Raw genomic sequence first — 57,671 nt, forward strand, 5'->3', positions numbered from 1 at the left:
ACGCCGCGCGTATTCGCCAGTTGGACTACTTGCCAGAAAGTCTGCTCATGAGGCTAGTACGCGGGGCGCGCGCAGTCCTGCTTCCCTCGCTCTACGAAGGCTTTGGATTACCAGTGCTCGAAGCCATGATGCTGGGGGTCCCCGTCATGACCTCGATAACGAGCTCACTTCCCGAAGTTGCTGGCGACAGCGCGGTGATGGTCGACCCGTACAGCGTGGCATCGATTGCGAAGGCCCTTCGGCAACTGGACAGCGACGCGGAGTTGCGTGCGCGTCTCTCACAGGCAGGACCGCAACAAGCGGCGCAGTTTTCTACTGGAGCTTATATGACTCGGCTGACGGCGCTGTATTCTCAGGCAATGGCTGCGCACTCGGCTACGCAAGGCCCCCCTTGGATACGCGCGGGCTCAAGCATCGCCGAGCCCGCGTTTTACCGACCCCCTGCCTAGCACCGGCCTTGCGGCGAAATCGCAACTGCTAAGACCTATTTCAGCTACCTGCGGGAAACCACAGGCTCGCCGGAACCGGATCTGGTCTTTCTGAAGAGAGGCAGAAAAGGAGACCGGAAAGCGTGAGCAATCCGTGTTCAAATAGGTTGAGCCGCGGGAAGGCGAGCCCCTTGGCGTTGAGCAGCGTTCTGGCTGTAGGGGCGATAGTCTCTGTGCTGTCGGGGTGCGCCAGCCTGCCCTCTAGTGGACCGACCGCGAGACAAATCGAGCAGAGCGTCGTCGACGCAAACGCGCTCGGAATTCAGATTGTTGAGATTACCGCCGAGACCAGGCCGGTGCACGTCGCCGATGTCTCCGAGGCTCCATCCGCCTTGGCATTGACGGGTGAGGCCGGAGCGATTGATTTGGTTGGCCCGGGAGATGTTCTCCAGGTCACCGTCTTCGAAATCGGCACAGCGCTTTTCACCGCGCGCGGTGGCTTGGCTTTGGCCAGTGCTGACGCGAGCGGCGGCGCCCCAGTGGCGGCCGGCGAAACCCTCCCGCCGATCAAGGTCGATCAGCGTGGTGGCGTAACATTGCCCTACGTTGGGCGCATCGCCGTCGCCGGAATGACTCCCGCTCAGATCCAGACTGTCATCACGCAGCGCCTGAAACCCAATTCGCAGCATCCTCAGGCTGTCGTCTCGGTTCGCGACCAGATCTGGTCAACGGTCATGATCTCGGGTGAGGCCAAGCAACCCGGTCGCGTTCCTTTGGTCCTCCGCAACGAGCGCCTCCTCGATGCAATCGCAAAGGCTGGCGGTTCGTCCGTTCCGGCACAGGACACTTTGGTCCGCATCACTCGAGGCGGGCGCGTCGGCACCGTTTGGCTCGACGAGCTCACCACGGCTGCCGCCAACAACATTCTCGTGGTGCCGCAGGACCAGATCCAGCTCCTGAATAGGCCGCGCACGTTCACAGTGTTCGGCGCCACTGACAAAGTCTCCGAGATGCCGTTCCTTCGCCCCGATGTCTCGCTCGCGGAAGCCATCGCCAGGGCAGGCGGCCCTTCGGACAATCGCGCGGATCCGAGCGCCGTGTTCGTGTTTCGCTACGACCGCGCCTCGGTCGACGGACGTCCGCTACCTGACGCAAGACCTATGATCTACCGGCTAGATCTGACGCGTCCCGAGAGCTACTTCCTCGCGCAGACGTTCTGGATGCGTCCGCGTGACGTCATCTACATCGCGAACGCGGCCTCGGTTCAGCCTGCGAAGCTGCTCCAGATCCTCAACCTGATCTTCCAGCCAATCTACACAGCAAAGGTATTGGCGCAATGAACGAGCACGCAACGGCAGAACCTGTCGCTATTGAGAACGTTGCTCCTGCGCTCGCGAAGCCGACGGCGCTTGCCGCACGCCCAACAGCCTTCCTCCAATAGAAGATCCCACAATGCGCTTTCTCGCTGTTGTCGTTAACGGAATACTGGATCTCAAGAACTTCTATCCGCTCTCGCTCGAACTGATGGCAAAGCACTCCATCTTCGTTGACATTGTGGGATTCCGTCCGGCGCTCACCAGTGCTGCATCTCAATACGATGGTCTCATCGTCGGGAGCGATTGGAACCAGAATGCCGAATTAGTTCGCGCATTCAAAGTAGCGGGAAAGACGACTGTCCTTCTTCAATCCGAAGGAATGTTTGTCGAGGCGAAGAAATGGTACGTCGGTAAGGCGCCACTAACGGACTTGGCTTGCCTGTGGGGGCCGGAGCACGCCGATATATTCATGGGACGTGGCTACAACGGAGCTATGGTGGTTACAGGCCCACCTCGGTTTGACACCTACTATAATTTCCGCCCAGCTATGGCTCGCGACAAGGTTTATGAGACTTTGGGGCTGCGCGACCCAAGCAAGCCCTTCATACTATATCTAGGTCAGTATTTTCCGAAGCACGAGTTCGGCAGTGCTCTGTTGCAGAGCCAGATACAGCTAACGCGCTTCGCCGGAGATTCGAGTGCCGACTACTACGCGATAGTAAAGTCGCACCCGCAGGAGGCGCCAAAGTCCTATTTCTCCCGCTCAGAAGTTCTTGGTCCGAACAAGAGCGATCATGTTCTGGTTGCGGATCGAGGATCACATACAGAGGCTATAGAAATTAGCACCCTCCTGCACTTCTCAAGTGGTGTAGTAACGTTCAGCTCCACCGCCGCAATCGAAGCGATGCTGCTCGGTCGACCTGCTGCTGTGTTCGAAGGAGGGCTTTCGTCACCGCTCAGCAATGGACAGATCGCCAGGCTTCCTACGGTTGCAAGTCAGTCAGAGCTGTTACAGGTCATGAATGCGGGCGTCGATACACGCGCGTTTCAAAACTTTATAAGTCGCTTTTTGCCCGGCGCCATAACTGGGCAGTACGCTTCTATTGCTGCGAGTGCCATCGCGACAATGGCTAGGGACACAACCAAAACAAGTGTTCCAGCCGCCCAGTCGGCTCCCGCGGATCTCGCAGAGAGCGATCGCCAGATATCTGATGCGTCCGCGTACCGCTGGGTCGCGATCGATGCCTATACGGAGGTCGCTCGGGCAATCGGCGCTCAACATCTCAATGGTTTGTCGGCAGAGTGCTTGACACCCTTCTGCGCAACGCCGCGAGCCGTTGCGCGCAAGATGAGCACGCACTATCAGGAGCTTCACGAAAACGACAACGGATACCAAGCAAACAATTGGCTTGTGCCGGAACTCCCACATCTCATTGGCACAAAAGCGCGCAGGATACTTGAGATCGGTTGCGGCAATGGGCGCTTCATACGGGCCGCAGCCGAAATTGCTGACACTGTCATCGGCATCGACTTTGCTGCATCGCCACTGCTGAAAGATCTGCCACCGAATGTTCAATTCGTGCAGCACAACGTAGTGACTGAGGAACTCCCTACCGCCGATCTTGCCTGTTCCGCCGATGTCCTCGAACACTTTACCCTAGAGGAGATCGTAAACGTTGTGCGAAAGCTCCATGCTGCGGCCCCGAAGCAATACCATCTCATTGCCTGTTATGACGACGGGCATAGCCATCACACCATCATGCACCCTGGGGCTTGGCTGGCCTTATTTCGCTCTTTCTCGCAAAAATATAAAATTGCAGACGTCCGGCCGAGACGAAATAACCCGAAGCAATTGGTGTGCGTGATAAGCAGCATCTAAGGACCAATGCGGCGTCCCAGCATTAAGGGCTTTTGCCGTTAGTCGAGCGGCGAAAGCATCTTGTGTCTCTCACTCGAGTACGCAATTTCTATTGTTGATAAAACTCGCGGCTACAGCGCTGTTGAATGCCGCTCATTGTGGAGTTCGTTACGCACGCCTTGGTCATGAAACATGGCGGCGCGTTCAATGTATCAGTGGGAATCGCCAAGCGTGTGCGGCTCTATTGCGTCTCATCCGCATCCCGTTGGTAGATGTCGTCTGAGCGGATGATGTCATCCTCGCCGAGGTAGCTCCCGATCTGCACCTCGATCAGCTCGAGCGGCACCTTGCCGGGGTTCTCCAATCGATGCCACTCGGTTGCGGTGATGTAGACACTCTCGTTCTCGCGCACGAGCCGTTCAGCGCCATCAATTGTCACACGCGCTGTGCCCTGCACCACCACCCAATGCTCCGATCGATGATGGTGCATCTGCAGCGAGAGCACGCCGCCAGGCTTGACGTGCAATAGTTTCACTTGGAAGCGCGAGCCGGTACTTAGTTGCTCGAAGAAGCCCCACGGCCGATAGTTTCTAAGATGCTGCTCGTGTTCCCTACGACCCGCCTCCCTCAGCCGTCGAACGACACGGCCCACATCCTGCGCACGTGATTTGTCTGCGACGAGGACTGTGTCGGGCGTCTCGATGATCACAAGGTCCTTGACACCGATGGTGGCAACGAGCGCCTTCTCGCCGCGGATATAGCAGCCCTGAGTATCCTCCGTGAGCGTGTCGCCTTGAAAATAGTTGCCGCGATCGTCACGAGAAGCCGTGTGCCATAGCGAGAGCCATGAACCAAGATCGCTCCATTCAATGTCTAAAGGCAGAACAGATGCCTTGTCTGTCTTCTCCATGACGGCATGGTCCACGGAGATGGCAGGCGACGCGGCGAATGCCTCAGCGTCGAGACGCAGGAAGCCAAGATCCTCGCTCGCGCCGTCAAGCGCCAAGCGCGCGGCCGAGAGAATAGTCGGATCATGACGTTCGGCCTCATCAAGGAAGGTATCTGCCCGGAACACAAAGATGCCGCTGTTCCAAAGATAGCGATCATCCTCGATGTATACGCGGGCAGCCTCCGCGCTCGGTTTCTCGAAGAAGCCTGCGACTTCATAGGCGCGGTGGTCGTTATCGGGGCCCGAATCCGCTCTTAGAATGTAGCCGTAGCCGGTATTCACCTCACACGGCTTTATCCCGAACAAAACGATCCTGCCCTGGCGCGCGACTTCGGCAGCATGTTGGATCGCACTCACAAACGCAGCTTTGTCCGGAATGGCATGATCCGAGGGCATAACGGCGAGCACGGCTGAAGGGTCGTCGCGTGCAGCGATGAGCGCGGCGATGGTGATTGCTGGGGCTGTGTTTCGGGCAGTGGGCTCGAGCACGATCGCCCGAGGCTCTACACCGGCCAGCGACGCGTGCTCGCGGACAAGAAAGCGATGAGCGTTGTTACAGACGATGAGGGGGGAAGAGAATTGTCCTTCCGACGGTAAACGGTTCAACGTTGCCGTGAGAAGGCTGCTTCGCTCTCCATTTAATCCAGTAATGAATTGCTTTGGATACATGGCACGCGATAGAGGCCACAGCCGGGTTCCCGAGCCGCCGGAGAGTACCACGGGGACAATGCGTAGTGGCGACATGCTGTTGCGCTGAGGGGCTGAGTGTCTTGTTCCTATGTCCTGGATCATCGCGGCAATTCCGGGCGCCTATGCGGGCTCACGTTGAGACACAGCAGGCAACCGAGCTTGGAACTCGGCACTGGAGAGGAAAGACTGAACGAGATCTGGAACTGCCATTCCACGTAGAACACCGTCACAATGCGCGGCGAAACCCGCCTCGTCGGGCTCACGATTCAAAAGAAGGCGATAGCAGTACCAGACGTCATCCAGCGTCGCCTCGGCAGTCATTGCAAGCCGCGTGCGCTTGTAGCTCTCTAGCGAATTGGATCGGGACTGGTCCGCCGCCTCTGCCGCGTGCGCGTTGCTGTTCAACTGTTCCTCGGGATCACGTGCGGTCACGGCATGCCCTCTCTTCGCCGCTCGCGCTGCGCCGTTGCCATTGCCCGCAGCAAACCGGATGGCGGGAAAGCCGGCAGCGTCGAACCAGAACCGTCCGTCGCAAACGAGGCTCACAACGACAACAAGGTCCTCATCACCATCAAAACGCGGCAACGCCAGACTGAATGCCGACCGCTCACCGGCCGCCAGAACCGGATTGATGAAGCCACCTCTGGGTTCCTGCGACGCGGTCCCAACTCGTCCCTCCAGGCGGGCGCCGATCAGAATGCGATCCAATCCCGCATCAATCGGATACGATCCAACGTTCCGCACCCATCCCCGGATCTGCAGGCCACCATGCGGCGTTTCCAGAACGGCGTCATCGGCCAACTCGAACGCATAGTGAAAGCGCTTCCGCCATTCCTCTCGAAGGCGCTCTAGAGATGGAAGACCGTCTCCTCGTGCCAGTGCTTCCATGATCGGCGCGAGTCGCGCCGACTGGCGAAGTGCCACGGACAATGCAGAAGACTGCACGTCGCTATAAATGACGATCGGGACAGCACCATCACCGATATCGACGGCCAGTTTGCTCGCGTCGTCATTGCTCCCATTGAGAACATGTACTGTCAGGGAACCACCATCTCCGCGCGCTCGCTGCAGCCCCGCGTATTGGCCGTCAGCACTGCTCGGCGCAACAGCGAACACAGCCTGAGCGCCAAACGATCGCGCACAGCTGATCGCGTCTCCCCCGGCAGCTCCAAACCCCACAACCACACATCGCGCATAAGATGGCCCGTGTTCCGCCATCAGCATTTCGATCAGGTCAATCCGATCGGAAAGCAATCCGCGTGCGATGACCAAGATGCTGTATGACTGGGACGGAGAAGCCAGATTCGCCACGTCTCGGGCGAACGTATCGCCGTCGTCCAGGACAACGAACAAAGCGTTCGTTCCCCCACGACGCAATTCCCATCCGGTGTCACGCAAACCCATCTTCAGAGAGACCCACTGGCACCAGCATAGATCTCCGACACGCGCTCTCGATTGAATGCAAGGTCCTCAAGATTCCCGAGGCTGACGGCTTCGAGAAAGTTATTCCGGGCAATGAGATCGTCGGCTGCGCACAGGAAAAAACCGCAAACGCCGATCGAGACGACGCGTGGATCGAGGCCATCGGTGACCTTCCCCAAGTCTTCGGTCGAGCCGCCACGAATGCTAATCCGGAAAGTTGATCCAGTGACTGGCGAATCCAGCTCGAACATCAGCCACTTAAAAGTACCTGGCTTGAGAACACCCGTCTGAACAATCGATGTTTCCTCAATGCCGATTTCGTATGGGCAGCTTGTCGTCGGCAAGCCATGAATCCTCAGATACAGCCGCCAGCGCTTCGCGTTATCAGGAAGACCAACATTGAGCTCGCCGCCCTGGACTTTTGTCCAGCAACCCCAGTCATCCGGCCCCCACCAGCCCCCACCGGCACGAAACACTTCGGCCGACCTCAGGCCACGCCATACCCGTGTTTCGAAATTACGGACGATCGGATGATAAGCCCCGGACGTAGCCTCGGGAGCAGCGTAATCGCCTTCGAATTCAACTGCTGCTCGGTCTTTTCGCCGCGACACCGCAGCAACCATATCCTCGCCGATATCGGACCATGGACGCGGTCGAAACGACAAGCCGATCTTCTTTTCGAGTGCTTTGCGGTAGCTCTCGTCAAAGACGAGCTTTTCGAGGGCTTCTGTGAGAGAAGCGGCCGACCTTGTCCCAAAATAGACAGCGAAATCCCCGCCAGCCTCGGGAAGTGAGGAGGCTTCAGAAAGCAACGGAACCTTCCCGTAACAAAGCGATTCCGTCACCGGCAATCCCCAGCCTTCGTACCGGCTGGGATACAACGTAAACAGGCACGATCGGTACAGCAGGCCGAGCTCGGCATCGGACAACCCCGATAGCATCACAACGCGTTCGCGCAGCGCATCGTGACTGGCAAGCTTGGCGTAAACAGCATCATTGAGCCAGCCTTTGTTGCCGACGCAGACGAGCTTTGGAACATGTCGTGCGCCGTGCTTACGAATGAGCTCGATCCAAGCCTCAAAAGCACCGATGTGGTTCTTTCGCGATTCGATCGTTGAAACGAACAGGACAAACGGCGCGCGCGCTAGCGCCCACTTTGCTAAGTCGGAGCCCGGCAATTCGGCGGTGCCTGGCTTACGAAAGTCCGCATCGAGCCGGACCACGGAGATGGCATCAGGGGAAACATGATGGCCCAGCATTTCGCCGGCCTTCAGCAAGTCCGCCTTGGTCGACTCTGAATTGACCAAGAAGGCATCTGCGTGATCGAAGACCCCAATGAGCCACGATATGAAATCCTGCGTCAGCTCTTTGGTGCAGTGCTCAGGCGCCATGAGCGGAATCAGGTCATGCACGAACGGAACATAGCGAATGTTCTGCTGCGCCTTGGCCTGTCGAACGAACAGAAAGTAGTTCTGCAGCCACCAGGATGTGCCCAAGTTGATCAGCGTCGCGCCATGCGACATCTCAAGTGGCTCGCTCATGTTTAGCATGAGCTGAAGGCGGCTCAGGGCTGCAAGCCATTCCGGTGCCGAACGGTCTCCATCGACCAGAGCCAATTGCGAGAGAGCACCGAACATCGCCGCCGGCACCTCGACCCAGGCCTCCCGACGCTCCACAAACGCGCAGATCTTCACGCCCCGACGACCCCGCGTGCGCAGCAGGTGCACAATGGTCTCAATCTGGACACGCTGGATACCCGTCGGCAAACGCGCATTGCGAAAGTACGACATCAGATCAGAGACGTCGAAGATGACCACGTCTTCCGCAGCCTTGTTGTCGGCGGGCGCGTCGTCGAACTCGAAGGTCGGCGAGAGGAGTTCCTTGTCAGCAAGGATGGCCTCGAGCGCCTGGGCGCGATCAGACAATCCCGTATCTCTGAGCTGCTCCGCCACGACTGCAAGAGCGGACCGAGCGGCCCCGATTGAGCTCGGCATTGTCGTCCTTTCACTGTTGCTGTCAGCGCTCAGATCTTCGAGGACCTTCAAGATCTCTTCCTGATCGGCTTTGCTGCCCCCTTCCACCGCCAGACGATGCACTTCGCGAAAAACGTCGGGATGCCGAGGACTGAGCCTGGCGGCGGCCATGTAGCTTTGCCGGGCGGCAGCACTTTGCCCCTGTGCGTTCAACAGGTGTCCGAGATGCACAAGTGGCTCGCCTGACTGCGGTCGAAGCTTTGCAGCTTCCAGGTAGGCTGCCTTTGCCTCGGTGGGCTCGCCGCTCTCCTTCAAGGCGTGACCGTATTGCAGCCAGATATGAAACAAGGAAGGATCACGTTCGAGGCTGGTACGATAGGCCATTGCGGCTTGCGGCCAATCCTTGCCGTCGCGCGCTTTGTTGCCCTCGGCGATCGAACGATGGACCTCGAAGGACACAGGAACGCCAGCAGATTTTCGAAGTTTCAATGACGACAGCATGGAACGCTACACCTACTCAGATTTCACTAGGAGACATGCTCGCGAACGCCCGCGACGAGCAATGTGCCGACGCCATAGATCAAGAGCGCAGCCACGAGGGTCGCAAACACCGTCAACCACCGCTTCGGATACAAGGCTTTCTGCGCCAGGTTCGGCTCCACGATACGAACGACATAGAGCTGCTGCCTCAAGGCCTGTTCGCGCGCACCCTGCAAGGCAGAGGCCGCTGCCTCGTAGCGCTTCGCCGCGAAGTCCTGCCGCAACCTGAGGGCCTCGTACGCAGAAAGGGTTGGGGCCATGGAGCCATCGCCGCCCGCGAGTTGGCTCGCCTGACTTCGAACTTGTGTGTCCAATGCACGCACGCGCTCCGTCTGGGCCATAAATTGTGGGCTTTTTGGATCAAGGGTTGCCTTCATCGTCGACAGTTGCGCCTGAGCAATCGCCAACTGCCGTTGCAGGTCCGAAACTACCGTGATTTGAGCGGTGCTCGTGCGCTGTGGGTCGATATCGCGTTCGCCCTGCCGGAAATCGGTCATGCCGGTCTGTGTCGCTGTCACCGCGGCTTCGGCCTGATCAAGCTGCCGTTCCGCGACCTTCAGCGCATTCTCAACTGCACGCTGGTTGAGCATGTTCACGCGCTGCTCGCCAAACTCCAGGAGTGCCTCAGTCAGGGCGTGCGCATCCTCCGGACGGAATGCCCGGACGGCGAGTGTGGTAATACCCGTATCGGAGCTGAAATTGACCTTGACCTGCCGGCGATAGTATCTGGCCAGATCCTCCGCCATAGGCTCGCTGTACCAGAGGCGCGCTATCACATCGGCTTCCGGCCTCCGAAACATTGCCGTGAGATCCATGCGCCTCTGCAGGGCAGCAACCGCATCATGTGACGTCAGATAGTCGCCGACGCTCAACGACTCCGATTGCGACGGATTGAGCCCCGCTCCCAGACCGAACATCTGGGCCAGCCCGGAATTGAATCCGGAGTTGCTTTGTGAAGCTGTCTTCACGACGAAATGCGCTTCAGACTCGTATTGATCGGCCGCGATGGCAAAGAAATAGACCGCTGACAGGAGGGTTGGCAGTGCGACGACGAGCATAAAGCCACGCCACTTTCGGAGCTTCTGCAGGATCTCGCTTCTCCGCTTCGCCCGCGGTCGCTCGGGCGAAAGAGGGAGCGGACCAGCGTCCATGAACTCCGGTACTCGTTGGCGAAGCGAGACTGAGCCTTCCATGATTGGAGCCTCCGCGAGCATAGTCATCAGCTCAGATGGACATAGCGGCGTGTAACCCGAACAGTCGCTAGTCCGGCGAATGTCAACGACAAGCACCAGGCGATCAGATACGGCAGATCAACATATCGATCGTCGAGGCTGTAGAACTGCCCATAGCGGAGCAGTTCGAACATCTGCACCATGGGAAACCAGTACAGCCATGAGCGATAGGGCTCTGGTATCCACTGCAGGGCAAAAAAGCAGCCGGATATCGGCATCATCAGATACATGACCGGATGCAACAGCCGCTCGGCTAGGTGGCTCGCATGGCACAGCGAGCAAAGCAGGAGCGATAGTGAGAACGACCACCACCACAACAATAGAATGGCAGCCGCCACGATGATTGGCCGCGCTGGAAGATTGCCATGGCCCGATAGCCACAATGCAAAGAGCAGGATCGCCATCGTTGCGACCGCTGCGCAGAAGTCCAGGACTGCGCGCGCAAAAAGCATGTCAAAAATGGTGACGAAGCGGTGATAGAGAAGGGGCTGGTTCGAAATCAACGTGCTCTGCGCCCGCTGCGCGATTGATCGAAACATCATGAACCCGACATAGCCGATCATCGCGAGCGGGATTGGCTGCAGATCTATGGCGCCATGATTCCCGGATCCCGAATGCATGATCCCGACCGCACCGCCAAGCAGCAATGGTTCGCCGAGGAACCAAAGGAAGCCGATATTGTTGCGCCCAAACCGAGTGTGGAGCTCGCGTAGAATCAATGCGCCGATCACGTGACGTTGCACGTCTAGCCCGTTGAGGAACTCGGTCAGCGTCATCGGACGTCGATTGCGCGCTATCCGGCTCATCGGCTCATCTCCGCAATGAAAGCCAGGGCACCCTTCAGATGCGTGTCCCAGGATGGAGATTGCCAACCGGCGAGTCGGGACAGCTGCGCGGCCCTGCGCGCTGATGTCGAAGGCATATAGTCGAGGATGGTCCGCAGCCACGCGGTCCCGTCCAGCGGATCCAGATACTCCGGGACATCTCCGCCGGCCTCGCGCAAAGCCGGCAGATCGCTGGCAATGACCGGAACTCCAAGGCTCAGCGCTTCGGCAACGGGCAGTCCATAGCCCTCTGAGAACGAAGGCAGCAGCACAGCCCTTGCGCCGAGCGTCAGTTCGCGAAGCGTCCCGTCGGGGACGCGGCTATACTCCTCAACCACTCCGCTGAAGCTAGGTGTGCGATCGAGGAGGTCCAGAACCATCTCGTTTTCCCAGCCCCGTCGCCCGACCAGGACGAGGCGTGGAACGGCCTCCGGCGCCATCGTCGCGATCATGCGCCGCCAAACGTGCAAGAGCAGCAGGTGGTTCTTTCTGGGCTCAATGGTCGCAATCGCGAGAAAATAAGGTCTCTGCGTTCCGCTGTCGTTCTGAGCGCCTCTGGCGTCGAACGGATCTGGAACCCCGAGCGGCAGCGCCCGCACGGGAACAGTCCGCCCCGATGCCGCAAGGAGTGGAACGATGGCACGCTTCGTCGCTTCTGAATTCGCAAGAACGCCTGACGCCAGGGCAACGACCGTTTCGAATTTTCGACGGAACAGCGCGGCACCCGATGGCCTCGCATATTCCGGATGTTCGAGCGGGATGATGTCATGAACGAAAGGCAGGAAGCGCGCCTGCTCGCGCGCCAACAGCCTTTCTATGACGCTGCGCCGTTCCAAGCCCCGCGAAGAGCAATGCAGATAGATGCGAGATCGAACTGCCCTGTGTTTCTGCGGCCGCGGGAGCAGCTTGAGGCAGGCAGCTGCTGCACGTCGCCACCGCCTGGCGGTCGTCTCATCCTGCCCCTCGAGACGCCAGCGTTCCGCGGTCAAGTGCAGGAAATCGACGGCCGCGCCCCTGGAGACGCGACCGCATGGGCCGGCAGGATGAATAAGGGCGAAGGCAATCTGATCGGGAATGATGCGCAAGAGTCCTAATGCGTACGCCATCTCCACGCGATCGACGCCGGTCGGCGTTGGATGCAGGACACGCGACAGCAGACGCGATAGATCCAGCAGAATTTCGCAATCCGTGGAAAGCGACAGCTGCTTCTCCGGGAGAAGCAACTTCAATTGCGGAGATGCTCGGCGCATCGGTTTCAACGCTACGACGCTCATTCCGCAGCCACCCAAGATATTCTGGGCGTCAGCCGAACCGTACGCTGAGACCCCCAGCGAAGTGGCACGTGTTCCCCGTTCAGAATGCGATCGGCTGCAGTCGCCACCAAGGGCGCAAGCTCTTCGTTTGCATAGAAGCCGCCTGGCAAAAGGCACTGCGCCACAAGCACCCGACGAAATGCTGCGTAGAGATCGATGTCAGGGGCAACCGGTGAGGACCAAAACTCGTCGAGAGTTCCCGGATGAACGAGGCCGGGAATCGCATAGATCGCTCGCCCAAGCGTGATGACGGGCACGCCCGCAGCAAGTGCGAGCGTGCCCGTCGTGCTGTTGACGGTGACGACACCACGGGACTGACGTACCAACCGATCTATGTCGCCGGTCTCGATGAAGAGAACGCGGTCGGCGATCCCGAGAGCTTGTGCATAGCGGACCGTGTGTTTGCGCCAATCGACTAGGCCGTTGTCCAGAGGATGTGCCTTGACCACGAGAGCCTTGTCGGCCGGGGCGCGAGCGGCAAATGACGCCATGACCTCAGCTAGCGCCGCCTGCATGCCGTCGAAGTCCGAATGCGCGCGCAGCTGGTAGTCCGACTCCAGCTGGAGCGGCAACAGAAAGTACGTGCTCGGCCGAAGACTGCGGAGGATCGCGTTTGACGTTGCAAGGCTCGTCCGCCTCCGCACGAGACGTGCAAGCCAGCCCATAGACTCCACGAGCGGAGGACGAGGTCGATGTGTGCGATAGTGCGGAAAGCTCCAGGCCAGCAGCGTGAACGACACGTAGTGAACAATCGTCTCCCGCACACGGCGACGCATGCTCGATGGAAGCGGAGGGCCGTCTTCGACTGGTGGAAGCTCAACCGCTTGGCGACGATACCACTCCGGATCGGATGACAACGGCGAGAAGCCGTTGACCCCACCTTGCTCGAGCGTCACCCAGTCGGGTCTGAGGTATCCTTCTTCGAAGACGTGAACCAGAACGCCAAGTCCTGCCGCGATACCGCGTGCCGTCCGGTGCAATCGACGGCAATCACCAAACAAGATGATATCCGTGATTGCGTGCTCACGCAGAAACGTCGCTAGATATGACGGCCAGTCCCTTTCCGATCCGCGAAAGTTGACTGCTCCATTTCCCGGCCAATCCCACTGGTCACCGCCGTTGAAGTTGATGCGGTACACGCAGCAGCCCTTTGCAGACAACGCACTCCCCAGCCGAAAGAAGAAAGAGCCCGGAAGTCCCTGCAGAAACAGAATGTGGCGGCCGCTGTACATGGTCACGCAGCCTTTCCAGCGGGCCAAGTCTTGAGAGCCCAGCCCTGAAGCCGGCGCAGCATCGGCAATGCCCGGCCGCCTGTCGCGGTACCTTCAACAAGCCGGTCGACGGCAGTTTCAGCGCTGCAGAGGCGGCCGGTTTCAGGATCAAGATAGCGTGGGTAGAGAATGAGGGCCGCCGCAGCCAACTCAACCACATTTAAGTGTCGCTGGCGGCGAGGCACCGGCGCGAGGTCCTGTGTCAGTCCCCAACCCGAATAGAATGGTTGACCATGGACGATAACCTCACGTCCGCGCAGAAGGGCCTCGAAGCCGATCAGCGAGGTGAGAACATGGACAGCATCCACATGGCGAAGAAGAGCCGGCACCGAGAGGTCACGAACGACATGGTTCGCATATCGACAAAGTGCCGCGTCCGAATGATAGCCGCGTCGTAAACCCGTCTCCACGTCAGGGTGCGGCTTATAGAGAATGCAGGCGCCCGGCTCCAGCGCACGCGCCCGCCGCAGCAAGTCCATATTGCTCGTGACGCCAGCGCCGCCCAACCGAACAGAGAGATCATCCTCGACCTGTCCGGCTACAAGGACCGTTCGTTCTCCACGTGGCAGCGGCGCATGAATCCCTGTCGTCAGATTGTATTTTGTGACGTCCAACCGAACGATCTGCGCGATGAGCCGCCGCGCGCGCGCCAGCAATGCCTCGTCAAAGGTCCGTTTGCTCAGCGTCTGCTCGAGATCGCTTGGGCGGCTAGGATCGAAATGGATGCCGGAACGATCGACAATGATCGATATCGGTGTACGGCATTCCACACCGAGACCGTTCGAGCGCAGGAAGCCATCCTCGATCCGGGCAACAGGAATACCACGCGCGCGGGAAACCTCGTCGAAATCAGAAGGCGCGCGGGAAGGCCACACGGCGACCGCACCGCGGGATGCCTCGGCGATGGCAATCGCCTCCTGTGTGCCTTGACAGAATGCGGGTGACGTCCCGCTGTCAGCGCACAGGAATGCTGCGATGGCTGCCCGGTTCCACGCCGGCACACCGAGACACGCCGCGATGGGCGTGTCTATGACAGCGCTCGGATCGCCGGTAGCACCGGCGTCGCTTTCCCGTTTCCCCATATACCCGACTTGCCCTCGCGCCGCGCCGCAGTCGCGGTTCAACGCATCCCCCGAACGCCGACAAATGGCATGGCCGCAACGCACGCCGCGTAGGGCCGCCGATGGGGAACATGCCAAAGGAGAGGCGCTCTGAGCCCTGTGGAAATCCACAGGACGTCACGAAATCATTGGCTTCAGGGTGGTGACAGAGGCTCGGGGCGTGGCGCGCGCGCATCACTGGTTGGTTCGTCGGTGAGAGGTGTCCACTTTCTAGCGCGACTGAGAAAACCCACAGGTGCCGGCGCTGTTGCCATTAGCTAGCAGTCGAGGCGAGAGCTGGACCGTGGGATCTGGCACCGCCGCAATAGGAGCGATACATGGCCGAGGGCATTGCGGATTTCAGTAGACTGCAGGGGATGACATTCAACAATTTCGATGAAACGAATGCGTCTCCAAAGTTCTGGGCAATTGGTCCTGGTTTCTTCAGCGCCTTCGTGAACGATCAGGGAAACGACAGCTACATCGTCAATACTGTTTCTGCAGGTCCAGGTTACGTTCTCACGGTGACCGCGGTCAATGGTAGCAATATTACTCTAGGGGGGCGGGGCACATTCGAGGCGGTTGCCCACAGCGCAGAAGGCTTGTTGCTTAAGGGCTCGGGAACCAACTATTTTTTTCTCAGCATACCCGAGTACCAGATAGGGACGCAGATTGCTCTCTCAAGGGGCAACGAAAGCGCGCCATTCGGTCTGGAGCCGCCATCGACCACGGAACCTTGTTTTGCCGAGGGTGTGCTGATCCGCACGACGCGCGGCGATATCGCGGTCGAGGATCTGAAGAAAGGTGACATTGTCATCACGGTGTCGGGCGCCGAGCGTCCCATCAAGTGGATCGGCCAGACGGTTGCGCATCCGGGGCGCCATCCGCGCCCACATGAGGTCAATCCGATCCGCATCAAGGCCGGCGCTTTCGCGTCGGGACTGCCGGTGCGCGACCTGCGCGTCTCGCCGGGCCATGCCATCTTCGTCGACGGCGTGCTGGTTCCGGCCGGCTGCCTTGTCAATGGCGCCACGATCATGCAGCAGAGCGTCGAGACGATCCGCTACTTCCACGTCGAGCTCGACAGCCACGACGTCCTGCTCGCCGAGAGCCTAGCGTGCGAGAGCTATCTCGACGACGGTAACCGCGCATCGTTCTCAAACTCGGGCGAGCACGTGGCGCTGCATGGCCGGCTCGATCCCAAGAGCTGGGACGAGGCCTGCGCGCCGATAGTGGCTGCCGGCCCACAACTCGAAGAGGTGCAGCATCGCCTGCAGGCGCGCGCTGAGGAAATGGGTTGGGTCAGGGCGGGTGTAGCGGATCTCGCCGTCGTCGCCGACGGTGTCCGCGTGTCCCCGGTGCATGTGGTCGGCAACCGCTACTGGTTCGCAGTACCCGCCGCCAAAGAGGTCGGGCTGCAATCGAGCAGCAGCGTGCTGGCGCAGGTCATGCCTGGGTTAACCGATCGCCGCACCCTTGGTGTCGCGGTCAGCACGGTACGCATCGATGGCGAGACCCTCGATCTCGATAGTGATGCCTTTGGCGACGGCTTCTATCCGACGGAGCATCACGGCGACGACGCGTGGCGCTGGACCGGCGGCGCCGCGATGCTGACGCGCACGCTGGATGGTCCGGCCATGCTCGAGATCGCTGTGCGCATGGTGGCCCCAAGCTGGCGTCGTCCCGTCCGCGAGCTCAGACTCGTGGCCAACGGCTGACGTCACAGCCTGGCACGGGGGGCGCACTGAGCACTGAAATTCGAACTCGACAAACCCAATCTGCGGGCACAGCGCCTGCCTCAATAGGAGCACGACATGACCAGCGGTATCCCATCATTTGAAGACATGTTGGAGATCGAATTTCGGGGAGCCAATTCCTCGCCTGAGCATCGCTACTTTACCATTAACCCCGACCAAAGCACCAATCCATTGGTGAACAATATTCAAAATACGGGAGATGGTACCTACTCGCTAACCTTACACACTGTTGAAAACAGTGGCGGATGGCGAGTGATTGACGAAGATGGCTCCCGCCTTACGCTGCTTAACCTGCCCGGAGAAACCGTGGAGTTACAAGTTGAGGCCGTCGCTCATAACAAAGACGGCTTGCTGATCCAGATCATTTCCGGGTGGCCCAATGGCACCAGGAATGGATGGTATATGTTCCTTGGTGAATCCGGTTATACGCATACACCCGGCGTCCCCATGACGCTCTCCGCTAATAACCCGAACACCCCTTTCGATCTGCCGGCTCCCCCTCCCGAACCTTGTTTTGCCGAGGGCGTGCTGATCCGCACGACGCGCGGCGATATCGCGGTCGAGGATCTGAAGAAAGGTGACATTGTCATCACGGTGTCGGGCGCCGAGCGTCCCATCAAGTGGATCGGCCAGACGGTTGCGCATCCGGGGCGCCATCCGCGCCCACATGAGGTCAATCCGATCCGCATCAAGGCCGGCGCTTTCGCGTCGGGACTGCCGGTGCGCGACCTGCGCGTCTCGCCGGGCCATGCCATCTTCGTCGACGGCGTGCTGGTTCCGGCCGGCTGCCTTGTCAATGGCGCCACGATCATGCAGCAGAGCGTCGAGACGATCCGCTACTTCCACGTCGAGCTCGACAGCCACGACGTCCTGCTCGCCGAGAGCCTAGCGTGCGAGAGCTATCTCGACGACGGTAACCGCGCATCGTTCTCAAACTCGGGCGAGCACGTGGCGCTGCATGGCCGGCTCGATCCCAAGAGCTGGGACGAGGCCTGTGCGCCGATAGTGGCTGCCGGCCCACAACTCGAAGAGGTGCAGCATCGCCTGCAGGCGCGCGCTGAGGAAATGGGTTGGGTCAGGGCGGGTGTAGCGGATCTCGCCGTCGTCGCCGACGGTGTCCGCGTGTCCCCGGTGCATGTGGTCGGCAACCGCTACTGGTTCGCAGTACCCGCCGCCAAAGAGGTCGGGCTGCAATCGAGCAGCAGCGTGCTGGCGCAGGTCATGCCTGGGTTAACCGATCGCCGCACCCTTGGTGTCGCGGTCAGCACGGTACGCATCGATGGCGAGACCCTCGATCTCGATAGTGATGCCTTTGGCGACGGCTTCTATCCGACGGAGCATCACGGCGACGACGCGTGGCGCTGGACCGGCGGCGCCGCGATGCTGACGCGCACGCTGGATGGTCCGGCCATGCTCGAGATCGCTGTGCGCATGGTGGCCCCAAGCTGGCGTCGTCCCGTCCGCGAGCTCAGACTCGTGGCCAACGGCTGACGTCACAGCCTGGCACGGGCGCCCGAAATTTGCGGGCGCCCCGAATTGAGGGAGACTCGTCTGGCCCGAATGTGGAGCAGACGCGGCAGTTCGATCTCCCTTAAAAAAAAGCTAACCAACATCATTGCGCATTCCGCGGCGTGGAGTCGTCTAAGGATTGTCGAAGCAGTTCGACGATCACGGCAGAGCCATACAGGTTGCCCAGAGATCCCTTTGTCGAGAAGGTCTGCAATGACTGACAAGCCTGCCGTCATCCACTCCGCAGCCTACCGCACCAATGCTTATCGGACCGCGCTACTCGCGACGGCAAGTATGATTGCATTGTTTGCGACGATATCACAGATAGAAGCTCGGCCGTTCGGTAACTCGGCGACACCGTCGCCGTCGGCCGCCGCGATTGCCGCGGCTCAGTCGGCGCAGCTCGAAGCACAACGCGCGGCTCGGCAGGCTGAGAACGCCCTGAGGCGCGCGACGCTCGCGATCCAGGCACAGCAGGCGACGCAGCAGGCGGCGCGCGATGCGGCGCGGGCGCAGCTCAGCACCATTGCCAACGGGCTGCGGCCTGGGGGACTTCAGGTGGCACCAGATGCCGTCCCCGGCTCCAACCTGTGGCAAGGTGCCAAGCTGCCGACCGAGTTCACTGATGGCGAGCGGACCAAGGTCACTATTGAGCAGCTGCAGCAGAAGTCTATCCTGACCTGGCAGACGTTCAATGTCGGCAAGGAAACAGACCTCACCTTCGATCAGAAGGGCAATCGCGATTGGATCGCGCTCAACCGCGTCCTCGATCCGAGCCTGGCGCCGAGCCGCATCCTCGGCTCCATCACCGCCGATGGATCGGTCTATGTCATCAACCGCAATGGCATCATCTTCGGAGGCACCTCGCAGATCAATGTCGGTTCCCTGCTTGCCTCGAGCCTCGACATCAAAGGTCCGAATACCAACTTGGTCGCCGATCGCGATCAGACTTTTCTGAATGGCCTGTTCGCTTCCGGCACGGCTATTTTCCAGAACCGCAAGCTACCTGATGCCACAGGTGCGCTCATTATTCCCGACGCGATCGAAGGTAATGTCGTCGTCGAGGCCGGCGCCGTGCTGCGTGCAGCGTCAGCCAGCGGTCTCGATGATGGCGGCCGCATCATGCTGTTTGGCCCTAACGTCACGAACGCCGGGTCGATCCTGACCGCGGACGGCCAGGCCGTGCTCGCGGCCGGCCGCACGGTGACAGCGACGATCGGCGCCGACAAGCAGCTCCAGTTCACGCCCGGACCGGCGGTGCCGACCAACGATCCCTACTACTTCAATCCGAACTATGCTGGTGAGCCGGCCTATACGGCGCTGAACACGGGCCTCATCAGCGCCGATCGCGGCGGGATCGTCATGCGCGGCACGCTGGTCGAGCAGGCCGGCCTCTTGACATCGACCACTAGCATCAACCGGCCGGGCACGATCGCGCTCACCGCCGATGGGCGCCTGACACTGCGCAGTGGCAGTAGCATCCTATTGGATGCCGATGCTATGCTCGATGCCGAAGGTAAAGAGGTGACGGCGCCCGCTTTCAACGGCGGCCTCACCGTGGCGCTGAAAGGATCGTCGGTTGACATTCAATCAGACACGTTCCTCCGTGCACCCTCGGGCAAGATCACTATCGATGCGACCAATGCCGCGTCAGATTTTGACGCACATCGTAACATCCCCGACGACAATGGCCGGGTGTTCCTAGCGTCGGGCTCGGTAATCGACGTCTCGGGCTTGACCGATATCGAGGTGCCGATCGAGCGGGCCATCATCAAGATCCAGCCGCGCGGACAGGAGTTCGCGGATTCTCCGCTGCAACGCGACTCGGCGCTGCGCGGGCAGGACATCTGGGTCGATACCCGCATCTCCGGCGTGCGCGAGGACGGCGTCGAGTGGATCGGCTCACCGCTGCTCGATGCGAAGGGCTACGTCGGCCTGATCCAGAAATCGACACGCGAGTATCTCGTCGCAGGCGGCAGCGTCGCCGTCAATGGTCAAAGGGATATCGTCGTGCCTCAGGGGGCGGCGGTGAATCTCTCGGGCGGCTTTATCAACTACACCGGCGGCACGGTGCCAACGACACATTTGCTTGGCGCTGACGGCCGTGTCTACAACATCGCCGATGCCGATCCGATGATGAAGTACGTCGCGATCTACGACGGCTTCACACGCCACAGCGCACGGTGGGGTGTCACCGAGACATGGGCATCACGGTTCAAACGCTCCTATAGTTACGAAGCCGGCTACTACGAGGGCGCGGCAGCCGGATCACTGAGGCTCGCCGGCACTGGCCTGTATGGTGTCGTCTATTTCGATGGCAATCTGATCGCCGACATTGTCAATGGCGAGCGGCAGATTGCCAGAAGTCAGCCGCCCAAGAGCGGCGAGCTTGCGATTTCGACTCTCAGTAACATTGTCATCTCCGGCGAGGGCCAGGCACTTCCGGGTGGTCTCGGTATCGACAGCCCGCTTGCTACGCCAGACATCGGTAAACCCGGACTTGGACTGTGGAGCTGGCTGTCTGCTGATGCTCTTTCGGACATCGGCCTCGGCAGCATCAAGCTGACAACTCCCGGTGGACTTATCGTTACGGATGACGTCGAACTCAATGTCGTTCCTGGAGGCCATATCGGTCTCTCGGGTGGCCTCGTTCGTGTCGACGGCAAACTCAAGGCGCCGTCAGGCTCTATTGAGCTGCGTACTCCGCAACATGTCGACGCTAACATTTACCTTCCGCCAGAGCTGGAGACGCTCACGCCTAATCTGCCTGATGGCATTCTGGCGGCCAATACACCTGCCCCTGGGAATCTCATACTGGATGATCCGCTTGTCGTGCCTGCCGGGACGCCATTGCCGTTCGGCACGACCTATCAGACAACACAGGTCCGGCCGGGCGAACCGATCCCCGTCCTCATCCGATTGACAACCTCGTCGACCAACACCGCTCTTCAGCCCGTGCTGGCAGCAGACTGGACGGTGCCAGCCGGTGGCACCAACTTGATGAGATACTTCCCCCCAGGATCAACAACCCCAGTCACGAATGTCCAGCCCGGCACAGTAATCCCAGCAGGATCCCGTCTTTATTGGGGCAACTTGCCTGCTGGATACATTCTCCCCACAGACTCCTTCCCAACTGGCATCACACTCCAAACTCCCATTAGCATCTACGCTGCCGCGGGCCAGACAGCGCCGATCGATGTAACCTTTCCCGCTTCGACATATATTCCCAAGGGTTTTGTTCTACCGACCGCGGTGGCGGCCACGCCCATCGTGGCGCGGCTCGGTACCATCCAGGTGAGCGAGGGCGCATCGCTCAACACTCGTGGCCTTTGGGTTGATGATCGTGTCCATGTTTCGGCCTATGGCGCAAAATTCATCGATGGTGGCGCTATCACGCTAGCGACCAACGCATCATCGGCCGGCCTCGGAGTTTTGATCGCGGATAATACTGGCGACATCATCCTTGACGCGGGCAGCGTCCTTGATGCGTCGAGCGGAGGGCATATTCTCGCCAACGGCACTTGGTCTGCCCAGAATGGAGTGCCGCGTGGCAAGGGTGGCGACATCTCCATCCTCACCTACGCCGGCCCAATGTATTCGCTCAACTCGCCGCCCTCGCCGCCACCCCGCGCCAGCCACGCAACCGTTCGCCTTGATGGGACAATCTCGTCCTATGGGTTTTCGAGCGGCGGAGCGCTCAACCTGCGCGTTGGAGAGCTTGTCATTGGTCCAGGCGAGGAGACTGCTGGCCGTCTGGTGCTCAGTCGCGAGTTTTTTAGAGACAACAGCTTTGGCAGCTATGCCCTCACATCGATCAATGATACGACGATTGTCGATGGGGCTGTCGAGGCACCGGCTATCATCGCACCGCGCCAACTCAACTACGTGCCAACCTCTGCATGGGTCTCGCCCGACGTAGATCCTCTTGCGTCTGGGGCCGTCACAGTCGGGCTGCTGTCCGACTACCGCCGTCAGGCCGTCGACATCGCCATCAATGGAAACGTCTATTACAACCGTCCACCGAGCGTTAACACCATCGGCGGCGTGCAAGTGGCGGACTTTGGCGTTGCCGATCAGCTTGTGCTCGGTGCGCATACCAGAATTCTGGCGGATGCAGGCGCAAGGGTCCGGCTTTCGACAGCGGGCCATCTGATCGTCGCCGGAGAGATCCGCGCGCACGGGGGGGCGATCGAACTCGTTGGACCGAATACTCCCAAATACATCGGATTCAACCCTCAGCCGTTCTACAATGAACGCTCAGCCATCTGGCTAGCGTCGACGGCTGTTCTCGATGCCAGTGGATCAATCGTCGTTGACGATTTGCCGCCTATCAATGGCGTCTTCGATCGCCCGCGGCTGGGCCGTGTGCTCGATGGCGGAACAGTTACGATCTCAAGCGCAAAAGGTTACGTCGTCGGTATGGAGGGCGCGCGTATCGACGTGTCCGGCATTACGGGCGAACTCGATGTTATGCGCTCGAGCAGCGATCTACTGAGCGGGATCAAGCCATTTTCACGAGCCGGTTTTGCGCCGGTCAATTCATACACACGTCAAGACGTTTGGAGCGACGGGGGAACGATCAGCTTTTCAGCGGCCGAGGGCTTCTACTTCGACGGCACGCTGGAAGCGGCTGGCGGTGGTGCCCAGGGACGGGGCGGAATGCTTGTCTACAATCCGATCCAATCTCCACGCGTGGGCCAGATCAGCCTCGCGACGTTGACGAGTGGTGCCGTTTCGACTCTGCCGGACACCGTCGCTGTCGGGACAGACCTGCTCTTTGCGACATACGCGCAAAAATTCATGATCAGGGCCGATCTGATTCAACAGTCTGGCGCAGACACGCTTGTATTCAACGGTGCTGTCGCTGCTGGAACCCGTGGCGCACTAAATGTTGAGGACGGAGTATCATTGACTCTACCGGGGATGATCGATCTCGGGTTTGGCGCCCTCAACCTTGTCCCGGCGCCCGTAGCACCGGGGCAGCTACCATCGACGAATGAGCCGGTGACAGAGCTTTCCGCGCAATATGTGCGCTTGTCCGGGCTTGACCGTCGTCTCCTTCCCAGCGACATGCCAGCCGCCAATAATGTTCGAGGGACGCTTTCGATCGCCGCAGATACGATCGACGTCGACGGGAACCTTATTATCAACAATCTGAAGACACTCGAGCTGCGTGCCTCGGGTGATATTCGCTTGTTTGGAAATGCTGTTCAAACCTCATATGAGCCTGATCCCGGTTTGTTCATCAACTACACTGAATACCAGGGTGCATTGCTCACAGCAGGTGATGTGACGTTCAGCGCCGCACAGGTGTATCCTGGCACCGGCCAAAAGTTTGTAATTCGGTCGGTAGGTGCCGATAGTGCGATCCGCTTTGTGCAGAACGGCAACCGTCCCATGGTTCCCCTGTCGGCGGGGGGCAGTCTCGAAATCGTCGCGCCATACATTGTGCAAGGTGGAACGCTGCGCGCGCCCCAGGGTTCGATCATCTTGGGCGTTGAGGGTCTGACCCGATCGGTCGAACTCCTTCCGGGAAGCCTGACGTCCGTGTCGCTGGAAGGGGCCATCATTCCCTATGGCATGACCCAGGATCAGCTCAATTGGGTATTCGGCGGCCTGGAACTTTCTGCGCCGCCGGACAAATTGATTACGCTCAAGGGCGCCTCCGTGGCCATGGCCGATGGCGCGATACTGGACCTGAGTGCTGGCGGCGATCTGGTCGCACCGGAGTTCATTCCCGGCACTGGCGGCAGCCGCGACGTGCTGCAGCGGACCATTGCAACCTACGATGCTAACGGCAACGCTATCCATACACCGCAGTACACCGACAATCGGCAGATCTACGCGATTATGCCAGGCTACACTGGCACCCGGGCGCCTATCGACAAGACCGCGGGCGGCGTAACGAATTATGGCGACGTCTATCTAACTGGCGTGCCCGGCTTGCCGGATGGTTACTACACGCTGCTGCCGGCGCAGTACGCGGTGTTGCCAGGCGCCTACCGCGTGGTGGTGCGTCCCGACGGTGATCCGCGCGCAGGCGGCGTGTTGCCAGATGGCACAGTCGTTGCTGGCGGCTTCTTTGCGTCGAGTGATCACAGCCGGCGAGATTCTGGCGTGACCACATTTGAAGTGCAGTCGCGTGACGTGTGGCAGCAGTACTCCGAGTACAAGCTGACCAATGCTAACGAATTCTTCAGTAATACCGAGGTGCTACATACGGACTTCGCGCCTTACCGACCGCAGGATGCCGGACGTCTGGCCATCAGTGCCGCCAGTCACCTTGTTCTGCAGGCTCAGACGCTTTTTGGTACGGTGCAGCACGGGCGTGGCGGCCGCGTCGACATCGGCGGCAGCGCGTTGCAGATTCTCGCCCAGGGACAGACTGCGCAGAGCGGCTATCTCGGCCTCTTCGCTTCGAGTCTCACCGACCTCAAAGCCGAGAGCATCCTGCTCGGCGGCACACGCATGGCCAGCGGTACAGGTCAGCTCATCACTGCTGTCGCCAATTCGATTCTTGTCTCCAATGACGAAGCAAGCGCGCTCGTTGCACCAGAACTCCTGTTCGCGATCAAGACCGATCCCTCGGGCATCGATCCCAACGCGGCGAACGGCCTCCGGTTCGAGGCCGGCAGCGTCGTCATTGGTGAGGGCGCTCCGCAGCAGCTGACGCGGTTGATTACGTCCGGTGACGGTGCGCTGGTTCGCGTCTCCGGCGGCGCCTTGACCGCGATCAGCAACAGCAACGCACCTTCCTCATCGAGCGCCCGCGTCGTGATCGCCGATGGCGCGCAACTCATCGGCAAAGGCTCGATTGCGCTGCAGAGCTTGGGAAACGTGAACCTCCAACCGGGGGCCATCCTCACCACTGACAATCTCGACGTGCTGACGCAGAGCATCGCCCTGATTGGCACCGGCGCAACTGTCGTGCCATCGAGCGGCTTCGTGCTCGATGCGCAAAGCCTGGCCGTGCTTGGTGGCATAGAGAACATCACGTTGACCAGCACCACCAGCATCGACGCCTACGGCGATGTCGATATTCGTCTGGGGCGTGGCAGCGTGCATCAGACTTCGCTGACCCTCAACGCCGGCAGCATTGTCGGTCACGGCGGTGAGCTCAAGCTCGAAGCAGGCCGGGTTGCCTTCTCCAACACGCTCGGCGGGGCGTCCGATCACTCGCCCGCAAGCGGCGGCACCTTCACCGTCACGGCCGACGAGATCGTGTTCGGCGCCGGCGACAGCCGCATCAGCGGCTACGCAAGCTTCGATGCTACCGCAAGCCTGCGTGTCCTCGCCGAGGGCAGGGGAAGTATGGACTTCGGCGCCATGCCGGTGACGATGCGCACACCGCTCGTCACGACGGCAGCCGGTGCCGACCACGCGTGGACGTCGACGGGGATGATCGCGCTGCTTGGCGGCACCGGAGGTGCACCGGTCACCCACGGTCTGGGCGGCTTGTTGTCAGTGACGGGACGTGCCATCACGATCGACACCTCCATCGTGATGCCGAGCGGCGGCATGACCTTCGCTGCCAAGACGGGCGATCTCAACCTTGGTGAGAACGCGCGTCTGATCGCGATCGGCCATAGCAAGCAGATCTTTGACAAGCGCGTCGACACCGGTGCCGGCGCGATCGCGCTTCTCGCTGCAAGCGGCAATATCGTCAGCGCATCGGGCGCCGTGCTTGATGTCTCCGCGGCACCGCTCGGCGGTGATGCCGGCGCCATCACCCTACAGGCCAAGGGGAGTGTTGGTCTTCCCGGGACGCTGCGAGGCACAGCCGCCGCAGGCTTCGAAGGCGGACGCTTCACGCTGCAAACCGGCGGCGTGGTCGCGCTCGATCCGTTGGTCGCGACGCTGATGAGCAACGGCTTCCGCAATACCGTCGATATCCGCAGCGGACAGGGCGATCTCACACTTACCGGAAGCCTCTCCGCCTCGACAGTGTCTCTCACCGCCGATGGCGGCCTAGTCTCCGTCAGAGGTCTCATCGATGCCTCCGGCACGAAGGGCGGACGCATCGACCTCTACGGCCGTGACGGCGTCTCGCTCACATCGAGCGGTCGCCTCCGCGCCACCGGCTCCGATCCGGAGAAACGCGGCGGTGATATTTTCATCGGCACGGACGGGACCGGCGTCATCACGCTGACGGACGGATCCACGATCGATGTCTCAGGCGGAACGCTTGCGGGGCTCTCGGGCGGCACGCTTCACTTGCGCGCGCCGATCGTCAATAGCAATGTCAACGTCACCGCCGACTCCATGATCCGCGGGGCGCGCAGTGTGGTGCTCGAAGCCTTCCGGGTGTTCGACACCACCAACAGTGCGTTCGACGGCATCATCGATCCGCTCGGACGCTATGATGCGGCCGGCAACGCACTGGCGAGCGGCGTTAATCAGACCCATATCGACTTCTTCAATGCCGAGCTCGTCTCCTTCGTGCAGAACCCGGGCGTCGACTTCGGCCGCTTCGCGCAGATCGCCAACTTCCGCGGTCGCGCCGGCATCGAGCTCCGGAACAGCGACATCTCGCGCAATGGCGGCGACATCCTCGTCGTCAGCGACTGGGATCTCGGGGCGGGGACGATCAATCCGCTGACGGGGCAGCCGAACCTGACGTGGCGCACCGGCGTTGAGCCTGGTATTCTCACCCTGCGCGCCGCCGGCAGCATCGACGTCAGCGCTAACCTCACCGACGGCTTCTTCAATACGTCCTCAACGCTAGTGCCCCACGCCGCCGACCTGATGCCGGCGTCCTGGGGCGATAGCTGGTCGTACCGCATCGTCGCGGGCGCCGACTTTGCCAGTGTCAATCCTCGCGCCATGCGTCCCCTGGCGGACTTCGAACCCGGGTCGGGGCTGCCGAGCCAGGGGCGTGGCGACGTCTCCATCTCCGGCCACCGGACTTATGTCCGCGGATCGACCAGCTACCAGCTGCCCAACATGATCCGCACCGGCACCGGCTTCATCGAGATGGCCGCCGGCCGCGACGTCACCCTGCGCGATGACGTCGCGCCCGGCGTCATCTACACCGCCGGCCGTCCGTCAGCGGATCTGCCCGAGGCCAACCTCGTCAATGTCAACGGCAGCCTGCTGCCGACCAATCCGTCCGGCTTCGTCAAACCCACCATCCCAAGCAACTGGTCGTGCACGCTCCCCGAAGGCTGCGGCGTCAGCTACATCGTCAATGCACCGGTCTGGCCGGAAGCCGCCGGCGACATCTCGATCCGCGCACAGCGCGACGTCATCGGACTCCAGAACGTCGTCGATACCGGGGGCATGCAGTCGGGTGTTGCCAATGCCTTTATCGGTCAGATATGGACGCCTTGGCTGCTTCGCACAGGTCTTGCTCAATCTCAGCAAGATCTTGGCATCTTTAATCCGAACGAGCCGCTCCATTTCAACAGCGGTGCAAGGCTGTGGGATCTCGGCAGAGCGCGGCAGACGGCGAGCTGGATCAATTTCGGCAGCTTCAATCAGGGGGTGATGAGCATCGGCGGTGACGTCGAGATTATCGCCGGCCGCGACGTCAACCAGTTCAGCGCCTCGCTGCCGACCACTGTCCGCGTCAGTGGCGGCTTGTCGCCGCTTGATCCAGCGACGGTGGCCCATATCACTGGCGGCGGCGACCTGCTTGTGCGCGCCGGTCGTGATGTTCTCAGCGGCGCCTACTATGTCGGTAAAGGTGAGGGCCAGCTTCAGGCTGGCGGATCAATCCGCGCTGGCTTCAGTCTAGGGAGCAGGTATCAAGGGCTACTGCCGACACCCATGCAGGTCTCAACCGTGCTCGGCGTTGCGGATTCGGCTTTCACGCTTTCTGCCGGTGGAGGTATCGATCTCGGCGGCGTGTTCAGCCCGACATATGTGCCGACGACATTGTTTTGGGGAAGCGACGAGACGACATACAAATCGGACTTCTATGAGTACACGCGCAACAGCGGCGTAACACTTGTAGCAGCCGGCGGCGACATCGATCTGCGCAGCTATGCCGGCTTTGGGAATCCCATGCTGTTCCTGTCCAGTGGACGCACCGCGCCCCCGGGAGGAACTGTTCGCTATGCTCAATCATCGTTCACTGATCTGGGTGCTGTCTGGCCCGCCGACCTCGTCGCGCATGCGACATCGGGGGCAATAAACGTCATGAGGACGACGCCGTATGCCGCTGCCAGTCCCGGTATAGAGCTCTTTCCTTCGCCGACCGGCCAACTGGAGTTGATTGCAGAACGCAACGTCAACCTGTGGGCAGAGAGCACCCTCGGTTCAGCACTCAGGATGCTAGATAGAAACCCCTATACACTGCCTTCGCCGCGTGTGCCGATGATCACCGGAGGGATTCCGATCTCCATCATGCGGTTTAACAACTCAGTGGTCTCCTACACGGGTGCGCTCGACGCAAATCTCTTACCTGATTACGATTTCCACGTTACGCATCGGGACGACAGTGAGCCCGTGCGAATATACAGTCACACCGGAGATGTCTTCGACAACCTAGGACAGGTTACGCTGACGTTCGCCAAATCAACACGCATCAGAGCCGGGCGCAATGTCGTCGATGTCCCGCTCACGGCCCAAAACATACGTGCTGACGACATTACCAGTGTCATTGCTGGCGGTGATATCTATGCCAGCCTCGCGGGCAGACTGCTTTACAGTCAGAGAACCACAAATCCTCGGTATTTGGGCGGGACGGCGACAATCAATGTTGGTGGTCCCGGCACAATCTACGTCGAGGCTGGACGCAGCATCGGCCCCCTGATGGCGTCAACCTCCGATCGGATCGGCGGGATTGTCGCGACAGGACCAGGAAATAACCGCTTCCTGCCAAGTGACGGTGCCGACATCTTCGTGGTCCTAGGCGTGGCCAACGGCAAAGATCCAGAGGCGATGGTCACCCGCTATCTGGATCCAGAGAACGCCGCCGAAACCCCTTACACATACCTTGCTGAGCTCGGTATCTACCTCAATGATCTGCGCAGGAAACGCGGCGAAGCGGAAACCGCCTTCTCGCCGACCGAGGCCGTCAACGCATTGCGTGCGCTCTCTGAAAACGAACAGACAGCCTTCCTTTACGATATCCTCTTCAGCGAGCTGCGGGCGTCCGCTGATCCCATCAAGAACCCCGACAACTATGGGAAGTACGACCGGAGCTATGCCGCCATACACACACTATTTCCGCCAGAGTTCGGCTACCCCAATACGTCAGGAGAGGCGACAACGGCCAATAGTGGATCGCTCGATCTGCGCGGAGGATCGATCCAGACCCAGTTCGGCGGCGACATATCGATCCTGGCTCCCGTCGGCCGTATTGTCGTTGGCAGCCAGTCAGCTACCTTGCTTTCCAATGATCCATCCCGGACCGGCATTCTGACGCTCCGAGGCGGCCACATCCGCATCATGGCAGAAGGTGACGTGCTCGTGAATCAGAGCCGCATCTTCACTGAGCAAGGGGGCGACATCCTAATGTGGTCCTCGAACGGCGATCTCAATGCTGGCAAGGGAGCTAAAACCTCGGCCTCGTATCCACCCCTGCTCCGCGTCACGAGCCTGGATGGCTATACGAGCATCGATCCGGCCGGGCTTGTGACAGGTGCGGGTATCGGCGCACTACGGACAGTCGTTGGTCAGCCCGAATCGACTGTCTATCTCATCGCGCCGCACGGGACCGTTGATCTCGGCGACGCGGGCCTGCGCTCAACCGGCGCCGTCAACGTGGCAGCACTGCGCATTCTCAACGCCGCTAACATCCAAGCGATGGGGCCAGTGACGGGCATTCCGACATTTCAAATGCCCAGTAGCGGCGGCCTTATTGAGGCTGGCAATACTTCAGGAGCCGCTGTTCGCGACTCGGCTGCACCCAAGTCGGACGCTGCCGAGCAGCCCTCGGTCATCATCGTCGAAGTCATAGGGTTTGGCGGTGGCGACTGTGAACCTGAAAGTGAGGAAGAAGAGTGTCGGCGACGCCCGCAAGGGAAGCAAGGCTACAACCCCAACAGTGCTGTTCAATACGCAGGCGCCGGTCCAATGACCGATGCACAGAAGAAGCAGCTGCTGGCGATCGGAGGGACTCGTTAGACGGACGGACGCGTAAGAGCGGGCCAAAGGGATGGCTTTCCGTTTCGCCCACCGGCTCACGACCGTCCACCAGATCCACAGCGTCCGCACCCCGCATGTGCGGACGGCGGACGCAGGCGACACCAGCATCGAGCAGTGGAGAGGCAAAACACCCCTTAGCCGGCAGTAGTCGAAGAAGCACAAAATCTCGGAGGAAACTCATGTCCAGCGTTGTTCCTCACAAGGCCTTCACATCGCTCCCGCTCTCCCCACCCATGTCTCTCTGCAAAGCTGACTGGGCCTGGGAGGCGTTACGCCGCAACGAGCACTACCGGAACGCGGCGCGCTCACAAGGTCCAGCCATGACCCAGATCGGCGAGGTCGGCGCGGGAAAGCCGGTGTTCCAATTGAGTACGCCGAACCGCGCAGCGGAGGCGTGGTCGCTTTACTCCTTTCGTGGATGCCGACACATCTGCTGAGATCGCGCCGGTCTTCTGGCACGCTGATGCTCTGCTACAGGCCATTCGCGTTCGCGCGCATCCTCCAAGCAGTGGCGTCGGCGAAAGCATCGACGTAGATTTAAGCGAGTTGCCAGCGCTGCGCCGTGTGCTGGTCGATCCGAATGGCATCGAGCATATCGTTCTTCAGTCAGGATGGGCTTCGATCACTTTGCACAACGAAGGCGTAAGCCTTGTCACCGCACCAGCGTGCCTGACATTCCTTACTGAAGGTGTGGACCGGATCCTCACGGCGTCTCGGTTGCTACCCCTGACACGCCATCTTCTTAATCGCCCAACGACATTGCGCCGCGAGCAGACACAGCCGGCCGCCTCATGGATCGAAAGAAAGCATCATGCGCTCATGGCCCTCGATGCCCGGCGGAACGGGGCAACCCAGCGGGAAATCGCCACGCTGATGTTCGGCAAGGCGAAGACTGATGCAGCATGGGCGTCAAACCGTGCAGCCATCCGACAACTTGTCCGTCGCGCCATCGAGCATGCGCTCGAGCTGGCTGAGGGCGGCTATCGAGAGCTCCTGCGATAAACCGAGGTGAGGGCTCTTGCAGCTAGCTGGCCTCGGTTGGCGGCTGCTTATCATTCTTCAGGTTTGCAATCGCCGCACCGACCATTGCCAACGCGCCATTCAATTGCGACTGCAGCGACGCCAGCGCCTCGAGCGGCGCTTCCTCCAGCACAAGATTGTCTGCGGCGACCGCGCGGCTGACGAGATCGCACACGCTGGCCTGTGGCAAGTGCCCGCTCCGCTTACCCGCCGCGACCACATCGTCCGCGAGGCCCATTGCCTCGACATAGATGAGACCTTCCGGGTCCAACATGAGCTTGAGGCGTGCGCGGGCCAGCAAGATCGGTTCCACGCTTGCTGCACTATGTGCGAACCGAACGCCGGTCTCGTCACCCTGAGCACTGCGCAAACCCGAAGCGTAGTCGGCACCATCGCTGGCGACACTTGCCTCCGGCTCCGTCGACTCGAAGTAAGGATTGAGCTCGCTTCCTGCCTGCATCGCGCCAGCCATGACCCGTGCTCACTTTCTGCCGTCAAATTCCGGACGGCTCTCCTCCAGTAATATCCCAAAATGGGATAATCCGAAAATAGGATTATCGGACGTGCCGGTTGCCACAATGCCGGTTTCGTCCGAATGCCATCTACACTGCGCTCGTCGCGCCACCGCGCTCTCATGCGTCGCCTGATCGAACTGCGCAAGAGCCGCGGCCTCACCCAGACCGAAGTGGCGCGCCGCCTGTCGAAGCCGCAATCCTTCGTCGCCAAAATCGAAACCGGCGAGCGTCGCCTGGACGTCATCGAGTTCATCGACATTGCGCACGCACTCGATATCGAGCCCGTCGACCTCATCGCGGAGCTTGCTGCTCGTCCTTTGGCCCGCAAGCGATAATACCACGGCCAGCCCCTCCAGACGTCTATTTGACGCCAAAGCTTTTGGGGAGGAGAACTAGCTGGTCTGGGTGTCAAGATAAAGCGCTGGTGGCGTCAAAACACTCAATCCGAACCAATCCCAGATGCCCCGGGGGATTCGGGCCACGTCGTCTTCAACCCGCGCTGAGAATCTTCTCCTTGTGCTGAAAGAGCATCGGGGCGGCCCGACGCCACTGCGCCGGTCGCGTGCTATCGCGCGATGGAGGTCGCGCGACCGAGCCCGCACGCCGGTCTCGGCCCATTCGGGTGACGCCCGCTGCCGCGAAGGCGGTTGCTGACATTCACGGCCATGATGCTGGCGCACCAACACGGCTATCACGATCGGGCTCCTCAGCGTCTCATGGCAGGTCGGTGTCCCTTGCGTCGCGACGCCGGAGATCTGCGGCACGAACAGCAGCGAGCCCGTCGCTCCGTCCGCATGTATCCCCGTTATTGCCGCGCCCGCCGCCAGAGCCAGTCCTCTCGCCGCACAGGAGGGCCATTTTCCCCGCCGAACTGTGTGCAACGATGTGTCAGGCGTCGCCTTAGCGGCAACCCGCGCGTGCCGCGCGGGTCCTCCACTCCGTTCCGGCCCGTTTCCGCGCAGCGAAGCTTCGCTCCAACGGGTGCCTCAGGCTCCAGCCCGCCACGATCTGCACGCGCCGGCGGTGGAAAAGGCCTCCGCCGGAAAACGTGAGGATCGACAATGGCTACCATCGGTTACGTCATGAAGCGCGAGGACGGACGCTACGAAGGCGAACTCAAGACACTTTCCGTTCGAGCACCCATCGCGATCCTACCTGTCGGCGACAAGCTCTCCGACAACCAACCGGACTTCCGCGTGATGTCGCAAGGCATCGAGATCGGCGCCGGTTGGCAACGGATCGGCCAGACATCAGGCAAGGAGTACATCTCGCTCTCGATCTCGGCTCCCGAGTTCGGCAAGACGCTCTACGCCAACCTTGGCCGGGCCGCAGGGCAGTCCGATCCCAACGCCTACGCGCTGATCTGGACGCCTCAAGACTAGGCGGTTTCGCCGCCGCCGCTGCGCCTCTCGGCGCAGCGGCTCTTCTGCGTCCCGGAGAGACGACGTGTTCGCTCTCAAAAAGCAGAGCTCTCGACGCGCAGCACGCAAAGTCCCACCCACCCACCCGCGCACTTCAATTTCCGATTCCACGGATTGAAAACTTTGCAGCTGTCTCCCGCCACATCACACTCGGTGACAGATGCGGAGCTAAGCGGGGCAGAGGACGATACATGGCTCAGCGAAAGCGCAGACGATCTCCCTTTCTGACCACTGAAGAAGCCGCCGACTTCCTGCGATTGGCACCACAGACGCTTACGAATATGCGATCCAACAACGAGGGACCTGAGTACGCCAAGCACGGCAGCCGCGTAGCTTACACCATCAAGGACCTCATCGCATATTCGAGGTCTCGACGCTTGCCGCGCAAGAAGTGAAGCGCTCGACCTGGGCGATCGTTGCTGCGGGCGTCGGGGGAATTGCCGCCCTGCTCGGCCAGGCCCCTTTCGAACGTGGTGTCGTTATCAATCTCTCTCCAAGCGTCCCGGTAGGTCTCTATCTGCCACTTCCGAGAGCACCGACTATCGGTGACTTTGTCCTGCTCTCGCCGCCGACATCCAGCCGCGATCTGCTCTATCGCCGTGGCTATCTGAGAGCCGGCCGCCCCCTGATCAAGATACTGGCGGCCGGTCCCGGCATGAGGGTCTGCCGCCTCGGTAGGCGCGTGTGGATCAACGGTGACACCAAGCTGTGGGCACGGCGCACCGACGTTGCGAGACGTCTTATGCCGACCTGGTCCGGGTGTCGTCTGTTGAAGCGTGACGAAGTCTTCGTCGTCGGCGTCCATCCCTTGAGTTTCGATAGCCGCTATTTCGGCGCTGTCGATCACCACCTGATCTTCTCAACCGTGCTTCCCATTCTCCTTTTCAGGGACCGCTAGCGGTTCCTTCCGAAGGGTTTTGCCCGTGCGATGGAACATCAAGATAAACAGTGACGCCACAGGCTCAGAAAACCTAGCAAAGACGGCTTGTTATGCGCCTCACTTCCTCGCACGCGGACGTCGGACGATGAAAAGAGCGCACAATTTCAACTCGCTTTTTGACGCCATATTGCAGTTTGACGTGCCCGCGCCACATGTCGCTCATCCACGCTTAGGACCCACAATCTCTCAGGCAACGAGGAGTGCGCAAATGGCCGAAGACGAATTCAAACCCAGGCTGGGTCGCCCGCGCGACACGCAATCAGCAAGCTTCCGCTATACGAGCGGCGTACTCGCCCGTGCGAGGAAAGAGGGACATCGCCGTGGGCAGCAATCAGGCAACACACTGCGGCTCAGTCCGCAGCGAGGGCTCGCCGCTGGCGCTATGGTGGCGGGAGGTCTGTACGCGCCCGGGACGCGTCGCGCCATCGTCAAGGCGCGCTATACGAAGCTCGATGGAGCCGCAGCGCATATGCGTTATATCCAGCGCGACGGCATCACCGCGGACGGTCACCCTGGACGACTCTATGACGCCACAGGTGATGATGCAGATGACAAGGCCTTCCTGCTGCGCTCGGAAGGCGACCCACACCAGTTTCGCTTCATCATCTCCGCAGAGGATAGTGCACGGCTGCCGGAGCTGAAGCCGATGATCCGCGATCTCATGCAGCAGATGGAGACCGATCTCGGCGTAAAACTCGATTGGGTTGCTGTCGATCACTTCAACACCGGGCATCCGCACACGCATGTGGTGCTTCGCGGGCGCGACCAATCCGGACGTGATCTCATCCTTGCCCGGCAGTACATCAGCCATGGCGTGCGTGCGCGGGTGCAAGAACTCATGACCTTGGAGCTTGGACCGGAGACTGATCTAGAACGCTTCCGCAAGCTGGTGAACGAAGTTGGCCAGGAACGCCTGACGCGCCTCGATCGATCTTTGCTCGCGAAATCGAAAGACAATGTGCTCGCCGTCACGGCCAGGCATGAACGAGATCCAAGCCGCCACGCGATGCGCATGGGCCGGCTGAAAAACCTCGAACGACTTGGGCTGGCCGAGGAACGGCAACGCGGCATCTGGGTGCTCGACCCGCAACTGGAGCCGAAACTGCGGCAACTCGGCGATCGCGCCGACAAGTACAAGATGATGCATCAGGCGCTCAAGGCTGCCGGGATCGAGCGTCAACCTGGACAGCTCGCGGTGTTTGAGAAAGGCGAACGCAATACGGCCGTGGTTGGGCGCGTAGTTGGTGTCGGGCTCGTCGACGAGATCACGGACCGGCAGTACGTTGTCGTCGACGGCGTCGACGGCCGCATACATTATGCGGAGCTCGGACGTCGCTCTGCGGAGGCGGCACCCCAAGCAGGTATGATCGTTCGTCTGAGCACGGACCGTATAGAGGGGCGTCCGCAGTATGCATCGCGCATCGAGGTTTTGTCACCGGCTGATCTGCTCGGGCAGACGACTTATATCGGCCCGACGTGGCTGGATGAGGTCATCGCAAGCAAGGAGCGCCTGGTAACGCGAAGCAGCGGCTTTGGGGCCGAAGTGGAGCGCCTAATGGTTGCGCGCGCCCAATGGTTGGTTGATCAGCAGTTGGCAGAACGATCTCAGGAGGGTGAGGTGCGGCTCAGGCCAAGCGCGCTCGCAAAGCTTCGCGGAGAGGAGTTCCAGCGCCTCGCCGCTGGGCTCGTGCGACAGTATGGTGTGCCGGTGGCCCCAGTTGTCCAAGGCGTCGCCTTCGGAGGTATCTACGAACGCGCGATTGTCACCCCGACCGCCAAGCTCGCAGTCATCCGCAGCGAGACGGCGGTGACGCTGGCACCTTGGCGCCCGTCGCTCGAACCAATGCGCGGTCAACGCGTGCACGGGATCGTCCACCAAATGCGTGTGGCGTGGAGGCAGGATTTAGGGCGAGGAATGCCGGAACGCTGAAACGAGAGCAGAGTACTGCCCCGTCAGCGCGTTCACCTGGCCTAAGCTTGTCTAGGGCCGTAAACTCATAAACGCAGGTAGAATTGGCAAACGTCATTGGACGCGTCATGCTCTCAGTATGAGCGAACATACTTACATTCGAGTGCAATGGCTTCATGGTTTGCAAGATGAGCCAGTTGAGCTTTGGAGCGAGCTGGACAAGGAGCGCTTTGAGACGCGGAAGCTAGAGGTTTTCCGCAATGGTGCAGTGGGATACGCGAGCGCGAGCGAAGCCGTTGAAGGCACAATGTTGGGCACAGTCCCCGTTCCTTCACTGGCTGAGATTGCTGCTGACAGCCAATTCCGGCCGGAGGAGATTCCCCAGTCCGAGTTCGAGAATCGCTGGCTCACCCGGCGGTGCCGCTCATGCGAGCTCGCCTTCCCAGCCATCGTCTGATTGATCGTCGGCATTGGCTGATATGACGTAACCGCCGTCGAGTGGTTTGCGATCGATTTGCATTACCGACCCAAGTGCGCAGTATCCCACGGATGAATGGCCGACTTATGCAAACGGCGTCTTCTGGGCTCTGCGGTCGGGTGCGCCATGGCTCGATCTGCCAGGGCGTTATGGCCCACACACCACCTGGTACAATCGATTTTTCCGATGGCGCATCGAAGTCACCTCCGCAAGATCTGACAGCTCCACAGCCCCCCCAGCGGGAACCTCAATCCGGTCGGACCCCAACCAATGAGATCGTCACGTCGATGTCGCCGGAGAAACGGACGGCTATGTCAGGTGGCGGGCAATAGGGGTGCGAGCGCTCGATGGCGGCAAGAACCGCATCGTCCAGTCTGTGATCTCCGCTGCTGACAACGATGCTGCGTGAAATGAGAGTTCCAGTCGGTGCCACTTTGAGTCTCACCCGCACTTGTCCACGCATCCAGGACGGATTCTCGGTTTTCATGTACGCAACAACCTGTTCTGAGAGGTAGCGATGGTAAGTGTCCTCGGCTGTCTTCGCTTCATCAGATAGAGCGCGATGGCCGCTCCTCAAGCGATCCTCTGCCTCCCAGCTCTGACTTGTCTTCGGATAGGACAGGTCACGCATCGGGTTGGACGACAGCCGCAATTCACGTTGAATAGAAAGCTCGGTTCGCCTGTCTAATGCACGACCGGCGCAGGCAATGTCATATGCGTCCATCGTATCGAGGATCTCGCTGGCAATGCTCAACGAGCTCTCGTCAATGCCGCTCATGCGCAGGGCACGACGGAACCGGCGTTCGGCATCGCTTCTCTCTGCGCGGTGCTTGTCAGCCGCACGCTTGAGAGCGACGATGGTCCGAATCTGCTCGAGGCTCACTTTGCGCTTCGCGTTTCGTTCGACGAAAATCTTAATCTTAGCGGCTTGTCGCATGCACCATGTGATCTGCGCGCGCGACAACCGTGGAGCACCGATCAAGGCCTCGCCAAGAGGCACACCCTCCATACTCGTCTGCGGGCACGTTGCGGTCGTTTGTGATCGGGCGCCAGTAACCGGCCCGACTAACGCCAAGGCCGTGTAAAGTACGATGAGAGGCAGGTGCCGCTGCCGCACCTCGCCACGAGACACGCAACCGGGATCGCCCACTCGAGCACAATCGCCCGGCTGCACTGGCACCCACCATTGGTCTCTTGACCACATACTCTCAATGAACAGACGTCTCGAGACGCATCGTTGCGCAATACGCTTCAGAAAAAATCGTCAAAAGCGGGCGTCGCATATTGAGAAATGGCCGACACACCGCCAACGGAAGATCCGAGCGAGGCTGGCGGGTGCGGCGCGGCATTTCAGCAGCCGACATCATAGTGTTGCATTCAGGCGCTTCTTATGTCGCGGGGTGGATAAGTCATCTGCGTTGAGCCCATGTCTGCACTCTTGCTTCACGGTCACGATCAAGTCCGGAAGCTGCCCGCGACGCGCTCGCCCCGGCGCATCCGGCTCCCACACATCTTTGTTCTGACCATCCTCATTCTGGGTCTCCTCGCCACAGGCCGTGCCGTGACACAGGAAGGGAGAGCCGCTCCCAAACGCGACGCCATCGCATTCCAGATCCCGCGCCAGCCACTGCCTATGGCGCTGCAGGCCTACAGCAGAGCCAGTGGCGTCGATGTGTTCTACGAGAGTCATGTGGCTGCCGGTCTGGAATCGACGCCGGTTGAAGGCGCTCTGTCACCGGAGGCCGCCCTGCGGGCTCTCCTGGCTGGAACCGATTTGACGGTGACCTATACCCGCAACGACGCCATCACGTTGTCACTGCCAGTAAGCGACATCCTCCCGCCGACCAGTCCGCTGGGGGACACCGACCTCGAACTTGACACGCTGCGCGTCACCCCTGGAGAGCGGGTGGATGGGACCGAGCTCCGCGAGTTCCGTGAGATTGCTCAGGCTGACATAGAGGCGGCCCTGCGCAAGAACACGCGCACACGGGCAGGCAACTATCGCGCTCAGGTGCGCCTCTGGGTGGACCCGTCACGGACCGTGCGCAAAGCTGAGCTGTCACAGTCGACGGGGGATGCCGAGCGCGACGCGCGCATCACCACCCTTCTGCAGGGTTTGCAGTTGCGCCGCACGCCGCCCAGAAATGCGCCGCAACCAGTCCGCGTCGTCATTGTCGTCCGGTCGCTCTAGAACGGACGGGCCGATGGCAGAAGAAGAGCCCAACGATCTGGATCGTCCGGTTGCTGCCGGACCAACAGGTGAGCTCCTGCGCCTGGCAATCGTCTCGGCTATCGCTGTAGTTCTCTTGGCCGGTGGCGTCTATTGGCTGCACCGCATTCCCTCTCGCCCGATGAGCAAGGACGCCGGGGCCACAGTACAAGTGCGGCTCATGCCGGCTGAAATCCCAACCCCATTTCCCGCAGCGACGCCTGCAGAAGTGCCAGGCCTGAAGACAGGACGCGAACGCTCGGACGATGCCACACGAGATGTCGAGCCCCAGCATGTCGCGCCGGTTCCATCGGAGCTTCCTGATCAGCCACGACCACCGACGGTGCCACAGGTTTCTCCTCGCGCTAAAGCCGCCCACCGCCCCTCTTCTGAGGAGGCACTCAGGTTTCAGCAGACGCTCCGGCGACACATCGCGAGGTTTCAGCGCTATCCTGCCGAAGCCCGGCAGGCTCGCATGGAAGGGACGGTGCACGTTGTTTTCCGCCTTCGCCGCGACGGGACCGTCGCTGACGTCTGGTTGAAGTCACCCTCCGGCCGAGCTCTTCTCGATCGCGAGGCACTCGAGACCATTCGACGTGCGGAGCCGATGCCGGTGATCCCCACCGAGCTGCCCGATCAGCTCAACATTCTGTTGCCGATCGCCTTCGACGTGCCTAAGTGACCGACCAGTTCCAACGGTCAGAACCGAAGCATCAGCTTCGTTAGCGTTGCTCTCCTCTGGACATCTCTGCGGTCGGTGCCGGGTGCACAACAACGGCAGTGTTGCTTTCGCCACAGCCCGGCATCGATCTCATGCGAGATGAGCAGACGACAGAGGGAATGGGCGCTTAACCGAAGCTTGTGTCACAGTTGTGTAAAGCACGAGCGTTACGAGCAAATGCCGGTGGGCAACGCCCTGCCAGAACGTGTGTTTGCGTGTGGGGGCGCAGCGAACGTGTCTGAAGCTGATCGAGCAGCGCTGCGGGAGCTTCTCGTTGCCAACTACACCTCGCTGAGCCAGCGACTGGCGCGGCGGCTAGGCTCCGCCGAAAGTGCCAGCGAGGCCTTGCAGGACGCCTATCTGCGTCTGCACAAAGGCCCGGAACTTGGGCCAATCCGCAGCCCGAAGGAATACTTGTTCCGGATCGCCCTCAACATTGCGACGGACCGTCGACGCGCCGAAGCGCGCAAGCTGACGAGCGGCGAGGTCGACGCACTCCTCAATGTGGCCGACGACGCACCCGATCCGGAACGTACGGCCGAAGCCAAATCTGAGCTGCGGGCGCTCGAGCAGGCACTTGCCGAGCTACCTGAGCGCCGCCGGGCCATATTTGTTGCTGCATTGGTGGAGAATGTGCCACGTCGCGATCTTGCGCGGCGCTATAATATTAGTGTCCGCACGGTCGACTTCGAGGTGCAGCGGGCGTTGGAGCATGGTCTGCGCCGATTGCAGGAAAGTCGCGATGCCGGATTCGGGTCCGCCCCTCCCGAATCGTCTACGGAATAAAGATGTGCCATCGGTACGAGACGGTCGGACCGAAATGGTGCGGCGAGGGAGACGCATTGGCTCGTGACGGAACCTGCTAACCAGCCGCCGGATCAGGATCCTCTTACCCGCGAGGCGATCGCCTGGGTCACGCGTTTGACGTCCGGCGAGGCCACGACAGTCGACGCGGAAGAGCTGAAGCTGTGGCGCGCCCAGAGCCCGGAGCATGAGGCCGCCTTCAAGCGTGCTGCCAAACTTTGGCGCGACTTCGGTCAGGTCGCTGCGCAGCACGTTGCGGCCCGGCGGCGCTTTGCGGTTTCCCCCATCTTGGCGCGCCGCGCCTTCATCGGTGGTGCTGCCACCGCAGCGGCAGCATCCGTCGCCTATGCCGTTGTCAACCCTCCCCTTGGATTGTGGCCCTCCCTGAGCGAGCTCACAGCCGATCACCGCACCGGCAAAGGTGAGCAAGGGCGCATTGCCCTCAATCCGGAAATAGCTATCGAGCTCAGCACGCTGACCAGCGTCACTGTGCGGTCGACGGCAGAGCAGCCGCGCATCGAGCTGATCTCTGGCGAGGCCGCAATCACCTCCAACATCAAGGCGGCACACCCCCTCGTGGTTGTTGCGGCCAGCGGTCGCATCACGGCCCACCAGGCGAGCTTCAACGCCCGCTGCATAGACGGACTAGTCTCCGTCACATGTCTTTCCGGAACGGTAGACGTGCAGCAAGATGCAAAGCGTGTTCTTCTACGTCCTGGCCAGCAGGTTGCCTACTCGTCCACAGGACTTGAGCCCGTGAAAGACGTCGATGCTGTGGAGACGACCTCCTGGCGGTCGGGGCTGTTGATCTTTCGGGACAAACCGCTCGCTAGCGTGATCGAGGAAATCAACCGCTATCGCCAGGGGCGTATCGTCGTGACGAACGCCGACTTGGGACGGCGCGTCGTGAACGCTACTTTTCGGCGCGACCAGCTCGACACTGTGATCACGCAGGTGCAGCAGCTGTTCGGCGCCAAGGTCACCTATCTGCCCGCGGGCGTCACCTTGCTCAGCTGAGCGGAATGCTGCCACGGGCCGACAAGGCGCGTGGACTCTCAGCAACCACCACCAAATTTCTGAACGCTCAGATTCGCAATCACCGACTGCGAGACGTCAACGAATCAGAGCTGGGAGACTCTGTTGTGGAGCTCGCTGGCTCGTGAGTTCGTGCAAGTGGCGTAGGCGTGGGGGTTCGTATCGATGCGTCGTAGCGTATTGGCAATTGCCTGTTGTGTTCTGAGTTCGACGGTGACGTATGCAGGTGGCGGAGAGGATGTCCGCCCCTTCAGCTGGACCGGTTTCTATGGCGGTCTGCATGGTGGCTATTCAACGAATTCCATCGACTGGGCCAATCCGGGGACGCCTGATCAGGATCTCGATGGCGGCATCTGGGGTGTCCAGGTCGGCTATCAATATCAGCTCACCAACCGCAGCGGTCTCGTGCTGGGCATTGAGACAGATGCCTCGTTCGGCAAGATGAGGACCATGGTGCGTGACGGCAATTACATCACCGAGTCGGGAGAGGTCGATGCGCTCGGCACTCTCCGCCTGCGTGTTGGCCTCGCTGCGGGCAGCTTCATGCCCTATGTGACGGCCGGTCTCCTGTGGGCACGCCTTGAGCAGGGTCAGATTTGCCCGGCGCCTGCAGCGGCGCCATTTGGATTCTGCAACACGCATGGCCCCTATGATGTCGGCAAGACTCAGATCAATACCGGATGGGTGATCGGTGGCGGTTTCGAGCACGCCATCTCTGAGCGCTGGTCGATCAAGGCCGAAGGCCTCTACGGCGACCTTGGTTCAACGAAGTACAAGCTCGGTCCCGACGGCAACGGAGATCTCCTGCCATCGGGAGAGTTGAGCCATGATATGACATTGCTTCGCTTCGGCATTAACGCACGTTTTTAAACAATGTCCCCCCTCAAGAGGGTCGATGGGTCCCCCAGACCACCTCAGGGCCGGCGAAAGCCGGCCCTTTTTTGTGTGGCTTCCCGGCACCACCCACGGTCTGCGGCTTGAGAAAGTTGCGCGCTCAGATTCGCGCCGGCCACCACCCCGACGTCTTGGGAAGTAGAGGCAGGCCGCGTCAAGCGTTGGACGATGCTGCTGTGTTTGTGCGGGGTGGGGGTGCGGGTTGCGTGACGCGAGTGACATAGGACTAAGACTGCGGGGAGCCGGACTTGGCGTAGCTGTTGCAGCGGTCCTTGTAGGGGGCGTGACGCCGGCTACGGCGCAGGACGGCTGGGGAACCCGTGTGCTGCGCACAGCGCAGGCCGAGGGCGCAACGCAACCCGCCGACGATCAAGCTCCGCAGCAGCCGGCAGCTCCGCAATCCGTCCAGAAATTTTCAATCGATGAGTTTCGCGTCGACGGCGCGACCAGCTTGGCGCAGGCCGATGTCGAGGCGGCGATCTACCCTTTCCTTGGTCCAGATCGTTCGGCAGAGCACGTCGACAAAGCCCGGGCCGCTCTTGAGAAGGCGTACCACGACAAGGGCTTCCAGACCGTCAGCGTCTCGGTGCCAGCGCAGAACGTCGAAGGTGGAACCGTCATACTCACGGTGACCGAGGCGCGCGTCGCAAATCTCAGGGTGAAGAACTCACGTTATTTCGATCAGGAGAGAATTCGGGAAGCCGCACCTTCGTTGAAGGAGGGGACGCTGCCGAACTTCACGACGGTGACGCAAGATCTCGTTGCGCTCAACCAGTGGCCGGACCGGCGCATCACGCCAGCGCTTCGTGCTGGGATGACGCCGGGCACTATCGATGTCGATCTCAACGTTGAAGACAAGCTGCCGCTGCACGCCAGCGTCGAGCTTGCCAACCGCCAATCCCCAAACACCACACCGCTGCGACTGACCTCCACCGTCCGATACGACAATCTCTGGCAGCGTGGGCATTCGCTCAGCCTCAGCTATCAGGTAGCACCACAACGCCCCGACGATGCAGAGGTGATCTCAGGATCCTATCTGACGCGTGTCAGCGATTGGACCAGCGTCCTTGTCTACGGCGTGGACTCAAAGAGCGATGTCGCGACCGTCGGTGGCATGAACGTCATCGGTCCCGGCCAGGTGCTGGGCGTGCGCGCACTCCTGACGCTGCCATACAAGGATAACTACTTCCACAGCTTGTCGTTCGGCATCGACTACAAGCACTTTGGGCAAATCATGGAGATGGACAATCTGTCGTTCTCCTCGCCCATCACCTACTACCCTCTGGCAGTCACGTACACGGCAGGTTGGCAAGGCGAAGGCGTCATAACCCAAGCCAATGTGGGCGCGACCTTCAACCTGCGCGGTCCCGGCAGCGGCTTCGAGGAGTTCTGGACCAAGCGCGCGTACGCCGACAGCAACTTCTTTCATTTCAATGCCGATGTGCAGCACACGCGCGAGCTCCCGGCAGGCTACCAGTTGTTCGCGAAAGTCCAGGGACAAATCGCTGATGGAGCATTGATATCGAGCGAGCAGTTCAGCGTCGGCGGCCTTGAGACGGTGCGCGGCTATCTCGAGTCGGAAGCCATCGGCGACACAGGTGTGTCGGGGACGATCGAAGTTCGCACGCCCGATATCGGACCGCTCATGCAGACGGCGCTTCTGACGGCAAGCGGCGAACAGGACGGCAAGCCGGCAAATCTCTTGAGTGACTGGCGCCTGTTCGGCTTCGTCGATGCCGGAACGGTGATGATCCACAAGCCCCTCGTCGAACAGGGGTCGAGCTTCACGCTCTGGAGCTACGGCGTCGGAACGCGCTTCAAGCTCCTCGACTACTTCAGCGGCAGCCTCACGTTCGCGATGCCCATGACAGACCAGAGCACCACCTCTGCTCGCGAACCGCGCGTCCTGTTCAGCGTGTCGGGCAGCTTTTGAGACATAAGGGGACGGACGGATGGGTGGGTTGGGAAAACACGGATTGAGAAGCGATGCACGCCAGGCCTTTCGGCTGAGCGTGCGCGCGCTGATGGCAGTCTTCACTCTGGCGTTGGTGCTCGGAGGGACAGCAGGATCGGCACAAGCGTGGTGGAACGACGAGTGGTCTCTGCGCAAGAAGATCACTCTGGATACGAGCCCGATGGGCGCCGGCATCACCGATGCGGTCGGCACCATGCCGATCCTCGTGCGTCTCCACGTTGGCAACTTCCGCTTTGGTCAGGCCAAGGAAGATGGCAGCGATCTGCGCTTTGTTGCCAGTGACGACAAGACACCTCTCAAGCACCACATCGAAAAATACGACGCTTTGCTTGGCGAGGCGCTGCTTTGGGTCAACGTGCCCAATATCCAGCCTGGCGCAAAGGCCGATGTCTGGCTCTACTATGGCAACAAGAAAGCAACATCGGTCAGTGATCCCAAGGGCACCTATGGCTCTGAGACGGTCCTCGTCTATCACTTTGCCGAGCGCGGAACGCCAGCGCAGGATGCCTCCGTGTGGGCCAACGCCGCGCAGAACGCCGGTCAGGCAGCGGATGGATCGCAGATCGGTACGGGTGCGCGTTTGGACGGCAGCACCGCAATCACCATTCCTGCATCAACGTCGCTGACGTTTGCGCAGGACGGACAACTGACCTGGAGCATTTTGGCGAAGTTGGCGGCATTGCAGCGCAATGCCGTGCTCTACAGCCGCCGCGAGGGCACCAACGCTTTGCTCATCGGCTTCGACGACGGTGCCCCCTTTGTCGAGATCACCGCCAATGGCACGACACAGCGCACTGCAGCGGGCCCACCTGTGGCACCCGGAGGTTGGCACCATATCGGCATGGTCGCGACGCCCGGCCTCGTCACGCTCTATCTCGATGGCAATCCCTATGCGTCTCTGGCTGCGACTCTACCGCCGCTGAACAGCGTCGCACTGCTCGGTGGTGATACGACCGTAGCAAGTGCGCCAGCCGCCGAAACGCCAGTATCACCGTCGAGCAACACCTCGGCATCAAGCGGCGAGACTGTCGGACAAAGCGCGCAGCCGACCGCTGACACCGCGACACCGGCAGCCCCAGATGCCTCGGCCTCACCTGCGCCGGCACCAACAGCGGTCGCACCACCATCTGCCTCCGTCGCCACCAGCGGCTTTGCTGGTGACGTCGACGAACTCGTGATCATCAAGGCCGCGCGCCCCGCTGGGTACATCAAGGCAACCGCGATCAACCAGGGCAGCAATCCGACCAAGCTCGTCGTCTTTGCTCCCGAGGAGGAAACCTCGAGCTGGATGTCAGGCCACTTCGGTGTTCTGCTGCGGTCGGTCACCGTCGACGGATGGATCGTCATCGGCATCCTGCTCGTGATGGCAGTCGCGAGCTGGATGGTGATGGTCGAGAAGACTTCCTATCTTGGCCGCCAACGCAAGGCGAACAGCCTGTTCATGGCGCAATTCCGCCTGCTCGACGACGACCTCACCGCACTCGCTGTCGCGCGCAACACTTCAGAAAGCATTTCGCGAAAGGAGCGTGCAGTCCGGCGCAACTCGTCGCTGCATCGCCTCTACCAGATTGCGGCCTCCGAGATCCATCGCCGTTATCCAGTCGCCCATTCCAGCCGGCCGCTGGTCCTGAGTGCCGAGACGATCGGAGCAATTCGCTCGGCAGTCGACGCCGGTGTCGTTCGCGAGGTCCAACGGCTCAACCGCATGATGGTGATCCTGACGATCGCCATTTCCGGCGGCCCATTCCTGGGACTGCTCGGTACCGTCATCGGCGTCATGATCACGTTTGCGGCCATCGCCATGTCGGGTGACGTCAACATCAATGCCATCGCCCCTGGTGTCGCGGGTGCACTGGTCGCAACCGTCGCCGGTCTCGCCGTCGCGATCCCAGCACTCTTTGGCTACAACTGGCTCACGCTACGTATCCGCGATCTGACCAGCGATATGCAGGTGTTCGTGGAAGAGCTCACCTCTCGGATGGCGGAGACCTACAGCAGCAACCGGCCTGATCCGGTTGAACAACATCGTCTGGCGGCGGAGTGAGACGATGCAAATCCAATCCGACAGTAAACCGTACGACGACATCAACGTCACGCCAATGCTCGATCTGGCGTACGTCCTGCTGATCATCTTCATCGTGATGACGACGGCGACCGTGCAGGGAATGAAAGTCAACCTGCCAAAGGCATCCGCAGCACCAAGTCTCGCACAGCAGACCACCAAGGCGATCACCGTCTCCAATGACGGTAAGATCTTCTTGGACACGATCCCAGTCACGCTGCCGGAGCTCGAGCAGCGCTTGGTGCAGATGAAGGCTCTGACGCCCGAGTTTCCCGTGGTGCTCAGAGGCGATTCCCAGACCCAGTACCAGAACGTGATGGATGTGCTGGACCTTCTTGGCCGGCTCAACATCACTCAGGTCGGACTCGCAACGAAACCGCTGGTCAAATGATGGGCAAGGACGTGCTGAGCTTCACGCCTCCAGTCGATGCCCCGTGTCGTCGGGCAAGTGCGTTCACGCTCGCGCTCTTCATGCGCGTCCGCGACTGGCTCACATCTTCGACGCCAACCGCGGCTCGCCGCTTCTGTCCGCGCGAAGACCCGGCGAAGAACGGACCAGGTGCGCACATCTTGCAGTTTCCGCTACTGCCACGCGACCGGCTGATGTGGCTAGCACGTGATCTGCAGCAACGGATCCGGAACGACCAGGATCCGATGCTGCTCATGCTTGGACCTGCGCCGCTGCAACGCCTTCATATCGACAGTACGGCCTACGTCGATATCACCACGGGCTGCCTGGCCTATCGCGTCGTGCTCGGCGATAGGCTCTCCTCCCGCATCACACTCGAAACCTCTGACTTCGGGGAAGCGCACAGCTTCGTCACGCAATACCTGCTGCTCACGCGCGGATCAGCGGAAGCGACGACATGAATATTCGGGCAGACATGAACCGGTTCGCCTTACCCGAGGACGAGGAACCATTCTTGCGACGGCACGGCCTGGCGATCGGCGCCGGCCTCGGCGCGGTCATGACCATCGGCGCGGTCGCCGTCCTGCTTGCCTCTGCCGATTCCGGGCCACCGCTGAAGCCGGCCCCCGAGATGACCATCGTCAACATCATCCCGCCCCCACCGCCACCTCCGCCGCCGGAAGAGCGGGTCGTGGAGCAGAAGCCCGAGCCGGAGATGATCGAGCAGCCCAAGGTCGAGGAGATCGAGATCAAGGCCGAGAAAGAGATCGAAGAGCCGCAAGAAGCGCCGCCGGAGGCCGTCGATGACATACCGCCGACCGGACCGCTCGGCGTCGATGCAGCAGCCGATGGGCCGGGAGATCGCTTCAATTTGGCGGCGCGTCCTGGTGCGCGCGGATTCGGCGGTGGCGGTGGCGGCGGCAGCCGTTGGGGCTGGTACGCCTCGATCGTCCAACAGGAGATTGAGACCGCGATCAGGGCGAACCCGAAGACGAAAAACATCGTCATGCAAGTCCAGGTCCGTCTGTGGGCCGACGCGACAGGCCGCGTCAACCGCGTGCAGCTCGTGAGCTCGACGGGAGACGCCGAGGTCGACGCCGCGATCCGCAGCGAGGTGCTCGCGGGGCTCACACTCCGGCAACCGCCGCCTGCAGACATGCCGATGCCGATGGTGGCCCGCATCACGGCACGAAAGTCGACGTGAGTGAAATGCGCAGAACTCAAACGCGCCAACAGACAAGAGTTGTGACGGTTGATTACGAAGGTCGGGGGATTATGTTGACCAAGAAGTCCAAAGTATCGCGAGGCGCGCTGTTCCTATCCGCGTCTCTCATAGCGCTGACGCTGGCACAAGGCACAGTGCAGGCGCAGCAGTCGGGCGAGTCGCAGCACGCCAAGCCGGACGCCGGTGAGAAGATCGCCGTATCAGACAAAAAGGCGGTTGCGCCGAGCGCGACGGTCAATCTTCTCAATGTCCTGGTGGAAAAGGGCGTCATCACCCAGGAGCAAGCCGACGGCATCATCGTCCAGGCCGACGATGAGGCCTTCGTCGCCCGTCAGGCCGTTAAGGATGCAACCGCGAAGGCCGATGAGGCCTCCAAGGCCGCTTCGTCTGCTGCGTCGGCCGCATCGCCGCCGGGTAGCAAGCGCGTCAGCTATGTGCCCGAAATCGTCCGCAAGCAGCTCAAGGATGAGCTTCGCAAAGAAGTCATGGGCCAAGCCAAAACCGAAGGTTGGGCATCGCCGGGTAGCTATCCGGAATGGGCCGGGCGCATCCGCTTCTACGGCGATATTCGCGGCCGTTACGAAGGGATTTTCCACCCGGGCGGCTCGTACAATGGAACGAGCGACCATTTCCCCAATATCAACGCCATCAACAACGGCTCGCCCTACGATCTCGCGATCGGCAATTTCGATTACGCGCCGATGTTCAATACGGAAATGGAGCGTGAGCGCTATCGCTTGCGCGCCAGGCTCGGTCTGACCGCAGATCTGTACGACGGCTTCACCGCCGGGCTGCGCATTGCTACGGGTTCGGACAATTCGCCCGTCTCGACCAATCAGACCTTGGGCGGCAATTTCTCCAAGTATCCGCTTTGGCTCGATCGCGCCTATCTCAAATACCAAATCGATGCTTTCCAGACGCCGTTCGATAACTATGGCATGACGACCAAGTTAGCGATCGCCATGGGGCGCTTCGACAATCCGTTCTGGTCACCGACGGATCTTGCGTGGGACAGTGACCTCGGATTCGACGGCGTTGCGCTGCAGGCAAAGCGCGAGTTCCGTGAGGGGTTGTCGGCATTCGCGGTCGGCGGCGCCTTCCCGATCTTCAATACCAGTCTCGATTTCGCCAGCACCGAACGCGATAAGTTCAAGAGCGAGGACAAATATCTCTTCGGCGGTCAGCTCGGCGTCAACTGGACAGCCACACCGACACTCGCCTTCACCTTCGGTGCCGGCCTCTATGACTTCCACAATGTGCAAGGCCGTCTGTCGACGCCATGCGACGTTCAGGTCGTGTCCGCATGTGATACCGATCACTTGAGGCCCTCGTTCGTGCAGAAGGGCAATACGTATATGCCTCTGCGCGATGTCATCCCGCCGCCCGGTTCCGGCTCCGACTACCCGAACCCGCAATACTTCGGGCTCGCCAGCGGCTATCGCCCGGTCATCCTCTCAGGGCGGGCGGATCTCGGTAACTTTCATCCCGTGCACGTTGTCCTCGATGGCGAGTTCGTCTGGAATTCGGCCTTCGATCGCAAGGCGGCGCGCGCATTCGCCATCAACAACCGAGGACCGGATCCGACCGGACCGGACGACGATATCATTGGCCGCTATGAAGGCGGCAACATGGGCTGGCTGGGACGCGTGACCGTCGGCCACCAGCAGCTCACCGAGTTCGGCCATTGGAACGCGCACATTGGCTACAAGTACCTCGAGTCCGATGCCGTGATGGACGCCTTCGCCGACAGTGATTTCGGTCTCGGCGGCACGAACCTCAAAGGCTACTTCCTCGGCGCCAACTTCGCCCTATCGAGCAGCGTGTCGGCAACAGCTCGCTGGATGAGCGCCAATTCGATCGCCGGAGCGCCCTACGCCGTCGACATTCTGCAAGTCGACCTCAACGCGAAGTTCTGATCATGAGGACCATCATTCAACTCATCATTGGCCTTGTCGCGATACTCGTCGCGACCGCTGATGGCGCTCACGCGCAATCTGAGGTCGACCGTCTCCGGGAGGCGTTGCGTAGCGCCACCGCGCAATCCCGCGCACTGGAGGATCAGCGAACAGCCCTGCAGGCGAAGATCGCTGCCGCGGAGCGCGACAAGACCGCACTCAAGGGGCAACTCGATGCGGCCAAGGCGAAAGCGCGCCAGATCGAGAAGGACTATCGCGAGGCGGTAACCCAGTTCAACGAGCGCCTGGAAGAGCGCAACCAGGTGCTCGAGAAATGGAAGGAGGCCTATGCCGAAGCGGCCGGCGTCGCGCGCGCCAAGGATGCCGAGCGCGCCAAGTTCGAGGCCGAAGCAGCAGCCACAAAGACCGGACTGACAGCCTGCACGGATATGAATCGCAAGCTCGTCACCGTCGGTCGCGAACTCCTGGCGCACTATGAGAATGTCACGCTCGGCGATGCCATTCTCGCGCAGGAGCCGCTGGTGGGTGTCCGGCGTGTCCGCGTTCAGAACCTGCTCCAGGATTACGCCGAGAAAGTGCAAACCGCGACGGTCCCGCCGCAGCGCGGCACGGCCACCAAATCCAAACCATGACAGTAGAGAGAGTAGACATGATACGCACCGCAAAGCGTTTCGCCACGTCGAATGTGATCGCGCACCACCTCGTTTACGGCGCGGTGAGCGCGCTGTTGTTGTCCGCCGCCCCCGCCGTTCTGGCTCAGACGAAGAAGTCGGCGGCAACGCCCGCGAGCTCTGCTCAGGCCACCGATACGCAGGCCGCGGCTCGCAAGACCTCAACGGCACGGTCGGTCGACACTAACGTCGTCGCGCGCGCCGGCGACAACGATCTGACCCGGGACGATGTGCGCAGCTTCGTCGCCGACTTGTCGGAGCCCGAGCGGGCTGCACTTGCCCGCAATCCCGCTCTTCTCAGCCAGTCCCTGAGAGTACTGCTCGCCAATCAGCTCGTGCTCAAGGAGGCACTGGCCAAGAATTGGCAGGATCAGCCAAACGTCGTCGCGCAATTGAAGCGGCTGCACGACAACGCCATCGTCGAATCCTACCTGCAGTCAGTATCCGCACCACCTCAGGGATTTCCGAGTGAGAGTGAGCTGCAAGCGACGTACGACGCCAACAAGGCGGCCTTGGCAGTGCCGCGGACTTTTCAGGTCGCCCAAGTCTTCATTGCCCTGCCGGCCGGTGCAGACAAGGACGCCGAGGACAAAGCTCGCAAGAAGCTTGCCGACGTTCAGGCAAAGCTGAAGTCATCGAACGCTGATTTTGCAGCCATAGCCAAGGCGGACTCGGATGAGCGCGCGAGTGGTGAGCGCGGTGGCGAGATCGGCTGGCTTGCCGAGGACCAGTTGAAACCCGAGATCAAGGCGCAAGTGCTCGCGCTCAGCAAGGGCATGATCAGTGCGCCGATCCAGGCTCCGGGCGGCTGGCACATCGTCAAGCTCCTCGACGCCAAAGAAGCCGGCACGCGGCAGTTTGCGGAGGTCAAGGAGGCCCTCGCGCAGCGCCTCCGCGCGCAGCGCGTCGAAGCCAACCGTCGCGCTTACCTGGCCAAGCTCCTTGAGCAAAGTCCGCCGACGATCAACGAACTCGCGCTCTCGGGCGTGCTCGACCAACCCAAGCAGTAAAGACAGGACCGCAACCGTGGACGTACTCAATGCGAAACCTGATGTCGCAATGAACGGTGATGCCTCAGCCCAGCCCATGGGGCGAGCGGCCAACGACATCGAGCCCAGATCCTCGGTTGCAGGAAGCGAGCGCCATCGCACCTTGCCTGTTGGCGTCACAAGGGAGGCTCTGCAAGGTGCCATGCACGCGGCGGGATATCGCGTCGAGGTGCAGGGAAGTGTCTTGCGCTCGGCGACCGGCGGCTTGCCATTCGAGGTCCGGTTCGGAAATCCAGTGCCGGGCTCAAGCGAGGCTTATCTCGATGTCACGTTTGTTGCCCTCCTGGTGATCCAAGGCAGCTTCCAGCAACCGCTGCTCAATGGGTGGAACAAGCGCCATCGGTTCGGGCGCATCTTTCTCGAGCAGCCGTCGCCCAACCAGGAAGTGCTGGTCCTTTGCCTGGATGCGGTGCTGGGAACGAACCCGACGGCGCAAACACTACGCGTGCACATCGACATTTGGGATGCACTTGTGCAGCAGTTTATCGCGTGGCTGAACACTGAGCTCCGGCAGTCACCGCCAGTGGTGTCCGAGACTGCCGCGGTGGATCAGATGGCTGCAAACGCATAGTGCCCCGAGGGCGACCGTGACATCTGCTGTAACCTTCAAATTCAGTGGATCGCCGTTGGTGCCACGTGCCTATCGGTCGGCCTCCTGGTTCATCTTCGTGGCGATGGGGCTCATCGTGCTTTCGTTCTTGTTCTCGTGGCGGGCAACGGCACAGTCTTTCAGGCCCAGCACGGATGTTCCGGCAGCATGGACTGCATTCGCCAAATCCCTCCAGATGCAGTCGCAAACCGTGCTGCGAGGTGACGACGAGGTGGCACGGCGACTGCAAGTCCATCTTGAAAAACTGCGGGTCGCTAATCCGAACATGCCGCCTCTCGCACTCACGATCCGCATGTGGGTCGATGCGAACGGTCGCGTTCAGCCCGTTGCGCATCCCCCGCTCCTGGAGCCGGCCGCCAATGCCGACCTCAAGACACTGCTGGCGCGCGTGGCCGCCGGTCCGCCTCCAGCGGGCATGCTGCAACCGGTTCATCTGAGGTTGTCGCTCGAGCTGCGGCAGTGAGGGCTGCCGCGACGACGGGCGACATCTATTGAGAGGAGGCCATACATGCGAACGATCTCATTGGTTCTGGCAGCTCTCCTGTCGGCCACGGTCTCAAGTCACGCAGAACCGCCCGCGTCGGAAGGGATCTTTGTCGGCGGGACGTCATCGATTGAACGCCGGGAGAGTTGTGTCGAGGTCGAGATCGGCGGTGCCCGGGCCTACAACTGCTTGAACGAGCGCCTCAAGCGGGAAGTGGAGCGCGTCAATCCGGTGCCCAATATCCCGCCGATCGACGCCAAGTCGCCTGACGTCAAGATTGGTGTCGTCAACATCCCGGCGGTGCGCCAGCAGTACGGCAAGAACTTCGGGGTGTCTGTCGTCCCTTACCGGCCGGCACCGCCGGTCTACTCCGGACCCTTCGGGCGACCGTAGCCCTGCCGCCATTCCTCATGCCGCCATTGCGGGCGGCACGAGCCACCGCGCCTGATGGAAGTTTCAGACCTTGCGCAGACCCTTGAGGTAGTCGTCGGCCTTGTCGACCGTGAACTCGGCCCACATGACGAGGTGGTCCGACATCTGATACGTGCGCCAGTCCTTGAACTTGGCTTTGTCGGCAATGTGCTTCGTCTCGACGAACCGTGCGGCGTCCTCGTCACGATAAATGTGCTCGTAGAAATCGAAAATGCCGGCCTTGGTATTTTCGATGTCGCGCACTTCCTTGAAGAAAACGATCTGATCGTAGAACTTGTTGCGAGCCACATTGCTGCCGCTGAGCTCATCCTTCATCAGCTCCTTCGGCAGCACGAAGCCGCTCTTGGCCAGAGCGTCAAAGGTCTTGTCGCTCTTCTTGAAAATGTTGAAATCGCCGAGCAGCACGAGGTTCTCCGGCGAATAGATGCGCCGATTCTCCTCGTCGAGCTTGATGTAGTCCTTGGCCTTCTTGCTCAGGAGTTTGCCAGTCTCGGCAATCTCCGCGACGCGACGTTCGTCATTTGCACCTTCGCCGAAATACATGTGTACGGTGCACAGGTTGAACTTGGCCCAGCCGGCCTGGAAACCGCAGATGAACGGCGTCCGTGCGATCTGCGCCAGTTCCTTGGATTCGACCTCCGGCAGTACCAATTCGCCGGCCAATCCCGTAAAGCGCACGTTGCGACGATCCCAGAGGAAAGCGAGGCGCTCCTGATTGCCGCTCTTGGCATAACTGACGTCGGTGAAAATGCGATCCCAATCCCGGCCGAGCAAACCCATGACGCGATCCAGCGCGTACAGATCTGGCCTCACCTCCTGCACTGCAACGATGTCGAACCGGCTGATGATCTCGGCAATGCAGTAGAGCGCCTCATCGGTCCGGCCGCCATGCTTGCGGCCGCCGAACTCGCGGATGTTCCAGGTCGCCAGGCGTACGCTGCCGGGCCGCTTCTCCGGTACGCTGCTGTTCAGACCTTTTCTGAGCCGCAGCAGTGACCCGACAATATGATCGCGGCTGGCATCGAACCGCTTATCGCGCAATCCACCATAGTACATGTCAACCTCCCTTGTGACGTCTCCTTCTTCGGGCGCTTTTGGGGCGGTCGCACAGGGTCGTGCGCCGCCTGCCGGCACTGGACGCGCTCCTTAATTCAGATGTCGTACTATGATTGCATCATTGGTGCATGACGAAGCAAATTCCCTCCTCATCGGCGAGCAACGGGCTATCGCGTCGGGGAATCCCGCTGCTCAGGCCGACCCGGCGCACACTCCTGACCGGTACAACCGCCGCTGTCAGCATGGCGCTGATCAGCAGGTATGGGCGTGCGAGCCAGAGCGGCACACCGTTCACGCTTGGCGTCGCCTCCGGCGCGCCGACGTCCGACGGCGTCGTGTTGTGGACCCGCCTCGCCCCCGAGCCGCTGGCGCCCGATGGATCCGGCGGCATCACGGAAGCTGCCCTCGTGACCTGGGAGATCGCCGCCGACGAGGCCATGCGCCAGGTCGTGCAGCGTGGCACAGTCGAGGCTGATCGCCGGCTGGCTCATTCGGTGCACGTCGAAGTCGCAGGGCTGCAACCCAATCGTCCGTACTGGTACCGCTTCATTGCACTCGGGGCGGAGAGCCCGATCGGCCGAACCCGAACGGCGCCGGCGGCGACGGACAACGTCGATCACTTGCGGTTCGCCTTCGCCTCCTGTTCGCACTATGAGCTTGGCTACTTCAGTGCCTATCGGCATATGGCCGCCGACGACCCGGATCTCGTGCTGTTTCTTGGCGACTACATCTACGAGTACACCGTGTCTCAGGAATACGCCGATCGCACCGTGCGCAAGCATGATGGGCCAACGGCAGTGGACCTTGTCGGCTATCGCAATCGCTATGCACTCCACCGTACTGATCCCGACCTGCAGACGCTGCACGCGGCGGCGCCCTGCCTCGTGACCTGGGATGATCACGAGGTCGAGAACGACTATGCCAATGAATGGTCGCAGGTCGTCGCAACGACGCCGGAGGCGTTCCTGCGCCGCCGGGCGGCGGCTTACCAAGCCTACTACGAGCACATGCCGCTGCGTGCCCGTTCCCTCCCACATGGCAGCACACTCCGTCTCCATGACCGCATCCGCTTCGGGAACCTCGTGACGTTCTCGGTTCTCGACGGTCGCCAGTACAGGAGCCAGCAACCGTGCGCGCGACCCGATACGCGTCGCGGATATGTGGCGCCTGACAGTTGCACTGAACGTGTCGACGAGAACCGCACGCTCCTGGGCTTCGAGCAGGAGCGCTGGCTGTTCGACGGCTTCAAGACCGCGGACACCGCCTGGAACGTGCTGGCGCAGAACCAGCTCATTGCGCAATTGCGCCAGAAGGGAGCGGATGGCGTCGTCGGCCACTGGACGGAAGGATGGGACGGCTATGCTGCGGGCCGCAGACGCATGCTCGAGGCAATTGATCAAACACGGCTCACCAATCCGGTGTTCATCGGTGGCGACATCCACTCATTCTGGGCGACCGACCTCAAGGCTGATCTCGGCGATCCCACCTCGAAGACAATCGCCACCGAGTTTGTCGGCACCTCGATCACGTCGGATGGCCCGCCCTATCAGCGCTTCATGGAGATGCTGCCGGAGAACCCGCACGTGCGCTTCTTCGACAGCCGCCAGCGCGGCTATGTCCGCGTCGATCTCACCCGCCGACGTATGGAGACATCCTTCCTGGTGATCTCCGATCGCCGCGATCCCAAGGCCACGGTCTCGACGATGAAGCGGTTCGTTGTCGAGAACGGCAAGCCAGGCGGCGTCGCCGATTGAGCCGAAAGCCTTTCGCCGTCCCTTGTGATGCAAGAAAGTTGCGTACCAACTGCCGCCGGGACCTGACCATGCAAGAGATCGATCTCGCCACCCAAACCATGTTCGCCGAGTTGCTTCAGCGCAGTCTTGACGCGGAATTCGATGCCGAGTTCCGCGAGAACGGCACCTTCATCCGCAAGAAATCGAAGAACCGCTTCTATTGGCACTATCAATGGCGTGAGGGCGACAAGACCCGCAACAAGTACGTCGGCCCGGTTACCGACAAGAGCATCACCGATCGCGTCCAGCGCTTCGAAACCATCAACCCACACCAGCACCGGCCAGAATGACTACGCTGCCGGCGCCAATGAGCACAGCCCGGTCACGATCATCTCCCGGGGCGGCATGTGCATGTCTGGCGAGAGACCATTGACTCCGCGCAAGGACCGACACGGGGCGGGAGCTCAGGCTGCATAAAATGCGAGGCCCCGGGCCCGCATCAAGCACTCAAGCCAATTGTACAGGCGATCTGCTGGAGGACTGGCTGGCCCTCGTTGCGTGATGGCCGCTTCTTGCCTGTGTCGCAGCAATACGGGCGGTAGGAGCAGCCGAGCTGCCCGTCCCGGCCCACGCACCTGGCTTTGCCCGGCGGCGTTGTTCAGAGCAGGTTCTCCACAGCTTTGGAAGCGGCCCGGATTCGCAGACGGTCTCCGCGCATCGTCTGCATACCAGAGACCGCGCAGGCCTCGGCTTGATATGCGGCAAGGAGCGTGCGCGTCTTAAGCCAAAGAGGCCGCCTATGGCCCGCCGATCACGATCGCCATCCAAAACACCAAGGAAGCCACCGCGCCGGCGTGAACGCCAAGCCAAACCCGATGCGCCCCAGCAGACCGGCGTCCGCGGCCTCACGCACCGCCTCGCCCGCATGGCCCTCGAGCTCGCGGCCGATCGGCAGCGCGCACCCGCGCGCAAGCTAACGTCCGGCGAAATCGAGGCGCTCCTCGATGTCGGCGACGACCCGCGCCCAATCCCATCATCCGATCTGCTGGCAGAGGCGCTTGCCGGATTGCCCGAGCGCCGCCGCGCCATCCTGATCGCGGTGTTGCTGGAAGACACGCCACGCCACGTCATTGCCCGGCGTTTCGGTATCAGCACCCGCACGCTGGACACGGAGCTGCGCCATGCCCTCCTGGAGGCACTCCGCTATGTTGAGCAGATGCGCAGAATTGGTCCGAAGCTCTAGAACTCACGGGGGGAGAGTATGCTGCAAGGACGAGCCTGAACGCAACATGGACCGCTTTTCGCTGAGATGCGCAAGGTGACAAAACCCAGGCACGAGCGAAGCACTACACGCATGGCTGGTCGCCCGGGCACCTAGTGCAGATGTTTCAGCTTGTCGGGGTTGCGCACCACATAGATGGCCGCGACTTTCCCATTCTCGATTTCAAGCGCGGTCGTCTGAAGCTCGCGATCGGACGAGAGCGTAGTGAAGCGGGCGTTGATAACGGACCAGCTTCGAGGTCTGCGTACGGAAGTGGGCCCGCCAGCGCCTCCTGCAGCTTCATGACGGCATCGAGCCCGACAATCGGCTGCGTGGCTGCCGAACGCTTGCCGCCGCCATCAGCATGAAGGCTGACGCCGGTCGCCAGCATCAGAAACCTTCATCTCGCTGTCATCTGGCTCTTCTAGCGGATACGAAAAATGAGGTTGCCATGGACAAATTGGATCTTTCGGACCTGCTGGATGAGGTCCAGAGCCTGCGCGAAGCGGTCGTCACGCAGGGGCAGGAGATCGCGGCACGCTGGACGGGCTGGATCGAACGCGGCGA

Annotated in this window: 44 protein-coding genes and 2 pseudogenes (2 of these 46 cut by a window edge); 34 read left to right on the top strand and 12 right to left on the bottom strand. The window is 61.1% G+C overall.

Going from position 1 to position 57,671, the window contains the following annotated elements; all coding sequences use genetic code 11:
• From CS1BSM3_RS18280 to CS1BSM3_RS18290, 3 genes are all read left to right on the top strand, one after another.
• Window positions 1–449, top strand: the 3' end of a protein-coding gene (locus CS1BSM3_RS18280; RefSeq protein ID WP_072394015.1) for a glycosyltransferase family 4 protein. The gene continues 955 nt to the left of window position 1, outside the view; 449 of the gene's 1,404 nt are visible here — the last part of the coding sequence; its start codon lies beyond the left edge, outside the window; it ends in the stop codon at window positions 447–449.
• 404 nt (window positions 450–853) lie between these two features.
• Window positions 854–1,768 (top strand): polysaccharide biosynthesis/export family protein, encoded by a 915-nt coding sequence (locus CS1BSM3_RS18285; RefSeq protein WP_174263718.1) that lies wholly within the window; start codon window positions 854–856, stop codon window positions 1,766–1,768.
• A gap of 112 nt (window positions 1,769–1,880) precedes the next feature.
• Window positions 1,881–3,623, top strand: coding sequence for a methyltransferase domain-containing protein (locus tag CS1BSM3_RS18290; RefSeq protein ID WP_072389306.1), 1,743 nt, complete (start codon window positions 1,881–1,883; stop codon window positions 3,621–3,623).
• Between the two features lie 220 nt (window positions 3,624–3,843).
• Here the strand turns inward: CS1BSM3_RS18290 and CS1BSM3_RS18295 are convergent, their stop codons facing one another.
• From CS1BSM3_RS18295 to CS1BSM3_RS18330, 8 genes are all read right to left on the bottom strand, one after another.
• Entirely contained in the window at window positions 3,844–5,295 is a 1,452-nt protein-coding gene (locus tag CS1BSM3_RS18295; RefSeq protein WP_072389308.1) for a mannose-1-phosphate guanylyltransferase/mannose-6-phosphate isomerase, read from the bottom strand.
• Window positions 5,296–5,361: 66 nt separating this feature from the next.
• Complete coding sequence (locus CS1BSM3_RS18300) at window positions 5,362–6,639, bottom strand: hypothetical protein (RefSeq protein WP_174263719.1); 1,278 nt, start codon at window positions 6,637–6,639, stop codon at window positions 5,362–5,364.
• Between the two features lie 8 nt (window positions 6,640–6,647).
• Window positions 6,648–9,137, bottom strand: coding sequence for a glycosyltransferase family 4 protein (locus CS1BSM3_RS18305; RefSeq protein ID WP_083528706.1), 2,490 nt, complete (start codon window positions 9,135–9,137; stop codon window positions 6,648–6,650).
• A 26-nt stretch (window positions 9,138–9,163) separates the two neighbouring features.
• On the bottom strand, window positions 9,164–10,369 hold the full coding sequence (locus tag CS1BSM3_RS18310; RefSeq protein WP_174263720.1) for a KpsE/RkpR family capsule polysaccharide export protein: 1,206 nt from the start codon (window positions 10,367–10,369) through the stop codon (window positions 9,164–9,166).
• Between the two features lie 26 nt (window positions 10,370–10,395).
• Window positions 10,396–11,214: an ABC transporter permease gene (locus CS1BSM3_RS18315; protein WP_210188807.1), complete on the bottom strand. Its 819-nt coding sequence runs from the start codon at window positions 11,212–11,214 to the stop codon at window positions 10,396–10,398.
• Complete coding sequence (locus CS1BSM3_RS18320) at window positions 11,211–12,506, bottom strand: glycosyltransferase family 4 protein (RefSeq protein ID WP_210188808.1); 1,296 nt, start codon at window positions 12,504–12,506, stop codon at window positions 11,211–11,213. Before CS1BSM3_RS18320 ends, CS1BSM3_RS18315 begins: the two co-directional genes overlap by 4 nt.
• Complete coding sequence (locus CS1BSM3_RS18325; protein WP_072389316.1) at window positions 12,503–13,777, bottom strand: capsule biosynthesis protein; 1,275 nt, start codon at window positions 13,775–13,777, stop codon at window positions 12,503–12,505. Before CS1BSM3_RS18325 ends, CS1BSM3_RS18320 begins: the two co-directional genes overlap by 4 nt.
• Before the next feature lie 2 nt (window positions 13,778–13,779).
• Complete coding sequence (locus CS1BSM3_RS18330; RefSeq protein WP_072389318.1) at window positions 13,780–14,898, bottom strand: capsular polysaccharide export protein, LipB/KpsS family; 1,119 nt, start codon at window positions 14,896–14,898, stop codon at window positions 13,780–13,782.
• Window positions 14,899–15,254: 356 nt separating this feature from the next.
• Between CS1BSM3_RS18330 and CS1BSM3_RS18335 the strand changes: the two genes are divergently transcribed.
• The 4 genes from CS1BSM3_RS18335 to CS1BSM3_RS18350 all read left to right on the top strand — a co-directional run bounded on the left by CS1BSM3_RS18335 (window position 15,255) and on the right by CS1BSM3_RS18350 (window position 31,277).
• A complete protein-coding gene (locus CS1BSM3_RS18335; RefSeq protein ID WP_072389320.1) occupies window positions 15,255–16,634 on the top strand; it encodes a Hint domain-containing protein in 1,380 nt (459 codons plus the stop codon).
• A 96-nt stretch (window positions 16,635–16,730) separates the two neighbouring features.
• On the top strand, window positions 16,731–18,164 hold the full coding sequence (locus CS1BSM3_RS18340; RefSeq protein ID WP_083528709.1) for a Hint domain-containing protein: 1,434 nt from the start codon (window positions 16,731–16,733) through the stop codon (window positions 18,162–18,164).
• Window positions 18,165–18,395: 231 nt separating this feature from the next.
• Window positions 18,396–30,254, top strand: a complete 11,859-nt coding sequence (locus tag CS1BSM3_RS18345) for a filamentous haemagglutinin family protein (protein ID WP_072389324.1) — start codon at window positions 18,396–18,398, stop codon at window positions 30,252–30,254.
• A 435-nt stretch (window positions 30,255–30,689) separates the two neighbouring features.
• Window positions 30,690–31,277, top strand: a complete 588-nt coding sequence (locus tag CS1BSM3_RS18350; RefSeq protein ID WP_072389326.1) for a DUF2285 domain-containing protein — start codon at window positions 30,690–30,692, stop codon at window positions 31,275–31,277.
• A 22-nt stretch (window positions 31,278–31,299) separates the two neighbouring features.
• Here CS1BSM3_RS18350 and CS1BSM3_RS18355 read toward each other — a convergent pair whose 3' ends face one another.
• Window positions 31,300–31,767: a hypothetical protein gene (locus CS1BSM3_RS18355; RefSeq protein ID WP_072389328.1), complete on the bottom strand. Its 468-nt coding sequence runs from the start codon at window positions 31,765–31,767 to the stop codon at window positions 31,300–31,302.
• 123 nt (window positions 31,768–31,890) lie between these two features.
• On the opposite strand from CS1BSM3_RS18355, the gene CS1BSM3_RS18360 reads away from it, so the two are divergent.
• From CS1BSM3_RS18360 to CS1BSM3_RS28665, 7 genes and pseudogenes are all read left to right on the top strand, one after another.
• Entirely contained in the window at window positions 31,891–32,145 is a 255-nt protein-coding gene (locus CS1BSM3_RS18360; RefSeq protein WP_072389330.1) for a helix-turn-helix domain-containing protein, read from the top strand.
• Window positions 32,146–32,871: 726 nt separating this feature from the next.
• Entirely contained in the window at window positions 32,872–33,192 is a 321-nt protein-coding gene (locus CS1BSM3_RS18365) for a DUF736 domain-containing protein (RefSeq protein WP_072389332.1), read from the top strand.
• 230 nt (window positions 33,193–33,422) lie between these two features.
• Window positions 33,423–33,626, top strand: coding sequence for a helix-turn-helix domain-containing protein (locus CS1BSM3_RS28820; RefSeq protein ID WP_072389333.1), 204 nt, complete (start codon window positions 33,423–33,425; stop codon window positions 33,624–33,626).
• The gene (locus tag CS1BSM3_RS18375; RefSeq protein ID WP_174263721.1) at window positions 33,623–34,129 is read left to right on the top strand and encodes a S26 family signal peptidase; all 507 of its coding nucleotides are present in this window, start codon (window positions 33,623–33,625) and stop codon (window positions 34,127–34,129) included. The genes CS1BSM3_RS28820 and CS1BSM3_RS18375 overlap by 4 nt, the downstream gene beginning before the upstream one ends.
• 250 nt (window positions 34,130–34,379) lie before the next feature.
• Window positions 34,380–36,101 (top strand): DUF3363 domain-containing protein, encoded by a 1,722-nt coding sequence (locus CS1BSM3_RS18380; protein ID WP_072389337.1) that lies wholly within the window; start codon window positions 34,380–34,382, stop codon window positions 36,099–36,101.
• A gap of 118 nt (window positions 36,102–36,219) precedes the next feature.
• The gene (locus CS1BSM3_RS28885; protein ID WP_072389339.1) at window positions 36,220–36,537 is read left to right on the top strand and encodes a DUF6881 domain-containing protein; all 318 of its coding nucleotides are present in this window, start codon (window positions 36,220–36,222) and stop codon (window positions 36,535–36,537) included.
• 112 nt (window positions 36,538–36,649) lie between these two features.
• A pseudogene (locus CS1BSM3_RS28665) lies at window positions 36,650–36,748 on the top strand (transposase); the annotation flags it as partial.
• Window positions 36,749–36,805: 57 nt separating this feature from the next.
• Here CS1BSM3_RS28665 and CS1BSM3_RS18395 read toward each other — a convergent pair.
• Window positions 36,806–37,441, bottom strand: a complete 636-nt coding sequence (locus tag CS1BSM3_RS18395; RefSeq protein WP_174263722.1) for a TonB family protein — start codon at window positions 37,439–37,441, stop codon at window positions 36,806–36,808.
• 543 nt (window positions 37,442–37,984) lie between these two features.
• Here CS1BSM3_RS18395 and CS1BSM3_RS28080 point away from each other — a divergent pair.
• From CS1BSM3_RS28080 to CS1BSM3_RS28670, 16 genes are all read left to right on the top strand, one after another.
• Window positions 37,985–38,749 carry an STN domain-containing protein gene (locus tag CS1BSM3_RS28080; protein ID WP_143149268.1) on the top strand — a complete coding sequence of 255 codons (765 nt, stop codon included), beginning with the start codon at window positions 37,985–37,987 and terminating at the stop codon, window positions 38,747–38,749.
• A 13-nt stretch (window positions 38,750–38,762) separates the two neighbouring features.
• Entirely contained in the window at window positions 38,763–39,449 is a 687-nt protein-coding gene (locus tag CS1BSM3_RS27780; protein WP_174263723.1) for an energy transducer TonB, read from the top strand.
• A gap of 216 nt (window positions 39,450–39,665) precedes the next feature.
• On the top strand, window positions 39,666–40,274 hold the full coding sequence (locus CS1BSM3_RS18410) for an RNA polymerase sigma factor (RefSeq protein ID WP_174263724.1): 609 nt from the start codon (window positions 39,666–39,668) through the stop codon (window positions 40,272–40,274).
• A gap of 63 nt (window positions 40,275–40,337) precedes the next feature.
• Complete coding sequence (locus CS1BSM3_RS18415) at window positions 40,338–41,309, top strand: FecR family protein (RefSeq protein ID WP_072389345.1); 972 nt, start codon at window positions 40,338–40,340, stop codon at window positions 41,307–41,309.
• 231 nt (window positions 41,310–41,540) lie between these two features.
• A complete protein-coding gene (locus CS1BSM3_RS18420; protein WP_072389347.1) occupies window positions 41,541–42,197 on the top strand; it encodes an outer membrane protein in 657 nt (218 codons plus the stop codon).
• 346 nt (window positions 42,198–42,543) lie between these two features.
• Entirely contained in the window at window positions 42,544–44,154 is a 1,611-nt protein-coding gene (locus CS1BSM3_RS18425; protein ID WP_244540557.1) for a ShlB/FhaC/HecB family hemolysin secretion/activation protein, read from the top strand.
• A gap of 43 nt (window positions 44,155–44,197) precedes the next feature.
• The gene (locus tag CS1BSM3_RS18430; RefSeq protein ID WP_348532907.1) at window positions 44,198–46,240 is read left to right on the top strand and encodes a DUF2341 domain-containing protein; all 2,043 of its coding nucleotides are present in this window, start codon (window positions 44,198–44,200) and stop codon (window positions 46,238–46,240) included.
• A gap of 4 nt (window positions 46,241–46,244) precedes the next feature.
• Window positions 46,245–46,649: an ExbD/TolR family protein gene (locus CS1BSM3_RS18435; protein ID WP_072389351.1), complete on the top strand. Its 405-nt coding sequence runs from the start codon at window positions 46,245–46,247 to the stop codon at window positions 46,647–46,649.
• A complete protein-coding gene (locus CS1BSM3_RS18440) occupies window positions 46,646–47,128 on the top strand; it encodes a hypothetical protein (RefSeq protein ID WP_072389353.1) in 483 nt (160 codons plus the stop codon). The genes CS1BSM3_RS18435 and CS1BSM3_RS18440 overlap by 4 nt, the downstream gene beginning before the upstream one ends.
• A complete protein-coding gene (locus tag CS1BSM3_RS18445; protein ID WP_072389355.1) occupies window positions 47,125–47,871 on the top strand; it encodes a TonB C-terminal domain-containing protein in 747 nt (248 codons plus the stop codon). The genes CS1BSM3_RS18440 and CS1BSM3_RS18445 overlap by 4 nt, the downstream gene beginning before the upstream one ends.
• 71 nt (window positions 47,872–47,942) lie before the next feature.
• Window positions 47,943–49,808 (top strand): putative porin, encoded by a 1,866-nt coding sequence (locus CS1BSM3_RS18450; protein ID WP_072389357.1) that lies wholly within the window; start codon window positions 47,943–47,945, stop codon window positions 49,806–49,808.
• Window positions 49,809–49,810: 2 nt separating this feature from the next.
• Window positions 49,811–50,440, top strand: coding sequence for a hypothetical protein (locus tag CS1BSM3_RS18455; RefSeq protein WP_072389359.1), 630 nt, complete (start codon window positions 49,811–49,813; stop codon window positions 50,438–50,440).
• A 17-nt stretch (window positions 50,441–50,457) separates the two neighbouring features.
• A complete protein-coding gene (locus CS1BSM3_RS18460; RefSeq protein ID WP_083528718.1) occupies window positions 50,458–51,489 on the top strand; it encodes a peptidylprolyl isomerase in 1,032 nt (343 codons plus the stop codon).
• A 181-nt stretch (window positions 51,490–51,670) separates the two neighbouring features.
• The gene (locus CS1BSM3_RS18465) at window positions 51,671–52,099 is read left to right on the top strand and encodes a YbjN domain-containing protein (protein ID WP_174263725.1); all 429 of its coding nucleotides are present in this window, start codon (window positions 51,671–51,673) and stop codon (window positions 52,097–52,099) included.
• 16 nt (window positions 52,100–52,115) lie between these two features.
• The gene (locus CS1BSM3_RS18470; RefSeq protein ID WP_143149270.1) at window positions 52,116–52,601 is read left to right on the top strand and encodes a hypothetical protein; all 486 of its coding nucleotides are present in this window, start codon (window positions 52,116–52,118) and stop codon (window positions 52,599–52,601) included.
• Between the two features lie 45 nt (window positions 52,602–52,646).
• Window positions 52,647–53,015 carry a hypothetical protein gene (locus CS1BSM3_RS28670; RefSeq protein WP_244540558.1) on the top strand — a complete coding sequence of 123 codons (369 nt, stop codon included), beginning with the start codon at window positions 52,647–52,649 and terminating at the stop codon, window positions 53,013–53,015.
• Window positions 53,016–53,078: 63 nt separating this feature from the next.
• Here CS1BSM3_RS28670 and CS1BSM3_RS18480 read toward each other — a convergent pair whose 3' ends face one another.
• A complete protein-coding gene (locus CS1BSM3_RS18480; RefSeq protein ID WP_072389367.1) occupies window positions 53,079–54,110 on the bottom strand; it encodes an endonuclease/exonuclease/phosphatase family protein in 1,032 nt (343 codons plus the stop codon).
• A 128-nt stretch (window positions 54,111–54,238) separates the two neighbouring features.
• On the opposite strand from CS1BSM3_RS18480, the gene CS1BSM3_RS18485 reads away from it, so the two are divergent.
• The 3 genes from CS1BSM3_RS18485 to CS1BSM3_RS18495 all read left to right on the top strand — a co-directional run bounded on the left by CS1BSM3_RS18485 (window position 54,239) and on the right by CS1BSM3_RS18495 (window position 57,086).
• Window positions 54,239–55,864 carry an alkaline phosphatase D family protein gene (locus CS1BSM3_RS18485; protein ID WP_072389369.1) on the top strand — a complete coding sequence of 542 codons (1,626 nt, stop codon included), beginning with the start codon at window positions 54,239–54,241 and terminating at the stop codon, window positions 55,862–55,864.
• Between the two features lie 68 nt (window positions 55,865–55,932).
• Complete coding sequence (locus CS1BSM3_RS18490; protein WP_072389371.1) at window positions 55,933–56,193, top strand: DUF6788 family protein; 261 nt, start codon at window positions 55,933–55,935, stop codon at window positions 56,191–56,193.
• Window positions 56,194–56,642: 449 nt separating this feature from the next.
• Window positions 56,643–57,086: a sigma factor-like helix-turn-helix DNA-binding protein gene (locus tag CS1BSM3_RS18495; RefSeq protein WP_072389373.1), complete on the top strand. Its 444-nt coding sequence runs from the start codon at window positions 56,643–56,645 to the stop codon at window positions 57,084–57,086.
• 131 nt (window positions 57,087–57,217) lie between these two features.
• Here CS1BSM3_RS18495 and CS1BSM3_RS28675 read toward each other — a convergent pair.
• Window positions 57,218–57,495, bottom strand: a pseudogene (locus tag CS1BSM3_RS28675) (RNA polymerase sigma factor SigJ); the annotation flags it as partial.
• Between CS1BSM3_RS28675 and CS1BSM3_RS18500 the strand changes: the two are divergent.
• Window positions 57,469–57,671, top strand: partial view of a pyruvate kinase gene (locus tag CS1BSM3_RS18500; protein ID WP_244540559.1) — the start only. 1,360 nt of this gene lie beyond the right edge of the window; the window shows 203 of its 1,563 coding nt (coding positions 1–203); it begins with the start codon at window positions 57,469–57,471; the stop codon falls past the right edge of the window. The pseudogene CS1BSM3_RS28675 and the gene CS1BSM3_RS18500 sit on opposite strands and share 27 nt — an antisense overlap.

Origin of the sequence: Hyphomicrobium sp. CS1BSMeth3, assembly GCF_900117415.1 — a bacterium.
Lineage (GTDB): Bacteria > Pseudomonadota > Alphaproteobacteria > Rhizobiales > Hyphomicrobiaceae.

Coding starts and splice junctions, on each gene's coding strand:
- CS1BSM3_RS18290 (WP_072389306.1), top strand. CDS start 1,881: ATGCGCTTTCTCGCTGTTGTCGTTAACGGAATACTGGATCTCAAGAAC.
- CS1BSM3_RS18295 (WP_072389308.1), bottom strand. CDS start 5,295: ATGTCGCCACTACGCATTGTCCCCGTGGTACTCTCCGGCGGCTCGGGA.
- CS1BSM3_RS18305 (WP_083528706.1), bottom strand. CDS start 9,137: ATGCTGTCGTCATTGAAACTTCGAAAATCTGCTGGCGTTCCTGTGTCC.
- CS1BSM3_RS18310 (WP_174263720.1), bottom strand. CDS start 10,369: ATGGAAGGCTCAGTCTCGCTTCGCCAACGAGTACCGGAGTTCATGGAC.
- CS1BSM3_RS18315 (WP_210188807.1), bottom strand. CDS start 11,214: ATGAGCCGGATAGCGCGCAATCGACGTCCGATGACGCTGACCGAGTTC.
- CS1BSM3_RS18320 (WP_210188808.1), bottom strand. CDS start 12,506: ATGAGCGTCGTAGCGTTGAAACCGATGCGCCGAGCATCTCCGCAATTG.
- CS1BSM3_RS18325 (WP_072389316.1), bottom strand. CDS start 13,777: ATGTACAGCGGCCGCCACATTCTGTTTCTGCAGGGACTTCCGGGCTCT.
- CS1BSM3_RS18330 (WP_072389318.1), bottom strand. CDS start 14,898: ATGGGGAAACGGGAAAGCGACGCCGGTGCTACCGGCGATCCGAGCGCT.
- CS1BSM3_RS18335 (WP_072389320.1), top strand. CDS start 15,255: ATGGCCGAGGGCATTGCGGATTTCAGTAGACTGCAGGGGATGACATTC.
- CS1BSM3_RS18340 (WP_083528709.1), top strand. CDS start 16,731: ATGACCAGCGGTATCCCATCATTTGAAGACATGTTGGAGATCGAATTT.
- CS1BSM3_RS18345 (WP_072389324.1), top strand. CDS start 18,396: ATGACTGACAAGCCTGCCGTCATCCACTCCGCAGCCTACCGCACCAAT.
- CS1BSM3_RS18355 (WP_072389328.1), bottom strand. CDS start 31,767: ATGGCTGGCGCGATGCAGGCAGGAAGCGAGCTCAATCCTTACTTCGAG.
- CS1BSM3_RS18360 (WP_072389330.1), top strand. CDS start 31,891: ATGCCATCTACACTGCGCTCGTCGCGCCACCGCGCTCTCATGCGTCGC.
- CS1BSM3_RS18365 (WP_072389332.1), top strand. CDS start 32,872: ATGGCTACCATCGGTTACGTCATGAAGCGCGAGGACGGACGCTACGAA.
- CS1BSM3_RS28820 (WP_072389333.1), top strand. CDS start 33,423: ATGGCTCAGCGAAAGCGCAGACGATCTCCCTTTCTGACCACTGAAGAA.
- CS1BSM3_RS18380 (WP_072389337.1), top strand. CDS start 34,380: ATGGCCGAAGACGAATTCAAACCCAGGCTGGGTCGCCCGCGCGACACG.
- CS1BSM3_RS28885 (WP_072389339.1), top strand. CDS start 36,220: ATGAGCGAACATACTTACATTCGAGTGCAATGGCTTCATGGTTTGCAA.
- CS1BSM3_RS28080 (WP_143149268.1), top strand. CDS start 37,985: ATGTCTGCACTCTTGCTTCACGGTCACGATCAAGTCCGGAAGCTGCCC.
- CS1BSM3_RS27780 (WP_174263723.1), top strand. CDS start 38,763: ATGGCAGAAGAAGAGCCCAACGATCTGGATCGTCCGGTTGCTGCCGGA.
- CS1BSM3_RS18410 (WP_174263724.1), top strand. CDS start 39,666: ATGCCGGTGGGCAACGCCCTGCCAGAACGTGTGTTTGCGTGTGGGGGC.
- CS1BSM3_RS18435 (WP_072389351.1), top strand. CDS start 46,245: ATGCAAATCCAATCCGACAGTAAACCGTACGACGACATCAACGTCACG.
- CS1BSM3_RS18440 (WP_072389353.1), top strand. CDS start 46,646: ATGATGGGCAAGGACGTGCTGAGCTTCACGCCTCCAGTCGATGCCCCG.
- CS1BSM3_RS18445 (WP_072389355.1), top strand. CDS start 47,125: ATGAATATTCGGGCAGACATGAACCGGTTCGCCTTACCCGAGGACGAG.
- CS1BSM3_RS18450 (WP_072389357.1), top strand. CDS start 47,943: ATGTTGACCAAGAAGTCCAAAGTATCGCGAGGCGCGCTGTTCCTATCC.
- CS1BSM3_RS18455 (WP_072389359.1), top strand. CDS start 49,811: ATGAGGACCATCATTCAACTCATCATTGGCCTTGTCGCGATACTCGTC.
- CS1BSM3_RS18460 (WP_083528718.1), top strand. CDS start 50,458: ATGATACGCACCGCAAAGCGTTTCGCCACGTCGAATGTGATCGCGCAC.
- CS1BSM3_RS18465 (WP_174263725.1), top strand. CDS start 51,671: ATGCACGCGGCGGGATATCGCGTCGAGGTGCAGGGAAGTGTCTTGCGC.
- CS1BSM3_RS28670 (WP_244540558.1), top strand. CDS start 52,647: ATGCGAACGATCTCATTGGTTCTGGCAGCTCTCCTGTCGGCCACGGTC.
- CS1BSM3_RS18480 (WP_072389367.1), bottom strand. CDS start 54,110: ATGTACTATGGTGGATTGCGCGATAAGCGGTTCGATGCCAGCCGCGAT.
- CS1BSM3_RS18485 (WP_072389369.1), top strand. CDS start 54,239: ATGACGAAGCAAATTCCCTCCTCATCGGCGAGCAACGGGCTATCGCGT.
- CS1BSM3_RS18490 (WP_072389371.1), top strand. CDS start 55,933: ATGCAAGAGATCGATCTCGCCACCCAAACCATGTTCGCCGAGTTGCTT.
- CS1BSM3_RS18495 (WP_072389373.1), top strand. CDS start 56,643: ATGGCCCGCCGATCACGATCGCCATCCAAAACACCAAGGAAGCCACCG.